67 protein-coding genes (2 of these 67 cut by a window edge) are annotated in these 51373 nt (G+C 73.5%); 31 read left to right on the top strand and 36 right to left on the bottom strand.

Going from position 1 to position 51373, the window contains the following annotated elements; translation table 11 throughout:
• On the bottom strand, nt 1-72 hold the 5' end (the start) of the coding sequence (locus ACLBXO_RS07450; RefSeq protein ID WP_447684984.1) for an MFS transporter. The gene continues 1227 nt to the left of window position 1, outside the view; the window shows 72 of its 1299 coding nt (coding positions 1-72); it begins with the start codon at nt 70-72; the stop codon falls past the left edge of the window.
• Nucleotides 73-452: 380 nt separating this feature from the next.
• On the opposite strand from ACLBXO_RS07450, the gene ACLBXO_RS07445 reads away from it, so the two are divergent.
• Entirely contained in the window at nt 453-914 is a 462-nt protein-coding gene (locus ACLBXO_RS07445; protein ID WP_331316696.1) for a GNAT family N-acetyltransferase, read from the top strand.
• Between the two features lie 160 nt (nt 915-1074).
• Here ACLBXO_RS07445 and ACLBXO_RS07440 read toward each other — a convergent pair whose 3' ends face one another.
• Nucleotides 1075-1914, bottom strand: coding sequence for an alpha/beta fold hydrolase (locus tag ACLBXO_RS07440; protein ID WP_447684983.1), 840 nt, complete (start codon nt 1912-1914; stop codon nt 1075-1077).
• Between the two features lie 573 nt (nt 1915-2487).
• Nucleotides 2488-2901 carry a MucR family transcriptional regulator gene (locus tag ACLBXO_RS07435; RefSeq protein ID WP_331316866.1) on the bottom strand — a complete coding sequence of 138 codons (414 nt, stop codon included), beginning with the start codon at nt 2899-2901 and terminating at the stop codon, nt 2488-2490.
• Nucleotides 2902-3290: 389 nt separating this feature from the next.
• On the opposite strand from ACLBXO_RS07435, the gene ACLBXO_RS07430 reads away from it, so the two are divergent.
• The 4 genes from ACLBXO_RS07430 to ACLBXO_RS07415 all read left to right on the top strand — a co-directional run bounded on the left by ACLBXO_RS07430 (nt 3291) and on the right by ACLBXO_RS07415 (nt 4830).
• Nucleotides 3291-3641: a hypothetical protein gene (locus ACLBXO_RS07430; protein ID WP_331316692.1), complete on the top strand. Its 351-nt coding sequence runs from the start codon at nt 3291-3293 to the stop codon at nt 3639-3641.
• Nucleotides 3642-3770: 129 nt separating this feature from the next.
• Nucleotides 3771-4031 (top strand): hypothetical protein, encoded by a 261-nt coding sequence (locus tag ACLBXO_RS07425; protein WP_447684982.1) that lies wholly within the window; start codon nt 3771-3773, stop codon nt 4029-4031.
• A 2-nt stretch (nt 4032-4033) separates the two neighbouring features.
• The gene (locus ACLBXO_RS07420; RefSeq protein WP_447684981.1) at nt 4034-4438 is read left to right on the top strand and encodes a hypothetical protein; all 405 of its coding nucleotides are present in this window, start codon (nt 4034-4036) and stop codon (nt 4436-4438) included.
• Nucleotides 4439-4524: 86 nt separating this feature from the next.
• Nucleotides 4525-4830 carry a hypothetical protein gene (locus ACLBXO_RS07415; protein ID WP_447684980.1) on the top strand — a complete coding sequence of 102 codons (306 nt, stop codon included), beginning with the start codon at nt 4525-4527 and terminating at the stop codon, nt 4828-4830.
• 16 nt (nt 4831-4846) lie between these two features.
• Here the strand turns inward: ACLBXO_RS07415 and ACLBXO_RS07410 are convergent, their stop codons facing one another.
• The 7 genes from ACLBXO_RS07410 to osmF all read right to left on the bottom strand — a co-directional run bounded on the left by ACLBXO_RS07410 (nt 4847) and on the right by osmF (nt 10587).
• Nucleotides 4847-5305, bottom strand: coding sequence for a hypothetical protein (locus tag ACLBXO_RS07410; protein WP_447684979.1), 459 nt, complete (start codon nt 5303-5305; stop codon nt 4847-4849).
• A 52-nt stretch (nt 5306-5357) separates the two neighbouring features.
• Nucleotides 5358-5927 carry a hypothetical protein gene (locus ACLBXO_RS07405; RefSeq protein WP_447684978.1) on the bottom strand — a complete coding sequence of 190 codons (570 nt, stop codon included), beginning with the start codon at nt 5925-5927 and terminating at the stop codon, nt 5358-5360.
• Nucleotides 5928-6111: 184 nt separating this feature from the next.
• The gene (locus tag ACLBXO_RS07400; RefSeq protein WP_331316684.1) at nt 6112-6330 is read right to left on the bottom strand and encodes a hypothetical protein; all 219 of its coding nucleotides are present in this window, start codon (nt 6328-6330) and stop codon (nt 6112-6114) included.
• A gap of 257 nt (nt 6331-6587) precedes the next feature.
• Complete coding sequence (locus ACLBXO_RS07395) at nt 6588-7331, bottom strand: ABC transporter permease (protein ID WP_447684977.1); 744 nt, start codon at nt 7329-7331, stop codon at nt 6588-6590.
• Nucleotides 7328-8260 (bottom strand): ABC transporter ATP-binding protein, encoded by a 933-nt coding sequence (locus ACLBXO_RS07390; RefSeq protein ID WP_447684976.1) that lies wholly within the window; start codon nt 8258-8260, stop codon nt 7328-7330. Before ACLBXO_RS07390 ends, ACLBXO_RS07395 begins: the two co-directional genes overlap by 4 nt.
• Nucleotides 8257-9453, bottom strand: coding sequence for an ABC transporter permease (locus ACLBXO_RS07385; protein WP_447684975.1), 1197 nt, complete (start codon nt 9451-9453; stop codon nt 8257-8259). The genes ACLBXO_RS07390 and ACLBXO_RS07385 overlap by 4 nt, the downstream gene beginning before the upstream one ends.
• Nucleotides 9454-9654: 201 nt before the next feature.
• Nucleotides 9655-10587 carry a glycine betaine ABC transporter substrate-binding protein OsmF gene (gene osmF / locus ACLBXO_RS07380; protein WP_447684974.1) on the bottom strand — a complete coding sequence of 311 codons (933 nt, stop codon included), beginning with the start codon at nt 10585-10587 and terminating at the stop codon, nt 9655-9657.
• Between the two features lie 441 nt (nt 10588-11028).
• Between osmF and ACLBXO_RS07375 the strand changes: the two genes are divergently transcribed.
• Nucleotides 11029-11244, top strand: a complete 216-nt coding sequence (locus ACLBXO_RS07375; RefSeq protein ID WP_331316679.1) for a hypothetical protein — start codon at nt 11029-11031, stop codon at nt 11242-11244.
• 16 nt (nt 11245-11260) lie between these two features.
• Here ACLBXO_RS07375 and ACLBXO_RS07370 read toward each other — a convergent pair whose 3' ends face one another.
• The 6 genes from ACLBXO_RS07370 to ACLBXO_RS07345 all read right to left on the bottom strand — a co-directional run bounded on the left by ACLBXO_RS07370 (nt 11261) and on the right by ACLBXO_RS07345 (nt 16341).
• Entirely contained in the window at nt 11261-12736 is a 1476-nt protein-coding gene (locus tag ACLBXO_RS07370) for a protein adenylyltransferase SelO (RefSeq protein ID WP_447684973.1), read from the bottom strand.
• A 162-nt stretch (nt 12737-12898) separates the two neighbouring features.
• The gene (locus ACLBXO_RS07365) at nt 12899-13948 is read right to left on the bottom strand and encodes a phosphatase PAP2 family protein (RefSeq protein WP_447684972.1); all 1050 of its coding nucleotides are present in this window, start codon (nt 13946-13948) and stop codon (nt 12899-12901) included.
• A 122-nt stretch (nt 13949-14070) separates the two neighbouring features.
• A complete protein-coding gene (locus ACLBXO_RS07360; protein ID WP_447684971.1) occupies nt 14071-14331 on the bottom strand; it encodes a hypothetical protein in 261 nt (86 codons plus the stop codon).
• Between the two features lie 216 nt (nt 14332-14547).
• On the bottom strand, nt 14548-15078 hold the full coding sequence (locus ACLBXO_RS07355; protein ID WP_331316675.1) for a MucR family transcriptional regulator: 531 nt from the start codon (nt 15076-15078) through the stop codon (nt 14548-14550).
• Nucleotides 15079-15426: 348 nt separating this feature from the next.
• Nucleotides 15427-15729: a hypothetical protein gene (locus ACLBXO_RS07350; protein WP_447684970.1), complete on the bottom strand. Its 303-nt coding sequence runs from the start codon at nt 15727-15729 to the stop codon at nt 15427-15429.
• Between the two features lie 186 nt (nt 15730-15915).
• The gene (locus ACLBXO_RS07345) at nt 15916-16341 is read right to left on the bottom strand and encodes a hypothetical protein (protein WP_447684969.1); all 426 of its coding nucleotides are present in this window, start codon (nt 16339-16341) and stop codon (nt 15916-15918) included.
• A 96-nt stretch (nt 16342-16437) separates the two neighbouring features.
• Between ACLBXO_RS07345 and ACLBXO_RS07340 the strand changes: the two genes are divergently transcribed.
• Together ACLBXO_RS07340 and ACLBXO_RS07335 are read left to right on the top strand one after the other, a co-directional pair.
• On the top strand, nt 16438-17196 hold the full coding sequence (locus ACLBXO_RS07340; protein ID WP_447684968.1) for a CDP-diacylglycerol diphosphatase: 759 nt from the start codon (nt 16438-16440) through the stop codon (nt 17194-17196).
• Between the two features lie 82 nt (nt 17197-17278).
• On the top strand, nt 17279-17608 hold the full coding sequence (locus tag ACLBXO_RS07335; protein WP_447684967.1) for a hypothetical protein: 330 nt from the start codon (nt 17279-17281) through the stop codon (nt 17606-17608).
• 47 nt (nt 17609-17655) lie between these two features.
• Here ACLBXO_RS07335 and ACLBXO_RS07330 read toward each other — a convergent pair whose 3' ends face one another.
• Complete coding sequence (locus tag ACLBXO_RS07330) at nt 17656-17823, bottom strand: hypothetical protein (protein WP_447684966.1); 168 nt, start codon at nt 17821-17823, stop codon at nt 17656-17658.
• Between the two features lie 166 nt (nt 17824-17989).
• On the opposite strand from ACLBXO_RS07330, the gene ACLBXO_RS07325 reads away from it, so the two are divergent.
• Complete coding sequence (locus tag ACLBXO_RS07325; protein ID WP_447684965.1) at nt 17990-18247, top strand: hypothetical protein; 258 nt, start codon at nt 17990-17992, stop codon at nt 18245-18247.
• A gap of 26 nt (nt 18248-18273) precedes the next feature.
• Here ACLBXO_RS07325 and ACLBXO_RS07320 read toward each other — a convergent pair whose 3' ends face one another.
• Together ACLBXO_RS07320 and ACLBXO_RS07315 are read right to left on the bottom strand one after the other, a co-directional pair.
• Nucleotides 18274-18459 (bottom strand): hypothetical protein, encoded by a 186-nt coding sequence (locus tag ACLBXO_RS07320; RefSeq protein WP_331316664.1) that lies wholly within the window; start codon nt 18457-18459, stop codon nt 18274-18276.
• A 155-nt stretch (nt 18460-18614) separates the two neighbouring features.
• Nucleotides 18615-18878 carry a hypothetical protein gene (locus ACLBXO_RS07315; RefSeq protein ID WP_447684964.1) on the bottom strand — a complete coding sequence of 88 codons (264 nt, stop codon included), beginning with the start codon at nt 18876-18878 and terminating at the stop codon, nt 18615-18617.
• 226 nt (nt 18879-19104) lie between these two features.
• On the opposite strand from ACLBXO_RS07315, the gene ACLBXO_RS07310 reads away from it, so the two are divergent.
• The 3 genes from ACLBXO_RS07310 (at nt 19105) to ACLBXO_RS07300 (ending at nt 20114) form a co-directional block, all read left to right on the top strand.
• Nucleotides 19105-19491, top strand: coding sequence for a hypothetical protein (locus ACLBXO_RS07310; protein WP_447684963.1), 387 nt, complete (start codon nt 19105-19107; stop codon nt 19489-19491).
• Between the two features lie 21 nt (nt 19492-19512).
• Nucleotides 19513-19710, top strand: a complete 198-nt coding sequence (locus ACLBXO_RS07305; RefSeq protein ID WP_331316658.1) for a hypothetical protein — start codon at nt 19513-19515, stop codon at nt 19708-19710.
• Nucleotides 19711-19775: 65 nt separating this feature from the next.
• A complete protein-coding gene (locus ACLBXO_RS07300; RefSeq protein ID WP_447684962.1) occupies nt 19776-20114 on the top strand; it encodes a hypothetical protein in 339 nt (112 codons plus the stop codon).
• Between the two features lie 43 nt (nt 20115-20157).
• Here ACLBXO_RS07300 and ACLBXO_RS07295 read toward each other — a convergent pair whose 3' ends face one another.
• On the bottom strand, nt 20158-20562 hold the full coding sequence (locus ACLBXO_RS07295; protein WP_447684961.1) for a hypothetical protein: 405 nt from the start codon (nt 20560-20562) through the stop codon (nt 20158-20160).
• 210 nt (nt 20563-20772) lie between these two features.
• Here ACLBXO_RS07295 and ACLBXO_RS07290 point away from each other — a divergent pair, with 210 nt between their 5' ends.
• Nucleotides 20773-21018 carry a hypothetical protein gene (locus ACLBXO_RS07290; protein ID WP_331316653.1) on the top strand — a complete coding sequence of 82 codons (246 nt, stop codon included), beginning with the start codon at nt 20773-20775 and terminating at the stop codon, nt 21016-21018.
• Nucleotides 21019-21035: 17 nt separating this feature from the next.
• On the opposite strand, the gene ACLBXO_RS07285 is transcribed toward ACLBXO_RS07290, so the two are convergent.
• Both ACLBXO_RS07285 and ACLBXO_RS07280 read right to left on the bottom strand, forming a co-directional pair.
• On the bottom strand, nt 21036-21776 hold the full coding sequence (locus ACLBXO_RS07285) for a DUF4336 domain-containing protein (RefSeq protein WP_447684960.1): 741 nt from the start codon (nt 21774-21776) through the stop codon (nt 21036-21038).
• Nucleotides 21777-21879: 103 nt separating this feature from the next.
• Nucleotides 21880-22464 carry a YgjV family protein gene (locus ACLBXO_RS07280; RefSeq protein WP_447684959.1) on the bottom strand — a complete coding sequence of 195 codons (585 nt, stop codon included), beginning with the start codon at nt 22462-22464 and terminating at the stop codon, nt 21880-21882.
• Nucleotides 22465-23099: 635 nt separating this feature from the next.
• Here ACLBXO_RS07280 and ACLBXO_RS07275 point away from each other — a divergent pair.
• Complete coding sequence (locus ACLBXO_RS07275; protein WP_447684958.1) at nt 23100-24086, top strand: methyltransferase; 987 nt, start codon at nt 23100-23102, stop codon at nt 24084-24086.
• Nucleotides 24083-25042: an L-histidine N(alpha)-methyltransferase gene (gene egtD / locus ACLBXO_RS07270; RefSeq protein WP_447684957.1), complete on the top strand. Its 960-nt coding sequence runs from the start codon at nt 24083-24085 to the stop codon at nt 25040-25042. Before ACLBXO_RS07275 ends, egtD begins: the two co-directional genes overlap by 4 nt.
• 70 nt (nt 25043-25112) lie before the next feature.
• Here egtD and ACLBXO_RS07265 read toward each other — a convergent pair whose 3' ends face one another.
• Nucleotides 25113-25337, bottom strand: a complete 225-nt coding sequence (locus tag ACLBXO_RS07265) for a hypothetical protein (RefSeq protein ID WP_447684956.1) — start codon at nt 25335-25337, stop codon at nt 25113-25115.
• Between the two features lie 204 nt (nt 25338-25541).
• Between ACLBXO_RS07265 and ACLBXO_RS07260 the strand changes: the two genes are divergently transcribed.
• On the top strand, nt 25542-26270 hold the full coding sequence (locus ACLBXO_RS07260) for an SDR family oxidoreductase (RefSeq protein WP_447684955.1): 729 nt from the start codon (nt 25542-25544) through the stop codon (nt 26268-26270).
• A gap of 16 nt (nt 26271-26286) precedes the next feature.
• Here the strand turns inward: ACLBXO_RS07260 and ACLBXO_RS07255 are convergent, their stop codons facing one another.
• Together ACLBXO_RS07255 and ACLBXO_RS07250 are read right to left on the bottom strand one after the other, a co-directional pair.
• On the bottom strand, nt 26287-26730 hold the full coding sequence (locus ACLBXO_RS07255) for a DMT family transporter (protein ID WP_447684954.1): 444 nt from the start codon (nt 26728-26730) through the stop codon (nt 26287-26289).
• Nucleotides 26731-26774: 44 nt separating this feature from the next.
• Complete coding sequence (locus tag ACLBXO_RS07250) at nt 26775-27224, bottom strand: DMT family transporter (RefSeq protein ID WP_447684953.1); 450 nt, start codon at nt 27222-27224, stop codon at nt 26775-26777.
• A gap of 210 nt (nt 27225-27434) precedes the next feature.
• On the opposite strand from ACLBXO_RS07250, the gene ACLBXO_RS07245 reads away from it, so the two are divergent.
• The 3 genes from ACLBXO_RS07245 to ACLBXO_RS07235 all read left to right on the top strand — a co-directional run bounded on the left by ACLBXO_RS07245 (nt 27435) and on the right by ACLBXO_RS07235 (nt 30249).
• The gene (locus tag ACLBXO_RS07245) at nt 27435-29468 is read left to right on the top strand and encodes an OPT family oligopeptide transporter (protein WP_447684952.1); all 2034 of its coding nucleotides are present in this window, start codon (nt 27435-27437) and stop codon (nt 29466-29468) included.
• 83 nt (nt 29469-29551) lie between these two features.
• Nucleotides 29552-30097 carry a DUF2243 domain-containing protein gene (locus ACLBXO_RS07240; RefSeq protein ID WP_331316638.1) on the top strand — a complete coding sequence of 182 codons (546 nt, stop codon included), beginning with the start codon at nt 29552-29554 and terminating at the stop codon, nt 30095-30097.
• Entirely contained in the window at nt 30094-30249 is a 156-nt protein-coding gene (locus ACLBXO_RS07235; RefSeq protein ID WP_331316636.1) for a hypothetical protein, read from the top strand. The genes ACLBXO_RS07240 and ACLBXO_RS07235 overlap by 4 nt, the downstream gene beginning before the upstream one ends.
• Before the next feature lie 46 nt (nt 30250-30295).
• Here ACLBXO_RS07235 and ACLBXO_RS07230 read toward each other — a convergent pair whose 3' ends face one another.
• The 3 genes from ACLBXO_RS07230 to ACLBXO_RS07220 all read right to left on the bottom strand — a co-directional run bounded on the left by ACLBXO_RS07230 (nt 30296) and on the right by ACLBXO_RS07220 (nt 32610).
• Nucleotides 30296-31057: an amino acid ABC transporter ATP-binding protein gene (locus ACLBXO_RS07230; RefSeq protein ID WP_447684951.1), complete on the bottom strand. Its 762-nt coding sequence runs from the start codon at nt 31055-31057 to the stop codon at nt 30296-30298.
• Nucleotides 31054-31734: an amino acid ABC transporter permease gene (locus ACLBXO_RS07225; RefSeq protein WP_331316633.1), complete on the bottom strand. Its 681-nt coding sequence runs from the start codon at nt 31732-31734 to the stop codon at nt 31054-31056. The genes ACLBXO_RS07230 and ACLBXO_RS07225 overlap by 4 nt, the downstream gene beginning before the upstream one ends.
• 78 nt (nt 31735-31812) lie before the next feature.
• Complete coding sequence (locus tag ACLBXO_RS07220) at nt 31813-32610, bottom strand: amino acid ABC transporter substrate-binding protein (RefSeq protein WP_331316631.1); 798 nt, start codon at nt 32608-32610, stop codon at nt 31813-31815.
• Nucleotides 32611-32845: 235 nt separating this feature from the next.
• Between ACLBXO_RS07220 and ACLBXO_RS07215 the strand changes: the two genes are divergently transcribed.
• The gene (locus ACLBXO_RS07215; protein ID WP_331316629.1) at nt 32846-33772 is read left to right on the top strand and encodes a dihydrodipicolinate synthase family protein; all 927 of its coding nucleotides are present in this window, start codon (nt 32846-32848) and stop codon (nt 33770-33772) included.
• 42 nt (nt 33773-33814) lie between these two features.
• On the opposite strand, the gene ACLBXO_RS07210 is transcribed toward ACLBXO_RS07215, so the two are convergent.
• Nucleotides 33815-35029 (bottom strand): pyridoxal phosphate-dependent aminotransferase, encoded by a 1215-nt coding sequence (locus ACLBXO_RS07210; RefSeq protein WP_447684950.1) that lies wholly within the window; start codon nt 35027-35029, stop codon nt 33815-33817.
• Between the two features lie 259 nt (nt 35030-35288).
• Between ACLBXO_RS07210 and ACLBXO_RS07205 the strand changes: the two genes are divergently transcribed.
• The 4 genes from ACLBXO_RS07205 to ACLBXO_RS07190 are packed head-to-tail and all read left to right on the top strand — an operon-like array spanning nt 35289 to nt 38471.
• A complete protein-coding gene (locus ACLBXO_RS07205) occupies nt 35289-36707 on the top strand; it encodes a cytochrome ubiquinol oxidase subunit I (protein ID WP_447684949.1) in 1419 nt (472 codons plus the stop codon).
• A 7-nt stretch (nt 36708-36714) separates the two neighbouring features.
• A complete protein-coding gene (cydB, locus tag ACLBXO_RS07200; protein ID WP_331316625.1) occupies nt 36715-37722 on the top strand; it encodes a cytochrome d ubiquinol oxidase subunit II in 1008 nt (335 codons plus the stop codon).
• On the top strand, nt 37722-37844 hold the full coding sequence (locus ACLBXO_RS07195; RefSeq protein WP_331316623.1) for a DUF2474 family protein: 123 nt from the start codon (nt 37722-37724) through the stop codon (nt 37842-37844). Before cydB ends, ACLBXO_RS07195 begins: the two co-directional genes overlap by 1 nt.
• Before the next feature lie 48 nt (nt 37845-37892).
• On the top strand, nt 37893-38471 hold the full coding sequence (locus ACLBXO_RS07190; RefSeq protein WP_331316621.1) for a GbsR/MarR family transcriptional regulator: 579 nt from the start codon (nt 37893-37895) through the stop codon (nt 38469-38471).
• Nucleotides 38472-38543: 72 nt separating this feature from the next.
• Here the strand turns inward: ACLBXO_RS07190 and ACLBXO_RS07185 are convergent, their stop codons facing one another.
• Together ACLBXO_RS07185 and ACLBXO_RS07180 are read right to left on the bottom strand one after the other, a co-directional pair.
• Complete coding sequence (locus tag ACLBXO_RS07185) at nt 38544-39239, bottom strand: GntR family transcriptional regulator (RefSeq protein WP_447684948.1); 696 nt, start codon at nt 39237-39239, stop codon at nt 38544-38546.
• A 277-nt stretch (nt 39240-39516) separates the two neighbouring features.
• Nucleotides 39517-40455, bottom strand: coding sequence for a LysR family transcriptional regulator (locus tag ACLBXO_RS07180; protein WP_331316617.1), 939 nt, complete (start codon nt 40453-40455; stop codon nt 39517-39519).
• A gap of 119 nt (nt 40456-40574) precedes the next feature.
• On the opposite strand from ACLBXO_RS07180, the gene ACLBXO_RS07175 reads away from it, so the two are divergent.
• From ACLBXO_RS07175 to ACLBXO_RS07155, 5 genes are all read left to right on the top strand, one after another.
• On the top strand, nt 40575-41498 hold the full coding sequence (locus ACLBXO_RS07175) for a ring-cleaving dioxygenase (RefSeq protein ID WP_447684947.1): 924 nt from the start codon (nt 40575-40577) through the stop codon (nt 41496-41498).
• A 69-nt stretch (nt 41499-41567) separates the two neighbouring features.
• Nucleotides 41568-42200, top strand: coding sequence for an alpha/beta hydrolase (locus ACLBXO_RS07170; RefSeq protein WP_331316612.1), 633 nt, complete (start codon nt 41568-41570; stop codon nt 42198-42200).
• Between the two features lie 34 nt (nt 42201-42234).
• Nucleotides 42235-42645 (top strand): DoxX family protein, encoded by a 411-nt coding sequence (locus ACLBXO_RS07165; RefSeq protein ID WP_331316610.1) that lies wholly within the window; start codon nt 42235-42237, stop codon nt 42643-42645.
• 78 nt (nt 42646-42723) lie between these two features.
• Nucleotides 42724-43545 (top strand): alpha/beta fold hydrolase, encoded by an 822-nt coding sequence (locus ACLBXO_RS07160; protein ID WP_447684946.1) that lies wholly within the window; start codon nt 42724-42726, stop codon nt 43543-43545.
• 113 nt (nt 43546-43658) lie between these two features.
• Nucleotides 43659-44636, top strand: coding sequence for a Gfo/Idh/MocA family protein (locus tag ACLBXO_RS07155; protein WP_447684945.1), 978 nt, complete (start codon nt 43659-43661; stop codon nt 44634-44636).
• Nucleotides 44637-44654: 18 nt separating this feature from the next.
• Here ACLBXO_RS07155 and ACLBXO_RS07150 read toward each other — a convergent pair whose 3' ends face one another.
• The 3 genes from ACLBXO_RS07150 to argJ are packed head-to-tail and all read right to left on the bottom strand — an operon-like array spanning nt 44655 to nt 47070.
• Nucleotides 44655-45107, bottom strand: a complete 453-nt coding sequence (locus ACLBXO_RS07150; RefSeq protein ID WP_331316605.1) for a (deoxy)nucleoside triphosphate pyrophosphohydrolase — start codon at nt 45105-45107, stop codon at nt 44655-44657.
• The gene (locus tag ACLBXO_RS07145) at nt 45104-45823 is read right to left on the bottom strand and encodes an SIMPL domain-containing protein (protein ID WP_447684944.1); all 720 of its coding nucleotides are present in this window, start codon (nt 45821-45823) and stop codon (nt 45104-45106) included. Before ACLBXO_RS07145 ends, ACLBXO_RS07150 begins: the two co-directional genes overlap by 4 nt.
• Nucleotides 45820-47070: a bifunctional glutamate N-acetyltransferase/amino-acid acetyltransferase ArgJ gene (gene argJ / locus ACLBXO_RS07140; protein ID WP_447684943.1), complete on the bottom strand. Its 1251-nt coding sequence runs from the start codon at nt 47068-47070 to the stop codon at nt 45820-45822. The genes ACLBXO_RS07145 and argJ overlap by 4 nt, the downstream gene beginning before the upstream one ends.
• A 230-nt stretch (nt 47071-47300) precedes the next feature.
• Here argJ and ACLBXO_RS07135 point away from each other — a divergent pair, with 230 nt between their 5' ends.
• The gene (locus ACLBXO_RS07135) at nt 47301-47735 is read left to right on the top strand and encodes a histidine kinase (RefSeq protein ID WP_331315548.1); all 435 of its coding nucleotides are present in this window, start codon (nt 47301-47303) and stop codon (nt 47733-47735) included.
• A 556-nt stretch (nt 47736-48291) separates the two neighbouring features.
• Nucleotides 48292-50238: a methyl-accepting chemotaxis protein gene (locus ACLBXO_RS07130; protein WP_447684942.1), complete on the top strand. Its 1947-nt coding sequence runs from the start codon at nt 48292-48294 to the stop codon at nt 50236-50238.
• A 9-nt stretch (nt 50239-50247) separates the two neighbouring features.
• On the opposite strand, the gene ACLBXO_RS07125 is transcribed toward ACLBXO_RS07130, so the two are convergent.
• Entirely contained in the window at nt 50248-51123 is an 876-nt protein-coding gene (locus ACLBXO_RS07125; RefSeq protein WP_447684941.1) for a TetR/AcrR family transcriptional regulator, read from the bottom strand.
• Nucleotides 51124-51250: 127 nt separating this feature from the next.
• A protein-coding gene (gene proC, locus ACLBXO_RS07120) for a pyrroline-5-carboxylate reductase (protein WP_447685023.1) crosses the window boundary here: on the bottom strand, nt 51251-51373 show its 3' portion. It continues 681 nt past the right edge of the window; only the last 123 of its 804 coding nucleotides appear in the window; its start codon lies beyond the right edge, outside the window — the gene reads right to left on this strand; the stop codon is at nt 51251-51253.

The raw sequence follows: 51373 nt of genomic DNA, 5'->3' as shown, positions 1-51373 counted from the left end.
GGCGACCTCGGCGATGTCGGTGAACAGGCCCAGCGTGCAGACGGCGAGCGCCGCCGCGTGAAGCCGCGTCATCGGAAGGGAATCGAGCCGCCGCGTGACGGCCGCGATCGACCCGGCGACCGATGCGGCGGCATCGGAGGCACTCGCGGTCTGGCTTCCGGCGTCGATCAAGCGTGTGAATCCTCTCCGGCCGGAGCGTGCCCGCAACCGGTGACGCACCGCCACGGCAGCGTGTTCCCCACCGGGGAACGTGACGGCGTTCACAAATGCACCATGCGCGCCATGGTTGCGGGTCGCAGGGAGGTCGGCGGTCCGCGGGTCTTGCGGAGCTTTCGATCCGCCCTCCGCCGGGAGCCTCGGCGCGGGGGCCGCACCGCCGTTCCGCGCCTTGCTGATCGTCGATCGGGAGGACATCCTGCGCGGGGGATGTCGGGGCGGATGGCCGGGGCACGATGTTCGAGATCGCGCGGGACGACCTGTCCGATACGCAGACACGGGCGCTGCTGGCGCTCCACCTCGCCGGCATGCACGCATCCTCGCCGCCGGGCAGCGTGTTCGCTCTCGACCTGTCAGGCCTGCAAGCACCGGACGTGACCGTCTGGACGGCGCGCCGCGGCGGGCGGGTGGCGAGCGTCGGGGCGCTCAGGATGGCGACGGACGGCACCGCGGAGGTGAAGTCCATGCGGACGCATCCGGATTTCCTCCGCCTGGGAGCCGGCGCGGCGATCCTCGACACCATCATCGCGGCCGCCGCCGCCCGCGGCGCGCGATGCCTCAGCCTCGAGACCGGATGCGGACCCGCATTCGCGCCCGCGCTCGAACTCTATCGGCGTCGGGGCTTCGTGAGCGGCCCCGCGTTCGGGACCTACGTGCCGAGCGACTTCAACCAGTTCCTCCATCTCGCGATCGCCTGACGGGTCGGGTCGGCGTCCTCGTCGCGCCGCCGTTCCCGAAACGGCCCGCGCCGCGCGTCCGCGATCCGTACGTCCAGGCGCAGAGGCCGACTGGGCTAGGGTCAGCAAGGCTGGCTGTCGGCCCGGTGAGTCGCGCGCGTCAGGGGGCCGCCCAGGACCCTCAAGGCCCGTCCAGGAAGCCGAGGAGCGCCGCATTGAAGAGCGCGGGATCCTGCAGGAACGCGAAGTGGCTGACATTGGGCAGGATCAGCAGCCCCGCCCCGGGGATCGTGGCGGCGAGGTACTCGGTGTGCGCGCGCTTGATCCCCTCGTCGTGGTCGCCGTCCGCGATGAGGACCGGCGCGCGGATCCGCTTCAGATCGGCCTCGGTCCAGCGCGGCTGCCCGCCCCACATCCGGCCGACCGCGTCGACGAAGGCGGCATAGTCCCCGGGAGTCGGCGAGAGGGCCTCGTACTCCCGGCCGGCCCGGTCGATGAAGGCGGCGAAGGTCGGGTTCTTCTCCACGCCCTCGATCAGGCCCGACGGATCGGCGTTGGCACCGAACGCGAACACCTTGCCGACACGGTCGGGGTGGCGGATCGCCATGTCGAGAGCGAGGATCGCGCCGTCGCTCCATCCGACGATGTCGGCGCGCGGGATCCTCAGCACGTCGAGCAGGCCGACCACGTCGTCGGTCATCAGGTCGTAGCCGAACGGCCGATCGTCCCGGGTGCTGCGGCCGTGCCCGCGGCTGTCGACGAGGATGACCGTGCGGCGGGCGGCGAGCGGCGCGACCTGATGGCCCCAGTAATCGGAGTTCGACAGGCCTCCGTGCAGCAGGACGACCGGCGGGCCGCTGCCGATCGTGGCGTAGTACAGCCGGATGCCGTTGACGGCGGCGCGGCCCGGGATCGTGCCGGCGACCGGCGCGGGGGTCGCCGGCAAGTCCTGCCAGCGCGGTCCCGCCCAGGCCGGGGCGCCGGCCAGCAGAAGGGTCAGGGCGATCGCGGTCCGAAGCATCGAGCACCTGTCGTCGTGGCCGGAACCGGGCCACCGGAGCGATCCGGTCCCGCGCGACCTGCCGCGACCGCGACCTCCGGTCGACCTGCGCGCGGACCGTTGCAAGCGGACCGTGACCGGCTCGGATGACAGAACGATTTCAGGTCGCGGCGCGCGGGCAGGGAGACGCCGTGCCGCCCGCGCCCGCGCGCCGAAGGCCGATGGATGGCGCCGACCTGGGTGAACACCTAGAATCGCGGATCCGTGCGGCGTGACCGGTCCGGCCGCGGCGCGGGGGTGACCGGCGCGGGCCGATGGCCGACCACGTCGCCGTTGCGGTAGGCCTCCTGGATGTTGTGTCGCGCGGCCTGTCCCGCCGTCCCGCCGGGCTGCGTCACGGCCGAGTCGCCGGACGGCGCCAGGACGGTCTGCGCCGACGACGGTCCCGCGCCGAGAAGAAGGAGGGCGACACAGCCCGACAGACCTTTCATGGCCGGATACCTCTCCCCGATCGCGCCGCCCGGTCCGACGGATCTACGTCCGTGCGGGCGATCGGTTCACTGGGTGAGCGGACGGCCGTTGGTTCCGCGTCGATCAGGCGGCCTTGCGGCCGAGCCGGATCGACTTGGCGATCTCCGACCGGCGCTCGGCGTAGCCGGGCGCTGTCATCGGGTAATCGTCGGGCAGCCCGTAGCGCGCGCGGTACGATTCCGGCGTGAGCCCGTGCGCGGTGAGGTGCCGCTTCATCGTCTTGTACGACCGACCGTCGATGAAGCTGACAATGCTGTCCTGGCGGACCGATCCGCGGATCTGAGCGGCGTCCGGTTGCTCGGGCGGCGCCTCGACGACCGCCGGCCGGTCGGCGAGCGCGGAGAGCGCGCCGTGCACGGTGATCAGAAGCGGCGGGATGCTGGTGTGCGGCAGCGCGTTGTTCGACAGATAGGCGGTCACGACGCGCAGAGCCACGTCGCTGATCGTCGGCTCGGGTAGGTCCTGGTTCTTGCGCAACTTGATCCACCCCTTCTTCGATCCCCGCGACACCTGTTTTTTTACCATGAATACTCGGACATAATCGGGTGTCAATGCAGAATGACAGGCTTGGCAAGTAACGAATTTTGAATGCAGAATTTCAACCCGCCGTGCGATGCCGGCGCTGGCCGGTGATCCGGCCACACTCATGTCTGAGGTTTGGGGCAGATCTGCCGAATTTCCCGCGGCGGGTGCGCGCGCCGCGTCGCCGGCAGGTTTTGCCGCTTCCGCTTGGCGGACCTTCGTGATCCAATACGGTCTCGAGCGCTTCGCGAAGTCTCCTCATGGCCGCCACACGCCGACCGTCCGCGCCGAGATCGGAGGTCCTGAAGGTCTGCGCCGTGCGCGGCGCCGGTCGGGGATGTGCGGTGCTGACGACGCTCCTCGCAGGCCTTCTGGCGGCGCCCTTCGCGCACGGGCAGGGTGCCGACGATCTGGAGGCCGAGATGCGGGCGCGGGTCGCCGCGGCCTTCCCGGATGCGGGCCTCGTCCGCTTCCGCAAGATCCGGCCGATCCCAGCCGAGGCGGGCCCAGCGGTGGCGTTCTGCGGCCAGGTGAGCACCGGTCCCACGGAGCGGGGGCGATCGGATTTCCACCTGTTCCTGTACGATCGGACCGACACGGCGGAGACCGTCCGCATCCTCGGATCGGAATCCCTCAACGGCTATCGCGTCGGCCGGAAGCTGATCGGTGCCCTGCGGCGTGTCGGCTGTCTGTGAGACGGACGGCACGGGCGTTCCGTCTCACACGTGACGAAAATATGGCAGAAGCTTGACTATTCTATTTCGGTCAGTTTATAGCTTGACCGTGGCGTAGCGGATACACCCCCGAGTCCCCTGGAGGTTCGGATGTGCGCGCGGAAGACATTCTACATTTTCGTCTCGGCCTCGGACGGTGAGCAGTTCTGCGCCGTCCGGCAGGATCAGCCGATCCCGTCGCTCATCGACGGTGTGCGCTGGATGTATGTCGGCTGCATCGATACCGCCCGCGACAGGCCGTACGGGTTCGACGCGGACGCGGCGCACGCGGCGATGCGGAACCGCGGTGTCTACTTCTATCGCCGCGAACTGATGTTCCGCCGGGCCAACTTCCTCCTCGAAGCCGCCTGAAGGTGGCTCCCCCCGGAACGATCCTGGCCGGCGCCCTCGTGGTCGCCGGTCTCGGGTTCGCGCCTGCCGCCGAGGCGCAGGTCCCGACGCGCGTCGGAACCTGCGCGGCGACGACCATCGCGCGGATCGGGACGCGGTTCAGCGACAGGCTCGTCAAGCCGAAGGGCGACGGGATCGATGAGGGGACGAGCGTCGATCTGACGAACGGCGTCTACGGCATCTCCTACGCCTATGTCGACGCGGTCGCGCGATCGCGGGTCGGCGACCGGGTGATGACCTGTCTCGTTCTCCTGCCGACCGGCTGCCCCAAGGGCGACGATCGCGGCAAGATGTACACGACGACCAACCTGCGCACCCTGGATTCCTGGACATTGCCCGACTCCCAGCACATGTGCGGCGGCGCCTGATCGGGCTCGCGAGAAACGCCGCGCGGCTGAGCGTGTTGCCTCCCGGAGGAGCCGGAATCGGGCTTCGGCGAAGAGGAGAGGGATCCGTGTCGGTCAGGAACGGTCTTGCTGCCCTCGTGCTGGCGGTCGCGGGCGCGGCGCCGGTCCCCGCCCGGGCCTGGGGCGTCCCCGGATGCACCAACCTTCCCGAGTACAATCGCGCCCTCGGCGCCCTGCAGGGCATGACGAGCGCCTGCGACATGAGCGTCGAGGAGGCCCGCCGGGTCGTCGCGGCCCATGACGGCGTCGCGCCCGGCCCCCCGGTCGCTGCCGCGGAGCCGCCGTCGCGGGTCGCGCCGCGGCACCGCAGGGCGCGGGCGCACCGGAGCGCGCGACCGCGGCACCACCGCTGAATCCGCCGACCGGCGCTCAGGTCTCGTCGCCCGGGGCATCCGCCGCGCGGGCGCGCGCCCAGTCCCGGTCGCGCTCAGCCTGGCGGGCGCGCTGCTCCGTCACGTAGGCATCCTCCTCGGCGTGCTCCCGCTTCCGGCGGCGGTCGGCAGCGGCCGCAGCGCGCTTGCGCCACGCCTCCGTCTCGGCCTTCTGGCGCAGCAGTTCCTCGACCGTGACGGGTGTCACGGGCGCCTTGGGTTGCGCCCAGGGATAGGGCGGTCGGGGTGGCGGCGGGCGGGCCGCCCGGTGGGCGGAGGCCTGCCCGGCCCGCCGGAGCGCCTCGGCCGCCTCGACGAGGGTCATCCCGGCGCCCCGCGCGATGCGCTCGGCGGCGGCCCGGGCGGCCGCGCGCTCGCCCGCCGTGGCGCCCTGGGCGGCGAGCGCGAGGCATTTCTCGAACCGGTCTCGGTCGGCGGGCGTCATCGGCGACGTCATAGGCGGCGTCTTACCGCCAAGTCGGCCCGCCTGTCCCGCCGCTCCGGCCTCGTCAGTCCGGTTTCGCGCTGGCCACCGTGTTGGCCAAGCTGTAGCTGCCGAGCTTCTCGCCGACGACCTGGACGGCGCCCTCCGTGGGGGAGTTCAGCCGTCGGGAGCGGATCTTCATGGTGCCGGACAGGCCCGCGAACTTGCCGGTCCCGCCGATCCACTCGCCCGTTCCCTCGTTCACGGCGGCCAGGGGCTGGACCGGATAGTCCCACTTCTCGAAGACGTGGTCGCCGTCGGCGTCGACGTAGTCGCAGTAGCCGTGGTTCTCGAGGGTTTTGGCGACGCTGTCGATGAGCGGGGCGGAGGTGCAGCGTCCGGCCATGTTGTGCAGGAGCCGGCCGCCCGATTCGTTGACGGCGGTCATCATGTAGATCATTGCCGAAGCGGTGCGATTGTTGCCGATCACGACAGGTTTCGGCGCGGCGACGCCGATCGACGTGTAGGTGATCCTGAAATCGCCCTGCCGCGGCATGTCCTCGGCGCGGCCTGTACTCGCTCCGAGAAGCAGCAGGCCGGCTGCCGCGGCGGTGATTTCAGCGGCGGTTGCTATGTGGATGACCCTTCGTGTCATGGCGACCTCCCTGTCCGACGCAGGCGCGACCGGTCGGCAAGGATCGCGCTGCCGAACGACAGCCGACCGAATCATGTGCGTCGATCCAATGCTGTTATCTTTGGTTCGAATATTCAATATGTCCGGAAGGAGACAGTTATATTCTGTCACTCCGCGCTGCGGTGCTGCTGGGGCGGTCCGGCTCCTACGTCCCGGCGCGCCCGCTCCCGCCCTGGCCGATCGCCGGCAGGCCGGTCCCGTCCGGCAGGCCGCCGAGCACCACGAGGATCCGTCCCAGGAGCGCCCGCGAGTGCCGGGCACCGCTGCCGATGGCCCCGAGGTCCGGCCGGCCCGGACGGGCCTCGTAGGCCGCGCGCAGCCGGTCGAGCTGCCGCCTGCGCGTCTCGGGATCGCCGGAACCCATGGCCCATCCTCCCGGCGGGCCCTGGCTCGCGGTGCGCCCCCGCGAACGAGCCTTCGACCATCCCGAGTCGGGGAGTTGGAAAACCGTGTCTGAACGGTCCCTACGACCTTTAGCGCCGGAACGCCTGGACATACGCCGCAGGCTCCCCGACCGTGTGGCCAAGGATACGGGTGCCGTTGTGGTCGGCACCGACCATCAGACAGGGGGTTCCACGCCCCAGGGCCGCGCGTACGGCCCCGCCGGCGTTCTAGCCGCGTCTAGGAACGAAATCCAGCCTGCCGTGCCGCGCCGCGCTCGAGTCGGCGGAAGCCGGCATCGGTCAGGAGGGCCAGCGCGGACACGACGAGGCCGCCCTGCAGGACGTAGGCGGTGTTGCCGGTCAGGAGGCCGGAGATGATCACCTCGCCGAGGGTGCTGGCCGCCACCGTCGAGCCGATGGTCGCCGTCGCCAGCCCGATGACCGCCGCGAGGCGGATCCCCGACAGGATCATCGGCAGCGCCAGGGGCAGCTCGACGCGGACGAGTCGCTGCCGGTCGGTCAGCCCCATGCCGCGGGCCGCCTCCAGCAGCGCGGGGTCGATCGCCTCGAGGCCGGTGAGCGCGGTCTCGAAGATCGGCAGGAGTCCGTAGAGGATCAGGGCGATCAGGGTCGGGACCGCGCCGAACCCGAGGATCGGCACGGCCAGGGCCAGGACCGCGACGGGCGGGAAGGTCTGCCCGATGCGGGCCACCGACCGGGCGAAGGGCAGCACGTCGCGGCCGGCCGGCCGCGTGGCCGCGACCGCGAGACCGAGGGCGATCCCGGTCGCGGCCGCGGTCGCGGCGGCGACGAGCAGGAGGTGGTTGACGGCGAGGGTCAGCAGCGGCGTCTGGCCGTAGATCGGCGGCGTGTCGCCGGGGGCGAACGGCCGGAACAGGGGCGCGAACCGGCCCGGCGCGACCAGGAACGCCCCGAGCAGGGCGAGGAGCGCGGCCCGGGCGATCCGCGGGGCGCGGATCACGGCCGGGCACCCCGCGCCTCGAGGGCCTCCCGCGTCACCCGGCCCAGGACGACGCCGCCGCGGCTGACCGGCAGGGCCGGGCGCCGGGACCACAGGCTCTCGGCGAGGGCGGCCCGCACCGTGGTCCCGGCCGGGATGGGCGGGCCCGGCGCCGGTCCCGGCTCGACCAGATCGTCGACGGTGCGCAGGGCCATGAGCTGGAAGGCCCGGTCGCCGCTGCCGAGGAGCGCGCCGACGAAGGCGGTGGCGGGCGCGCCGACGAGGTCCGCGGGCGCGGCCTCCTGCACCAGGCGCCCGGCATCCATGACGGCGATGCGGTCGCCGAGATGCAGGGCCTCGGTCATGTCGTGGGTCACCAGCACGATCGTGGTGCCGTAGCGCGCCTGGATCGCCAGAAGGTCCGCCTGCGCCCGCCCGCGGATGACCGGGTCGAGGGCGCCGAAGGGCTCGTCCATGAGCAGGATCGGCGGCTCGGCCGCGAGCGCCCGGGCGACGCCGATCCGCTGCTGCTCGCCGCCGGAGAGCGCCGCCGGCAGGCGGTCCCGGTAGATCGCCGGATCGAGGTTGAACAGGCCGAGGAGCTCGTCGACCCGCACGGCGATCCGCCGGCGGTCCCAGCCGACGAGCTTCGGCACCACCGCGATGTTCTCCGCGACCGTGCGGTGGGGGAACAGCCCGTGGCCCTGGATGGCGTAGCCGATCCCGCGCCGCAGCAGGTGCGGGGGCACATCCCGGACGTCCCGGCCGGCGATCCGGACCGTCCCGGCGCTCGGCTCGATCAGGCGGTTGATCATGCGCAGCAGGGTGGTCTTGCCGGATCCCGAGGTGCCGACGACCGCCAGGATCGTCCCGGCCTCGACGCGCAGGGTGACGTCCGCCACCACGGTGCGCCCCTCGAAGACGCGGCTCACCCCGGCGAGGTCGATCATGCGGTCCGCTCCGCCGCGCGGCCCCGGCTCAGGTCGATGACGGCGTCGAGCAGCACGGCGGCGCCGCTCGCCAGGGCGACGGTCGGCAGCGCGCCGAGCAGGACGAGGTCGCCCGCGTTCTGGCTGATGCCCTGGAACACGAACACGCCGAGGCCGCCGCCGCCCACGAGGCCCGCGATCACCGCGAGGCCGATGTTCTGGACGAGGACGATCCGGATCCCGGTCAGGATCGCCGGGAGGGCGAGGGGCAGGTCGACCTGGAAGAGCCGCTGGCGCGGGGTCATGCCGACGCCCCGGGCGGCGTCGCGCACCGGCCAGGGCACCGCGTCGAGGCCCGCGACGGTCGCGGCGGCCACCGGCAGGAGCGCGTAGGCGAACAGCGCCACGAAGGCTGGCGCGGCGCCGATCCCCGCGATGCCGAGGGCGGCCGCGCCCGGGACCTCCCGGCCGATCCAGGCCAGGGGCGCGATCAGCATGCCGAACAGGGCCATGGACGGGACGGTCTGCACGACGTTGAGGGTCGTGAGCAGGCCCGCCCGCACGGGCGGGACCGGGCGCGCGAGCACGGCCGCCGGGATCCCGACGAGGGCGGCGGCGGCCACCGAGGCGAGGGCGAGGGCGGCGTGGGTCCGCAGCTCCCGGCCGAACGTGTCGGAGCGGCCGGCATATTCCCGCAGGACCGAGAGGTTGTCCCAGAAGCCGGTGCGCAGGGCGAGCCCCGCCGCGGCGACCAGCAGGGCCAGCGCGGCGATCCGCGCGACCGGTCCCGGCCGCAGCCGCGCCAGCCCGTCGCCGACCGCGAGGGCCGCCGTGACGGAGGCGAGCCACCAGCCCGCGTCCGGCGAGACCCGGCCGTACCGGTCGCCCGGCGCGGTCAGGTGGTCGGCCGCCCAGCCGGCCGCGAGGCCGAGCAGCAGCAGGATCGCGGCGGCGGCGGCCAGCCGCAGGACCGGCGCCGACCGGAGGACCAGCGGCGGCAGCGCGAGGGCGACGACGCCTCCGAGGAGGAGCGCCGCGCCGGAGGGGAGCGCCGACCACGCCGTCAGCGCGGTGCCGGCCGCGATCCGGTTCGGCCGGGTCGTCATCAGCGGCAGGGCGAGCAGGCTCACCGCCAGCACGGCCGCGAAGGCCGCGCCCAGCGGATCGACGCCCCGGCGACGCCGCCCGGTCGCGGACAGTACCCCCGTCCTCACGCGCCGACGGCGTCCCGGGACGCGCACGTGGATGGGAGCGGGTCGGGTCTCATGAGGCGGGTCACCGGCGTCGCGACGCTCGCGGGCGCCCCACCGCGCATCCTTGCCGACGGAGCCCCGGCTTGTCGACGCGGGATTGCGCGGGCGGCGCACCACCCCGCCCGCGAGGACGCGGATCGCGGCGCTGGCCGCGCGGCCGGCTCACGGCACGAACCCGTTCTGCCGGAGGAAGTCCGCCGCGACCGCGGAGGCGGGCTCGCCGCCGATCTGGACCCGGCCGTTGAGATCCCGGAGCGTGGCCAGATCGAGCCTGCGGAAGATCGGATCCAGCACGGCGGCGATCTCGGGATGGGCCTTGAGGACCGCGCCGCGGACCACCGGCGCCGGCTGGTAGACCGGCTGGACGCCCTTGTCGTCCTCGAGCATGACGAGGCGCGCGACCGCCATGCTGCCGTCGGTGCCGAACACCATGGCGGCGTTCGTGCCGGAGGTGCCCCGCGCCGCCGCCGCGATCGTGGCGGCGGTGTCGCCGCCGGCCAGGATGACGAGCTGGTCCGGCGTGAGGGTGAAGCCGTAGGCCCGGCCGAAGGCCGGCAGCGCCCCCGGGCTGGTCACGAATTCCGACGAGGCGGCGAGCTTGATCGCGCCGCCGCCCGCCACGTAGCGGCCGAAATCGCTCATGGTCCTCAGGCCCGCGGCCAGCGCGATCTCCTCGCGCACCGCGACCGCCCAGGTGTTGTTGGCCGAGGCGGGCGTCAGCCAGACGAGGTCGTTGGCCGCGCGATCCAGGTCCCGGGCCGTGCGGTAGGCCGCCTCCGGGTCCTTCCACACCGGGAGATCCGCTTTCCCGAAGAAGAACGCCGCGTTGCCGGTGTATTCCGGATAGATGTCGACCTGTCCCTCGATCAGGGCCTGGCGTACGATCGCGGTGGCGCCGAGCTGGATCTTGTCGACGGTCGGCAGGCCCCGGGCCTGCAGCGCCTGCAGGATGATGTTCCCGAGCACCCCGCCCTCGGTGTCGAGCTTCGAGGCGACGACGATCCCCGCCGCCGGGGCGCCGGGCGTGGGTGCGCACTGGGCGGTCAGCAGCGCGAGGGCCGCCGCGACGAGCCCTGCCCGCATCCGCTTCACCATGGCCTCCGGGTCCCCCCGCGCCGCCGTCGGTCCGTTCGGGCGCTCGCCTCGCGACATCTAGGGCCGGTCCGGATCAAGTTGAGGCGGAGGCGCACCGAGCCCCTGCCGCACGGGCGATGGGCATGGCGCGACGTCGCGACCCGAATCGTCGTCCGCCAGAATCGACGCGACGGGATCGGGAAACAGCACTCGGGCGCCGCCGCGGCGCGATTCGGTGCCCGAACCCGGTCGACAGCCGCGTCCCTCGCGCCGGACCGCTCCGGCGTCGCGGCCCGCGCGACCGCCGCGGTGACCGCCGCGCCCGGCGAGTCCAACCGGGGCCGTATCAAATCAACACATTCCTGTTAATGTTGTTTAACCTTTACATGATCCTGCCGCGAACGATCCTGGCTTTGGAGATATAATCTTGAGTACATGCTTTGTGTCGAAAGGAGGGGAGATATGTCGTATTCGATTCTGGTTCGCGATCTCACCCGCGAGACCGACGGTACTCCGAAACTTCTGGCCTACGACATTCACGACCGCTCGGCGGCCGAGACTCTCGTGTCGGTGATCGCCACGTCGTACCAGGATCACGGCTTCAATCCCGCGACCCGCGTTCACTGGTTTCGCCACGCGGGCGGGGTGCGCGAGATCTTCACGTGGCCGCGCTCCTGACCGGCGGCGGGCGGGCTCAGGTGCCGCAGAAGGTCCGGTAGCCGACGCCGCCGCCCGCGGGCGCCTCCGCGAAGGCGGCGTGGTCCGGCTGGTCGTCGTAGGGGCGCGCCAGGACGGCGAGGAGCGTCGCGAACGGCGCGAAGTCGTCCCGCTCCACGGCGGCCTCGATCATCGCCTCGACCCGGTGGTTGCGCGGGATGAAGGCCGGGTTCTCCCGGCGCATCGCGGCGGCGGTCTCGCCCGGGTCGCGCGCGTCCTGGGCCAGCCGCGCGCGCCACGCGGTCGCCCAGGCATCGTAGCGCGTCGGATCGACGAACAGGTCGCGCACGGCCGCGTCGGCCTCCGGCCGCGCCGCCGCGTCGCAGAGCCGGCGGAACGTCAGGGTGAAGTCGGCCTGGTTCTCGGCCATCCGCTTGAGCAGGTCGCCCGCCAGCTCGGCGTCGCCGTCCCGGATCTCGGCGAGGCCGAGCTTGCGGGCGAGGCCGCCGTGATAGGCCGCCTCGAAGCGCGGCGCGTAGGTGGCCAGAGCCGCCTCGGCCTCGGCGACCGCGGCGTCCTCGCCCTCGGCGAGGAGCGGCAGCAGGGTCTCGGCGAGCCGCGTCAGGTTCCAGAGCGCGATCCGCGGCTGCTGGCCGTAGGCGTAGCGGCCGTTGCGGTCGATGGAGCTGTAGACCGTCCGGGGATCGTAGGCGTCGAGGAACGCGCAGGGCCCGTAATCGATCGTCTCGCCCGCGACCGACATGTTGTCGGTGTTCATCACCCCGTGGACGAAGCCGACGTGCAGCCAGCGGGCCACGAGGCTCGCCTGGGCCGCGACGACGCCCTCCAGCATCGCGCGATAGGGGTTGGCGGCCCCGGCGGCGTCCGGGTGGTGCCGGGCGACGACGTGGTCGGCGAGGGCGCGCAGGCCCTCGACGTCGCCCCGCGCCGCGAAGAACTGGAAGGTGCCGACCCGGATGTGGCTCGCCGCCACGCGGGTGAGGACCGCGCCGGGCAGGAGCGTCTCGCGCACCACCGGCTCGCCGGTCGTCACGGCGGCGAGGGCCCGCGTGGTCGGGATGCCGAGCGCCGCCATGGCCTCGCTGACGAGGTACTCGCGCAGGACCGGGCCGAGCGCCGCCCGCCCGTCGCCCCGCCGCGAGAACGGCGTCGGGCCCGCGCCCTTCAGCTGGATGTCGCGGCGGCGCCCGTTCCGGTCGACGACCTCGCCGAGCAGGACCGCGCGGCCGTCGCCGAGCTGCGGCACGAACTGGCCGAACTGATGGCCGGCATAGGCCGCGGCGATCGGGTCGGCACCGTCCGGGACCGCGTTCCCCGCCAGCGCCGCGACGCCGTCCGGGCCAGCGAGCCAGTCCGGGTCGAGGCCGAGTTCCTCGGCGAGCGCGCGGTTCAGCCGGACGAGGCGCGGCGCCGCCACGGGCGTCGTCGGCCGGCGGGCGTAGAAGCGCTCCGGCAGGCGGGCGTAGCTGTTGTCGAAGGGGAGTGCCGTCATCGTCGGGATCTATGGAGGGTGGGGCCCAGGGGCAAGCGGGCCCGTCGGAGCCGCGCGGCGGCGGCGGAGCCGCCGATCGTCCGCCGGGTCCGGGTCATCGTCGCGCCTCTCCGCTCCTCGGCCGATCCGCCGGGCGCGGGCTTGTTCGCGGCCGGCGGGTCGTCAGGCGTCGGCGGGCCGGATCGCCTCGATCCGCCGGGCCGCCGGAGCGCGCGCGGCCGGATCGGCGGTCGGGCCGCGCCGCCGGGCCCGGCAGGCCAGGGCCGCGAAGGCCAGGAGGCCGCCCGCCAGCACGTCCGGCAGGTAGTGGCCGCCCGACCCGATCGTCGCGACGATGACGGCGGCGTTGAGCAGGGCGGCCAGGGGGCCGAGGAGCGGCACCGGCGCCAGCGCCCAGGCCGTGAGGAGCGCGAGGCAGACGTGGAAGGACGGGAAGGTCGCGAGGCCGCGCAGGTCGCCGAGCGCCAGCGCGTGCAGGGTGCCGGCCCGCAGCCGCGCCACCGGCTCCAGGTGCCAGAGCGCGCCGACCGTCTCGAGGGGCTCTGAGGGGACGACCCGCGGGGCGTAGTGGGCGTAGGGGCCGAGCGCCGGCAGGAGGGCGGCCAGGACGATCACGCACAGCAGCGTCGCGGCGAACAGCCGGATGTAGGTCCAGAGCCGGCCGAGCCGGCGGGTCGCGCTCAGCGCGATCACCACGAGCCCGACCTGCGGGCCGCTGGAATGGTAGGCGAGCGACAGCCACCACGACAGGGCCGGGTGCCGCGCCAGGAACGCCACGTGAGCCGTCCAGTCGAAGCCGAGGGCGGTCTCGATGCGGGCCAGCGCGGGATCGACGAAGGGCAACCCGATCCCGGCGGCGAGGAAGTGCAGGACCGCCACCGGCACCGTGAAGGCGATGAGGAACGCGCTCGCCAGGGCCATGCCGCGCAGGGGCGGATCGGACTTCACCGTGCTCAGGCAGGCCGCGGCGAGCAGCAGGACGAGGGAGGCCAGCCCGGCGAGGCCGAAGCCCAGAGGCTCGGCGGCGATGCCGGACGCCGTCATCCAGACGGCGTCGACCGCGACGATCGCCAGGGTCAGGGCCCAGAGGCGCGGGTCCGGCGCGGCGATGCCGGCGCTGTGCCGGCGCAGCGGGCGCGACCAGGGACGGGCGGGGCTTCGAACGGGGACGATGGGCTCGCGGCCGGCGTGACCGACCCGGTCTGGACGCATGATCCGGCTCACCTCGCCCGACAGGGCCGATGCTTGGCCGCGACGGAGCTCGGCCGCGACAGGGACGGGCCCGCCGGCCGGGCAGGTCGACGGGCCGACAGGGCGGGGGTGCGGTGCGGGCGTTACCGGCCGGTCGTCGGGGCGTCGCCGGTGGCCGGCGGCTTGCCGCTGCCGACCGCGCCCTCGGTCGGCGGCACGGCGGACGGGTGGGTGACGGCCTCCGTCGCGGTCTTGCCCGGATCCTTGGTGTCGGCCGCCGGACGCGGCGCGGTCTCCGCCGGAGCCGCCGACCCGGCGCCGGGCCGGTCCTGCGCCCGGGCCGCGGCCGGAAGGGCGGCCAGCGTGGCGGCGGCGAGGAGGAGGGCGGGGATCGATCGGGTCAAGCGTGGCTCCGTCGCGCGCGGTCGGGCGTTCAACCGGCCCAACGGCTGGGCGCAGGCGTCGTTCCGACGCGCGCCGGTCCGGGGCCGGTCCGGAGCCGGTCCGGGGCCGTCCGCGAGGTGACGGGCGGGTCCGGCGCGGCCGTACCCGGTCCCGTCATCTCAGGCCCCGGCGGGGCGGGCACCCGCGGCGCGCGCCGGAGCGCGCGGCCGGGGCGCTCACGCCTCCGCGGCGGCCTTCCGGGACTTGCGGCTCCTGGGGGCCTTCGTGCCGGCGCCGGCCTCCGCCGCGACGGACTCCGCGGGCTCGCTCCGCTTGGCGGCCGGGCTGCGGCGCTTGTGGCCGAGGCCGGCGTTGCGGGCGAACTCGGCGCGCATCGCCGAGTAGTTGGACGCGGTCGTCGGGTAGTCCGGCGGCAGCCCGTAGCGCTGCCGGTACTGCTCGATCGTCATGCCGTTGCCGGTGAGATGCCGCTTCAGCGTCTTGTACGGCTTGCCGTCGATGAACGAGATCAGGGCGTCGGGCGTGATCGACTTCTTGATCTGCGCGGGCGTCGCCTTCTTGAATTCGGGCTCGGCCGAGGCCGTCGTGTGCCCGAGACCGGCCAGCGCCGCGTGGACGCCGGACAGCAGCGACGGGAGGTCGGGAACCGGAACGGAGTTGTTGGCGACATAAGCCGAAACAATATCGGCGGTCAGCTCGACGAAATCGATCGGGTCCTGATGGGGTGCAGAATCGGTATCTTCCATGGGCGCCTCTCACGTGTGAGTGATCCATGAACGTGGATTCGTTTCTCGACAGTCAAGTCCTTATCTGCACGAAGATAACCCATTATGCCTGTTATCTACCGAATGGAGCGACGAATACCAACATAGATCAGTGGCGCTCTTCGTGCCGGATCTTCCCGCCACCGCTGGCCCACCGGCCGGGTCTCGCGGGCCGTCGGCCGGCCGTCCGGGCCGGCCTCTTCAGGAAGCGTTAACCCTGCTGTGGTCTCTGGCAGGGTCGCTCCGGCTTTGGGGGTAAGAAGCCGAACGACAGGCGGGCCGAGCCCTGCCCCTCCATGCTCGGCCCGCGCCCTCGCGCCGCGGCGACGCTCAGGCGTTGGCCGCGGTCCCGATCGGCGTGGTCATCGCGCCGCGCGTCCCGGGCGGGACGACGGCCTGCAGCACCCGCACGGGCCCGGCCGCGTAGTCGGCCCGGTAGCTGCGCTCCAGCGTCATCAGGGTGCGCATCGGCGCCTCGGCCAGGTCGAGGAGGCGGGCGTCGCGCCAGCGGAGCTTGGTGAGGCCGGAGCGGCCGAACCACCGCGGCCTCTCTTCCTCGACGAGCAGGACCAGCTTGCCCGTCCACGTCTTGCGGAACCAGAACCGTCCCGTGAGCTTGGCCGCGCCGAACATGCAGCACCTCGCGTCAGAGCCCCTCTCGCCAACGCGGGCCAAGCTCGGCGGTTTCCGCCGGACGCCCGTCGCCCGGCACCGGGCCGGCGCCGCGGCCATGCGCGGGCGACATGCACGGTGACGGCCGGCGCCGCGTCCCTGCCCCGGATCGCCGCGAAGCGCGCGGCGGCCCGGCCCCGTCGGACGCTATCCGCAGGTGCGGTCGCCGAGATCGCGGCCGGCCAGGCGGGTGCCGGTCGCGGTGCCGCCGGCGCGGGAGCGGTCGGCCAGGAGCGCGAGCGGGCGGCCCGCCAGGGCGCCGACGAGGCCGGCGGCGGCCTTGACGAGGAAGTCGTCGACTTTTCCGTGCCGGGTCCCGGTCAGGGTCTGGCCCGCCTCCAGGCCGCCGGCCAGGACGACGAGGCCCGCCAGGATCCAGGGCCAGTGCCGCGGGTAGGCCACCGTCATGAGCAGGCCGGCCAGGGCGTAGGCCGCGACGCGCTCGTAGCTGGGATTGGTCGTGACCACCGGACGCAGGCCGATCGGCACCAGCGTGACCGCGACGATCAGAGCCACCAGGGTCCAGGCCGCGACCCGTATCAGGCCGTGCCACTGCGCGTTCGATATCAGCATCGCGGAAACGTAACCTCACGGCGACGGCGGCCGCGTACAAGGTGGGCGCGCCGCCGCCCGTATCATAACGGCGGCGGGGGACCGGAACATCTGATCATGCGTGGTACTCTGGCCGTCGCGACTCTACTCGCCTTCTCGGCGATTCCGGCCGCCATCGCGGCCAACCCGGTGCGGGACGTGCTCTGGGTGGCGCTGCAGGGCTGCGTGCTCGCCAAGAAGGCCGCGGGCCGGAGCTTTCCCTGCCTCGCGGTCGATCTCGGCGACGCGGCGCGCCCGGGAACGGCGGTGCTGCGCGCGCCGGGCCAGCCCACCCACACGGTGGTGATGCCCACCGACAGCGTCTCGGGCATCGAGGCCCCGGTTCTCCAGGGGCCGCGCGGAGCGGCCTACTGGCGGGCGGCGCTCGCGGCCCGGCACTACGTGTCGGACGCGCTCCAGGGCCGCCTGCCCGTCTCGGCGGTGGGCCTGGAGGTGAATTCCGTCGGCGGCCGCAGCCAGGATCAGCTGCACATCCACCTCGACTGCATGCGCCGGGGCGTCATGGCGGCCCTGAAGGCCCACGGCGACGCCGTCGGCGAGAGCTGGGCCCCGTTCCCGGTGCCGCTGGAGGAGGTGCCCTACGTCGCCATGCGGGTCCCGGCCGACGCGGTCGCGGCGTTCAACCCGTTCGCCGCGCTGGCCCGCGTGCCCGGCTGGCAAGGCCACCTGCATGACGCGAGCTTCGCGGCGGTGGAGGCCGATCCCGGGGATCCGCGGGGTGGGATGATCCTGCTGGCCTACCGGGATCCGGAGGCCAGCGCCGAGTACCTGATGGATCACGGCTGCCGGGTGGTCAGGCACGGCCGGTCCGGCTGAGCCGCCGGGCCGAGCGGCGATCAGTGTTGCTGCTACGTTCTATCCGCCCGGGGCGCGAATCGGGCATAGAGCGATCATGCGCATGCCGGTGCTCAGCTTGTCCGCGATGCTCCTCCTGGCCGCCGGACCTACGGTTGCGGGGCCGGCCGCCGGAGCGGCCGATCCGGCCGAGCTGGAGCGCGCCTGGCACCGCTGCCTGCGGGACGCCACGGGGCATCAGCCGACCGGGCAGAGCCGGGCCGGTGACGAGCGCAACGCCCTCGACGAGTGCAAGTCCCGCGAGGATGCCCTGGTGGCGGCCCTGATGTCCGGCGCGCGCCCGTCGGATGCGCGCACCGGCACGGTGTGGTCGCGGACCTGGGCGGCGTTCGTGGAGCCGCTCGCCGCGTGGTTCGGCGCGCTGCGGCGCTGAGCGCGCCCCGGCGTCTCCGAACGGGCCGCGGCGCGGGTGGTGGGAAGTCAGGCTCGGCCGATGCCGGTCGTCACCGTGCCGGTGCCGCCGCATTCGGAGCACTGCGCGTCGGCGACTTTGCCGGTGCCGCCGCAGGCCCGGCACAGGTTCTCGCCGGTGCCCGGCGTGCCGGGCGGGGCCTCGTCCCCGGGTTCGCGCGGATCCGCCTCGGCCATCGCCCGCCCTCTCCGGACGCTCCGTCCTGACCGGCAGACCGGGCCGGGCCGGCGCTGTTCCCGGTCACGCGGGTCGTCTCGCAAGTCGTGGAGGCTCGGGGCTTTCCGCGGCGTCGCACCGCGCACGACCGGGCGAACCGCGGCCCGCGCGGGCCGTTGGCGGACCATGAGCGATCAGACATCCAAGCCGCACCCGGCCACGCGCCCGGATCCCGTCACCGAGGCGCGTCGGCGCGAGATGGCGACCGAGCATCTCCTGTTCGGGACGATGCGGTTCCTGGCGCGGCGGCACCCGGACTTGCTGGACGAACTCGAGGGCAGCCTCGGCCATCTGTGGGATACGGTCGAGGGCGAGGCGCGGGACGACGAGGCCGTGCGCACCATCGCCCGGCGCATGATCAAGGGGCTGCGGGCCGAGCAGTGATCGGCCCGGCCCGGGTCACCGCGGGATTACCGCTGCGCGTCGGTCACCTTGATGGTCGGGATCATCGCCACGGCCTGCGCGGTCACGCGGTCGAACGTCTCTCCGGTGAGGCCGCGTTCCGTCGCGAGCTTCCGGATCCGGTCCGCGTGCTGCGAGAGGGTCAGGCCGAAATAGGTCTTCTCTGCCGCCTGTTCGACAGACTCGTTTGCCACGTGGTCGCTCCTGTTCATGGTTGGTGAGGCGCGCTGATTTGGGCCGGGGCGGTCGCGGCTTCAAGCCCCGGCCGCGGCCCGGGCGCCCCGGCCATGAACCGTGATCATACCGGGATCAGGGCGCGGCCCTGCCGCCCCCGCCGGCTGACTCGCCCTCAGCGGCTGCATCCGATGCAGATGCCGCGGGTGATGGCGTCGTTGCGCTCCTCGACGGCGTCGCGGCGCTCGATGCTCCCGGTCTCGTTCGGGCCGAGCGCGCCGGGATTCGGCACGGTCTGGCCGGTCGCGGCGGTGTGGGGTGCCTTGGCGGTGGTGGCGGGGCCGCCGCCGGTTCCCGTCTGGCTCACGGGATCGGCCCAGGCGGTGACGGCGGCCAGGGTCAGGGCGGCGGCCATGGCGAGCGTCGCGGATCTGCGCATGTGAAGCTCCCAGCACTGCGTGCGTCGGACTGTGCGAAACTGACGCACGCGCGCGCGAGAAGTTCCCGCACGGCCCGTCCGCGCGCGCGATCGCCGCCCTGGCGCGAGTCATTCGGCGCTCGAATGCGGCGGTTCACCTTCAGGCGTAACGGCTAAGCCATTTTGAGAACTGTCTTCGCATCTGAATCAGCGGATCGTGGTGGTGTAAGATTCGGAGGCGTACGTCATGAACCCGACCGTCAAGGCCGTGCTGCTGAACGAGCGGACCACCGTGCTCTCGGCCATCGCGGCGCGGCAGGGCACCGTCTCCGACCTCCTGGTGCAGATCAACGGCGTCGAGAACGACATCTGGCGGCTGCGCCATCGCCTCATCGACATCGAGGCCTACCTGATCGGTCATCGCGTCGAGCTGCCCGACGCCGGGGCTGGGCAGGCCGAGGCGGCGGACGGGACGGAGGCCCCGGTCCCGCACCCTGCGCTGCCGCAGCCCGCGCCGCGGCCGGGCGAGGTGATCGGCCTGCCGAGCTGCAAGCCGCTCGGCGATTTCGTCCGCCCGAAGACGTCCGCGCGGAAGGCCCAGGCGACCGCGGCCCGTCAGGTCGAGACCGCCTGAGGCCGCCCGGGGATCACGACCATGCACCGCCTCCGCAACGGTCTCCGGCGCAGGTCCGCGCCGCCGGTCCCGGCCCTGCCCGAGAGCCTGACGCGCTTCGTGTCGCCGCCGGTTCCCGAGGCCGGATGGATCACCGCGCCGCTCCGGGACATCGGCATGGCGCTGCTGGTCGGCGTCGTCGTCGCGCTCGTCGGCGGCCGCATCCTCGAAGCCTGGTAGCCGCTCCTGACTGTATCCCGGCCATGGCCTATGAGGATCGGTGAGGATCCCGAGGGGGTGGACGGATGGGCAACGGCGACGGCAGCGGCGCGCCGAGCGCGAAGATCGCGGAGGTCCAGCGCCTCGCCACGGCGCTCGCGGCGCGGGTGCGCTACGCGCAGCTGGTGGGCCGGCCGGTCTACGAGGCGCAGATCTCCGCGCTGGTCGGCGCCGCGCGCCTGATGGACGAGGAGCGGGCCCCGTGGCCACCGATGGTGGAGGAGGTGCTGACCGAGCTCGCCCGCACGATCGAGGGGGCCGATCCCACCGAGGGCGTGGCGGGGAACGCGGTGGGGGACGCTGCGGGCGATCCGGCGGGCGATCCGGCGGGCGATCCGGCGAAGGACTCGCCCGGACGGCCTTGAACGCACCGCTCCCGCCGGCTCCCCGTCGTCACCCTGATAGCGGTCATCGCGCGATCGCTTGGGGCTCCCGACCGGGATCGCGCGGAGACCGGCGGCGTCGGTCGCGCGCCCGCAGCCAGATGGCCGCGTCCAGCACGACGACGGGCGCCACCGCCAGGGCCGCCGCCAGGGTGCGGTTGCGCCGCGGATTCGCCGGCGTGGCACGGGCCGCCAGCAGCCCGGCATCGAGGAGATCCCCGCAGACCCGCAGGCCGAGGTGGCGCTCCGGCTCGTCGGCGGCCAGGATCGCCGCGCCCGAGGCGATCTCGCGCAGGCCGTAGAGCTGGACCAGGGCCTCGTGGCCCTCGAGGCCGGTCGCGGCGGCGACGCGGCGGGGCGCGAAGGTCTCGGCGAGGCCGAGCCCGATCCCGAACCAGGCCAGCCCGCGGGCCATCTGTCGGTCATCCATCTGCGATCCTGCTCCGCGCGGCCACCGGTCCATGGTTGGCCAACCGGGCGGTCCCGGCCGTGTTCCGGACCGGCGTGAGGCCGGAACTTCGCGACGAAGGGCCGATTGATCAGGGTGCCGGCACGGAGATCCGCGCCCGTCGCCGCCGCAGCGACGCGCGTCCCCGGCCGCAGTCCCTCAACCCGCTCGCGTCGTGAAGTCGATGGCCGCATGATCCTGAGCCTGCAGGCCGTGCAGGTCGCGACCGGAAGCGACGATGCCGAGAGTCAGCTCGTTTTCGCCGACGGGTTCCTGGTCGCGGTCCTGGTCCGTCTCTCGGCGCAGCACGACGTGGATGCCGGGAAGTGGTTCCTGGAGGCCGGGTTCGGCCCGATCGGGCCCGCCGCGCCGCCGCCGTTCGCGGACCTGCCGGCGGCCCGGGCCTGGATCCTGCGGCAGCTGATCGCGGCGGCCTGACCGCGAGGCCGGCCGTCTCAGGGCGGCGTCCCGAGCCAGCGGAGGGAGCGTCTCAGACGCGCCGCACCGTCCGCGGCGAACCACAGGCCGTGCGCGAACACGACCCGCTCCGGTGCCAGGCCGACGAGATCCGCGGCCGCCCGCGCGGCGTCGCGCCGCCGGAGCCTGATCACGAGGCGCAGGTAGGGGGGCGGCTCGCCGTGCGGCGGCGTCATGCGGGCGAGGCGCAGGAACGGGCGCAGGAGCGCCGGCATCTTGGCGGGCTCCAGGTTGAGGACGAGGTCGGTCAGGATCAGGGTGCGGCTCGCGCCGTGGAAGAACGCGACCTCGCGGAAGCCGAGCCCGCCCGGCACGACGAGCTGGCGCAGGTCTCCCGCCCAGTCGGGCGGCGCCGCATCCCCGAGCACCCGGTCGACGCGCAGGCCGGCGCGGCGGACCTGGCGACGCTCGCGCAGGTTCGGGGCCGCCCAGGTCAGGGCCTCCGGACAGTGGTCCTGCCAGGCTTTCAGGTAGGTCCAGTGCGCGATGTTGGGCGCGACCAGGTGGCGGATCGGTCCGAGCGCCGCGATCGCGCGGTGCAAACCCGCGTCGAAGCGCGTCGGCGAGTGCAGCCAGAGCGATCCGTCCCCGAGCCGCACGACGGTCATCCGGACGGGCAGGGGAATGCCGAGGGCGCGAAGCGGTCCGCTGTCGACGATCCAGACGCCCTCGGCCACCGGCTTGAGCACGTCGAGGGGCGGATAGGTCGCGTCGGGCAAATCCCGCTCTCTTCCTCGGCCGCGGGACGTCACGCGCCCGCACCTGTGCAACGGCGGGGCCGCGGCGGGTTTCCCGGATCGATCGCCGCAGGCCCGGCGCGCGTCACGCCCGCGCGCAGTCGGGCGCGACCGGCTCCAGCGGCGGGACCGGGGCGGCGCGCAGCAGCGCGATCGCGAGACCGAGGATCGTCAGCACGTCGCAGGTCAGTCCGAAGACCGAGCCGACCAGCAGATTGTGCCCGGCCCAGCACAGGGAGGCGCCGAGGAAGAGCTGGCGCATCGTCTGCGGCGCCACCTGGAGGCGCGCGCCGGTGGCGAGCAGCGCGCCCGTCGCCGCGCAGGCCGACGGCCACCCGTTCCACGTGGCGACCGTCAGGCACGCCGCCGCCAGGGTGCTCGCGGCGAAGACGGGCGGGACCCAGCCGCTCCGGCCGGGCGCGCCGACGCAGCGGAGGGAGACGAGGCTCTGCAGCACCGAGATCGCGCACATCGCCGTCCCGGTGAGCGCCCCGAGCGTCAGGTAATGCGCGCCGAAGCAGGCGGCACAGGCCGCCGAGGCCGCGAGGATCCAGGTCCGCCGCGGCATCACGCCGGCAGTAAAACCCAGGATCAGGCCCAGGGACCCGAACAGATCGAGATGCGTCGCGGCGGCGGCGGACCAGGAATACAGGAATGATGCGGCGTTCATCGTGCGCGACCGGCCGGCGCGGGGGCGCCGTTACAGCCGATCGCGCTAGGATCGCACGGTAATCGGATGGTTAACGCCGTCTCGGGCGACGATCACGGTGCGGCGAGCGTGGCCGCTCCGCCGCACCGCGCCCCCGCGCGCCGCGCATGGCCCGATCCCTCGGCCCTGGGCCGGTCCAGAATTCGCTCGCGGCCATTCAAGTATTCATCGGGATCTTTATTGCTGAGACCTGCGATTAACATAGATCAATGCGCGATCTTGCCGTGTTCGACGGGGAACAATGCCTGCGGCCTCCGGTTCTCCGGGCATTCAAGTCGGGACGACACCGCGGCCGGTCGGGCGGGGGTGCGCGCGCCCGCTACCGGTGGTGTGAACCGACGCTGAGATGCATCTTCCCACGCATGACGATCATCGTCCCGTCGCCGCGCGGTTCCGGGACTTCATCCGGCCTGGACGACGCCCGCATCGACCCGGCCCTGCTCGCCGTCCTCGTTCGGTACCGTGCGGTCCCGCCCGCAGCCGGGACCGTTCCGGAGCTTCGCGGTGCTGTTCGACCCGGGACGCCCGGCAGGTCGCCGTCGACCTCGCGTCGGGCGCCTTCGTGATGCGCCGGATGGACAGCTGAGGGCCGACCGATGACGCGTTCCGCTCCGATTGCCGCCCCGATGCCCGCTCCGTTCCCCGAGGACGAAGAGGCGGTGCTGGCGCTGGCGCGCGCGCTGCGCGAGACCGGCTACGCCTTCACCACCGTGACCCCGGCCACCCACGGCCACGTCAACGCCCGGCCGCGGAACGCCGAGGCCCGCAGCCTGCGCGACGTGTTCGGCTGGAGCCGGCCGTTCCGCGCCGACTTGGTCCCGGAGCCGATCCTGCGCCTGATGCGGGCGGCCGGCGCCGTGATCGAGGACGGCCCGCTTCTGCGGCCGACGCTGCGCTTCTCGAGCCTCGACGGCGAGCTGTTCGCCCATTCCGCGTATCCTCCGAGCGCCGCCGACGCGGTGTTCTTCGGGCCCGACACGGCGCGCTTCGCCGCGGCGGTGATCGCGCATCTCGAGGCGCGGCCGCGGCCGGTGCGCCGCGCGGTCGATATCGGCTGCGGCTCGGGCGCGGCCGGGATCTGCGTCGCCAAGCGGGCGCCGGGCGCGGAGGTGGTGCTCGTCGACATCAACCCGGCGGCCATGCGGGCGGCGCGCGTCAACGCCCGGCTCGCGGGGACCGACGGGGTCGAGGTCCGCCGCAGCGACATGCTGCGCGACGTCGAGGGCGGGTTCGACCTCGTCGTGTCGAACCCGCCCTTCATGATCGACACGGCGGAGCGGGCCTACCGGCACGGCGGCGGCCCTCTCGGGGCCGGGCTGTCGCTCGCGGTGGCCGAGCAGGCGGCGGGGCGGCTCGCGCCCGGCGGCAGCCTCGTCCTGTTCACCGGCGCGGCCATCGTCGACGGCCAGGACCCGTTCCGCGACGCCGTGGCCGACCTCTGCGGCCGGTCCGGGCTGGATTGGACCTACCGCGAGTTCGACCCGGACGCGTACGGGGAGGAACTGGCGACGGCCGCCTACGACGTCGTCGAGCGGCTCGCCCTCGTCGTCCTGACCGCCACGCGCCCGGTGACCCGGCCATGACCGATCCCTTGACCGATCCCGTGACCGAGAGCTCAGCCGACACCTTCCTCCGGGACGCCCTCGCGGGCCTGACCGCCGAGCCGAAGACGCTGCCGGGCAAGTATCTCTGGGACGAGACCGGCTCGGACCTGTTCGACAGGATCTGCCACAGCGCCGACTACTACCCGACCGCCCAGGAGATGACCGTCCTCCCGCAGGCCGCCGCCGACGTGGCGCGGCGGGTGCCGCCGGGGGTGACCGTCGTCGAGTTCGGCAGCGGCGCGAGCCGCAAGATCCGCACGCTCCTCGACGCGCTGCCCGAGCCGGCGGCCTACGTGGCGATCGACATCTCGGGGGCGTACCTGGAGGCCGCGATCCGGCGGCTCGCCGCGGATTACCCCGGCATCCCGATGATCCCGGTCTGCGCGGATTACTCGACGCCGGTCCGGCTGCCGCGCGCGGCGGGGCCGGGCGGCATCCTGGGCTTCTATCCGGGAACGAGCATCGGCAACTTCGACCCGCGCGAGGCCCGGCTGTTCCTGGAGCGCGCGCGCGCGACGCTCGGGCCGAGCCTGTTCCTCGTCGGCGCGGACGGCACCGCCGACCCGGACCGCCTGCAGCGCGCCTACGGGCGCGCCGACGGCCTGATGGCCGCGTTCCACCGCAACATCCTGACGCGGCTGAACCGGGAGCTCGGCGCCGATCTCGACAGCGACAATTTCCGGCACGCCGTCCGGCTCTGCCCGGACCCGCTGCGGGTGGAGGCCCACCTCGTCGCGACGCGGCCCGCCACCTACCGGCTTGGCGACCGGACCGTCGCGTTCGCGGCCGGGGAGAGCGTCCGGACCGACACGTCGCACAAGTACCCCGCGGACGCCTTTCGGGCGCTCGCGGTCGAGAGCGGCTGGCAGCCCCGCGCCCTGTGGACCGCCGAGGACGGGGACTTCAACCTCCACCTGCTGCAGGCGGAGGCCTGACCCGGCAGGGGGCCCCTGGCCCGACGCGCCCTCCCGCGCCGAGCCGGCACCCGGCCCGGCGGCGCGCGCTCTAGATGGCCTGGATCGGCGCGTGCTTGCCGTCGTGGGCGGAGCCCAATTCCATGCTCCGGGTCTCGCCGGCCTGGCGCTGGTCCCGGGCCGGCGGCGGGTAATCCGTCAGCGGGCGCCAGGGGGCGGCCGGGGCGCCGAGGCGCGCGCCGGACGGGCGCATGGACATCCAGACCGCGACGGCCATCCACGGGACGACGAAGAAGACGAAGGCGGCGAGCCCCACGGCGATCCTCCTTGGTACGGTGACGCCGGGAGAACGCCCGAACGGCGGCCGCAGATCCGACGCGATCGGGCCTGGAGCCCGGCGCGGTCAGAACCTACAAGGATGGGCCGCTCAGCCGGGCCCTCCGGACCTGATCGGCGGCCCCGCCGGGCGCGGCCCGGTCCGGATGCCGTCACGGCGCCGCGCAGCCTGCTGGAGCGAGCAATGGCAGATCTTTCCGGAAAGACGGTCCTGGTCACGGCGGCGGGTCAGGGGATCGGGCGCGCCAGCGCGCTCGCCTTCGCCCGCGCCGGGGCGCGGGTCCACGCCACCGACATCAACGCGGGCGCCCTCGCCGAGCTGCGCGCCGACAACCTCAGCACCGCGACCCTCGACGTGCTGGACGCGGACGCGGTCGGCGCCCTGGTCGCGCGCATCGGCGCGGTCGACATCCTGTTCAACTGCGCCGGCACCGTGCACGCCGGCACCATCCTGGAGATGCGCGACGACGAGCTCGACTTCGCCCTCGACCTCAACGTCAAGGCGATGATCCGCACGATCCGGGCGGTCCTGCCCGGAATGCTGGAGCGCCGCGACGGCGCCATCGTCAACATGGCCTCGGTCGCCTCCTCGGTGAAGGGCGTGCCCAACCGCTTCGCCTACGGGGTGACGAAGGCGGCGGTGATCGGCCTGACCAAGGCGGTGGCCGCCGACTATGTCGGCCACAACATCCGCTGCAACGCGATCTGCCCGGGCACCGTCGAGAGCCCGTCGCTGCAGGACCGGATCCGGGCGCAGGGCGACTACGAGCAGACCCGCGCGGCCTTCGTCGCGCGCCAGCCGATCGGCCGGCTCGGCACGCCCGAGGAGATCGCCGACCTCGCCGTCTACCTCGCGGGCGCGACCTACACGACCGGTCAGGCCGTCCTGATCGACGGCGGCTGGACGATCTGATCCGCCGGGACGGGCGTCAGAACCGGGCGACCAGCGCCACGCCGCCGATCATCAGGGCGCCGCCCAGGACGCGCCACAGGCCGGCCTCGTGGACCTTGAAGCCCACGAGGCCGAAATGGTCGAGCAGGATCGAGGTGACGACGCCCGCGGTCACGATCAGCCCCAGGAAGGTGGCGGCCCCGATCCGCTTGGACACGGAGAGCTGCGCCATCGTCAGGCCCGCGCTCATCAGGCCGCCGAGCCACGCCCACCAGGGCACCTGCGCGAGGCGGTCCGTCGCCGGCAGCCCGTACTGCCCCGTCACCAGCATGGCGACGCAGATCGCCGCGACGCTGATGAGGAGGCTGACCACGCCGGCGAGCAGCGGCCGCGCGAGGGACTTGGCGAGGCCAGCGTTCTGGCCCGGTTCGATCGCGGTGGCGATGCCCGCGAGCAGCGCGAATCCGTAGAGGAAGAGCATGCTGGGATCCTGAAGGGTGCGAGGCGTTCGGAGCGGCGGGCCCGTCAGAACACCGCCACGAGGGCGACGCCCGCGACCATCAGGGCGCCGCCGAGGATGCGCCAGCGCCTGGCGGGGTGGCGCTCGAAGCCCACGAGGCCGTGATGGTCGAGGATGATGGAGCCGACCACGCCCGCGGTGATCACGCAGCCCAGGAACGGCGCCGCGCCGATGCTCTCGGCGATGTAGAGCTGCGCCAGGACGACCGCGGCCCCGAGAACGCCGCCCGGCCACGCCCACCAGGGGACGGGCGTCGCCGCTTCGGCCTGCCTCCGGCCGCGCAGCCGGGCGACCAGCATCGCGGCGAGGAAGCAGGCGATCGCGAGGCCGAAGCAGAACAGGCCCGCGAGCATCGGCTGCCCCGTCACCTTTGCCAGCGTGGCGTTCTGGCCGGGCTCGATGGCGTTCGCGACCCCGGCCACGAGGGCGATGCCGTAGAGGTACCACTTGGACAAGGCGGCGCCTTCCGGAGGAGGAGCGGTCCGCACCCGGACGGGGCGGTCTGCTGCCAAACCCGCCGCCGCGCCGGGCGACTGCATCACGGGCGCGGTCCGCGCCGGGACAGATCGCCCCAGGGTGCGGGCGAGGCCGTCCCGGCCGGGGGGGGCGGCGCGGGAACGTTTCCGGCCCCTCGCGTGCTGTGCCTGTGGCAGCCCGAGTGGATGATGGACGCCCCCAGCCCGACGATCACGCCGAAGACGCAGGACCGTCAGGCCGAGCTGACCCTCCGGGGAATCGCGCTCGGCGCGGCCATCACGGTCGTGTTCATGGCCGCCAACCTCTACATGGGCCTGAAGACCGGGATGACGTTCTCGTCCTCGATCCCGGCGGCGATGATCTCGATGGGCGCGTTCCGGCTGATGGGCGGCGCCGGCATCCTCGAGAACAACATCGTCCAGACGCAGGCCTCGGCGGCCGGCACCCTGTGCAACGTCATCCTGGCGCTCCCCGGCCTCGTCCTCGTCGGCCACTGGCACGGCTTCCCGTTCTGGCAGACCACGGCGGTCTGCCTGCTCGGCGGCCTGCTCGGGGTCGCCTTCTCGATCCCGCTCCGCCGCGCCCTCGTGTCGGGCAGCGATCTCCCCTATCCCGAGGGTATCGCCGCCGCGGAGGTGCTGAGGACCGGCCACGAGGAGCAGGGCGGTCACGGCCTGCGGGACCTGCTCGGGGCCGCCGCGGCCGCCGGGACGATCGGGCTCGCCACCACGGGGCTCAAGATCCTGGGCGAGGGTCTCAGCGGCGCGGTCAGCCTCGGCGGCGCGGTATTCCGCACCGGGACCGGCTTCTCGCTGGCGCTGGTCGGCGTCGGCTACCTCGTGGGCATCGGCGCCTGCCTCGCGCTGCTGACCGGCGTGCTGATCGCCTGGGGGATCGCGGTCCCGATCCTCACCGCCCTGTCGCCCGATCCCGCCGAGTCGGCGGGCGCGGCCGCCGAGGCGGTCTGGTCCGGTCAGGTGCGCCTCATGGGCGCCGGCATCATCGCGGTGGGCGGGCTCTGGACCGTGGGCTCGCTGGCGCGCCCGATCCTCGGGAGCATCCGCGCCGCCCTGGCCGGGAGCGGCGGTCTCGGCAAGGACCACCCCCGGGCGGAGCGCGACCTGCCGATCACCTGGGTGGCCGCCGCGACCCTGGGCCTGTGCGTGCCGCTCGCGCTCCTGTTCTGGGCCTTCGCCGGGGCCGGCGACCTCGGCGGCCTGACGATCGTGCTGGCGGTGGCCGCCACCCTGTTCACCGTCCTGTTCGGCTTCCTGATGGCGGCGGCCTGCGGGTACCTCGCGGGCCTGCTCGGTTCCTCGTCGAGCCCGATCTCGGGGATCGGCATCCTGACCACGATGGCGACCGCGCTGCTCCTGCCCCTGATCCTGGGGCATTCCGCCGGACCCGAGGGGGACCGGTTCGTCACCGGCATGGCGCTGCTGCTGACGTCGGTGATCATCACCACCTCGTCGATCGCCAACGACAACCTGCAGGACCTGAAGACCGGGCAGGTCCTCGGCGCCACGCCCTGGCACCAGCAGGTCGCGCTCATCCTCGGCGTCGGGGTCGGCGCCGTGGTGATCGCCCCGCTCCTGTCGCTGCTCTACGAGGCCTACGGCTTCGTCGGCGCGCCCGCGCGTGACGGGCAGGATGCGGGGAGCGCCATGCCGGCGCCCCAGGCGGCCCTGATGACCCAGATCGCCAGCGGCATCACGCACGGCGAATTGCCCTGGACCATGGTGCTGATCGGCGCCGGGGTCGGGGTGGTGCTGGTGGCGGCCGAGACCTGGCTGAAGCGGCGCGACCTCACCTTCCCGGCCCTGACGGTCGGGATCGGCATGTACCTGCCGCTCTCGGTGGAGGTGACGATCGCCGTCGGCGGCATCCTCGGCTGGGTCGCCGAGCGCCGGCTCCGCGCCCGGTTCGGCGCGAAGGCCGACGGGAAGGCCGACGAGAAGGCCGCGCAGAAGGCCGACAAGGCGGTCGGCGCCGCCCGCCGCCGGGGCGTCCTCCTCGCCTCCGGGTTCCTCGTCGGCGAGAGCTTCGTGGGCGTCCTGCTCGCCGGCACCGACCTCCTGGCGGGGCACAGCGCGGCGCTCGCCGTCGCCGGCAAGGATTTCGCGCCCTACGCCACCGGGCTCGGCCTCGCGGTGTTCGTGGCGGGGCTCGCCGTCTACCTGCGGATGGTGTCGCGACCGGACGCGGCCCCGCGGGGGACGTGACGGATCCGCCGGCGCCCCGGCCGGGTTCCCCGCAGGGAGCCGTCGCCCGCGCGGCCTCGGGATCCGCCACGCCGGAGTTGCGCATGGGAGCGGCTGACAGAGCGGCTGACGGGGCGCCCGGCAGGGCGGCCGACACCCGGGAGCGCGCCTTCCCGCTGAGCGCCGGCATCCTGTTCGGGCTCGGCCTCGGCGGCTTCTTCGACGGGATCGTGCTGCACCAGGTCCTGCAATGGCACCACATGCTGAGCAGCTGGTACCCGATCGACACGATCCCGAACCTCGAGTTGAACACCCGCTGGGACGGCCTCTTCCACAGCGCGACCTACGTCTTCGTGGTCCTCGGGCTGTTCGTCCTCTGGCGCGCGGCGCACCGCACGCACCTCGACTGGTCCAGCAAGCTGCTCGCCGGGTCGCTCCTGATCGGCTGGGGCCTGTTCAACCTCGTCGAGGGCGTGATCGACCACGAGATGCTCGGCGTGCACCACGTCAACGAGCGGGCGCCGCCGGAGCAGTGGCTCTACTGGGATATCGGCTTCCTGCTCTGGGGCGGGGCGATGCTCGCCGCGGGCCTGGGCCTCGTGGTGGTCGGCAAGGGCGAGGCGGCGTCGCGGGCGCGGAATCCCGCGTGAGGGCCGCCGGTCCCGGCCTGCGCCCGGTCCTGCCCTGGCTCGCCCTGGCGGCCGGCCTGATCCTCGCCACCCTGCCGGCTTGGCGGCCCCTGGTCTTCGGGACCGCGCTCACCCTCGAGGATCTCCTCACGCTGCGCTGCCTGTCGCGCTGAATCCCGCGTCCCGGCCAGTTCCGTAGGCCCCTTCTCAGGCCTCTTCTCACGCCCCTTCGGCCGCCTCGCCGAGCAGCGTCCGGACGAACCGGCGGGTGCGCGGGTCGGCCGGCCGGGCGAAGACGTCGGCGGCCGCGCCCTGCTCGACGATCTGCCCCCCTTCCAGGAACACCACCGTGTCGGCGACGCGCCGCGCGAGGCGCAGGTCGTGGGTCGCCATCAGCATGGTCGTGCCCGCACCCGCGAGGCCGGCGAGCACGTCCACCACCTCGGCGGCGAGTTCCGGGTCGAGGGCCGAGGTCGGCTCGTCGCAGAGCAGCAGGCGCGGGGAGGGGGCCAGCGCCCGGGCGATCGCCACCCGCTGCTGCTGGCCGCCCGACAGGCTGGCGGGCCAGTCCGCGGCCTTGTGGGCGAGGCCGACGCGCTCCAGCAGCTCCAGGGCGCGCGCCCGGGCCCGGGCCTGCGGCCACCTGCCGACGGTGACGAGCCCCTCGGTGACGTTCTCCATCACCGTCCGGTGGGGGAAGAGCTGGAAGTTCTGGAACACCATGCCGGTCTGCCGGCGCACGGCGAGCACGTCCCGCCGCGCCGGCGGGCTGCCCGGCCGGAAGGTGAGGCGGATCTCGCCGAGGGTCAGCGTCCCGGCCTGCGGGACCTCCAGCAGGTTCGCGCAGCGCAGGAGGGTCGACTTGCCCGAGCCCGACGGGCCGATCAGCGCCGTGACCCGCCCCTCCGGCACCGCGAGGTCGACGCCCCGCAGGACCGGGTTGTCGCCGAAGCGCTTCTCGATGGCCGACAGGGCGATCACGCGCGGGCCTCCAGGTAGCCGCCGTAGCGCCCGAGGCGCCGCTCCAGCAGCGTCTGGAGCCAGGACAGCAGCGTCGACAGGACGAGGTAGATCAGCGCCACCTCGATGTAGAGGATCAGCGGCTCGTAGGTGACCGCGACGATGCGCTGCGCCGCCTGGAACAGCTCCGGCACCGTGATGGCGGCCGCGAGCGAGGTGTCCTTCACCAGGGCGATGAAGGAGTTGGCCAGCGACGGCACCGCCACCCGCGCCGCCTGGGGCAGGATCGTGCGGCGGAGGGCCTGGACCGGGGTCATGCCGGTGGCGTAGGCCGCCTCCCACTGCCCCTTCGGGATGGAGGCGATGGCGGCGCGGACGATCTCGGACGTGTAGGCGCCGACGTTGAGGGTGAACCCGATCACGGCGGCCGGGAAGGCGTCGATCAGGATGCCGGCGCTCGGCAGGCCGTAGAAGATCACGAACAGCTGCACGAGGAGCGGCGTGCCCCGGAAGATCCACACGTAGAGCCACGCCAGCCCCGCGAGCGGCCGGGGCGCGAACAGGCGCACGAGGGCGGTCCCGAGCCCCAGGCCGAGGCCGAGCGCGAAGGCGATGAGCGTCAGCGGCACGGTGAAGCGCAGGCCGGCCGCGAGCAGCGGCCCCAGCGACTGGAGCATGAGGTCGAGCCAGTGCGGCACGGGGCGGCGTCTCCTACCGGGCGATCGAAGCGAAGGGCTGTGCGGGACCGGCGCCCGGGCGGGAGCGCCGCGGACGGATCACTTGGAGACGTCGGCCCCGAAGTACTTCTGGGCGATCGCCGCGTAGCTGCCGTCGGCCCGGATCGCCTCCAGCGCCTTGTCGATCGCGGCCTTCAGCGCCGGGTTGTTCTTGCGCATGATGATCCCGGAGGCGTCCGCGTCGGCCTGCTCGGCGGCGATCTTCACCGGGGCGTTCGGCTTCTGCTTGTGGAAGTCCAGGAACGACAGGCTGTCGTTGACGGTGGCGTCGGCGCGTCCGGTGAGGACGAGCTGGACCGACTGGTCGAAGCCGTCCGTGCCGACGAGCTCGGCGCCGGACTGCTCGGCGAGGCGCGCGAAGTTGCTGGAGAGGCTCTGGGCGGCCTTCTTGCCCTTGAGATCGGCGAAGGACTTGATGTCGGACCGGTCCGCCCGCGTGATCAGCACGGCCCGTGCCCGGATGTAGGGCTCGGAGAAGTCGAACTTCGCCTGCCGCTCCTTGGTGATGCCGACCTGGTTGATGACCACGTCGTAGCGCTTGCCGTCGAGCCCGGCGATCAGCCCGTCCCACTTGCCCTCGAGGAATTGCGGCGTGACGCCCAGCTGCTCGGCGACCTTGCGGCCGATCTCGACGTCGAAGCCGACGAGCTGCCCGGACGCGTCGTGGAACGTGAAGGGCGCGTAGGTGCCCTCGGTGCCGATGCGCAGGGTCTTGGCGGCGCGAATCGCGTCGAGATCGTCGGCCTTCGCGGGCGCGGCGACGGGCGCGGCGAGGGCCGCGCCGAGGAGCGCCGCGACGACGAGCGCCGCGACGCGGCTGGCAGAGAGGGATCGCATTACAGTAGCTCCGAAAAGAAAACGCTGTTCTCGTGCGGCCGCCGCGCGTGATCTCGGCTGTCGATGGACAAAGCAAAGAAGAGCTCGGCCGTACAGGAAAGCCGGTGCGCTTGTCGACAGCGCGGTGCGCGCGCCGGCCCGCGCCAGGATCGAGGCCGCGTGCTAAGAGGCGCCCGGATCCCGCCCGCGGACACGCTCGTCCGCCGGATGCGCGATCCCGGCAGGAGGACCGCGCATGACTTCGCCCGCCCACGCCTATCGCGGCGTCTTCCCGGTCGCCCCCACGGTCTTCGACGCGTCGGGCGCCCTCGACCTCGACGGGCAGCGCCGGGCCGTCGACTTCATGATCGACGCCGGCAGCCAGGGCCTGTGCATCCTGGCCAACTTCTCCGAGCAGTTCGTCCTCACCGACGACGAGCGCGAGCGGGTGATGCACGCCGTGCTGGAGCACGTGGCCGGCCGCGTGCCGGTGATCGTGACGACGACGCACTTCGCCACGCAGGTCTGCGCCGAGCGCTCGCGCCGCGCCCAGGCGGCCGGCGCCGCGATGGTGATGGTCATGCCGCCCTACCACGGCGCCACGATCCGCGTGCCGGAACTCGGCCTGTTCGAATTCTTCCGCGCGGTCTCGGACGCGATCGCGATCCCGATCATGATCCAGGACGCGCCGGTAGCGGGCACGCCGCTGTCGGCGCCGCTCCTGGCGCGCATGGCCCGGGAGATCGCCAACGTCGCCTACTTCAAGATCGAGACCGCGGGCGCCGCCTCCAAGCTCCGCGAGCTGATCGCGCTCGGCGGCGACGCCGTCGTGGGCCCCTGGGACGGCGAGGAGGCGATCACCCTGATGGCCGACCTCGACGCCGGCGCGACGGGTGCGATGACCGGCGGCGGCTACCCGGACGGCATCCGCCAGATCACCGACGCCTACGCGGCCGGCCGCCGGGAGGAGGCGATGGACGCCTACGCGCGCTGGCTGCCGCTGATCAACTACGAGAACCGGCAGTGCGGCCTGCTCGCCTGCAAGGCGCTGATGGCCGAGGGCGGTGTGATCGCGAGCGAGACCGCGCGGCTGCCGATCCAGCCCCTGCACCCGGCGACGCGGGCCGGCCTGATCGAGCTCGCCCGGCGGAACGACGCGCTGGTCCTGCGCTGGGGCCGCTGAGGCGGGGGGACACGGGCCCCGGTCGCGCGGCCCGCGCCCGGCTCAGTGCGCGGCCGGCGCCCGGGTCCCGAGCGCGCCCGCGAGCCGGCGCACCGCCTCCCGCGCCAGCTCCGGGCTGATGGCGAAGCACATCCGCACCAGACCCTCGCCCTCCGGCCCGAAGGCGGTGCCCGGCGCCACGCCGACCTTGGCCTCCCGCAGCAGGCGCAGCGCCAGGTCGAGACTCGGCTCGTCGCCGCCCATCCGGGCCATGAGGTAGAACGCCCCGTCCGGCGGCGCGACCGTGACGCCCGGCAGGCGCGACAGCCCCTCCACCAGGATTGCCCGGGCCTCGGCGCAGCGGTCCACCATCGTGCGGATGAAGCCGTCGCCCTCCTCGAGGGCCGCGATGCAGGCGTGCTGGACGAAGGTGGGGATCGAGGTCGTGCTGTACTGCCCGAGCTTGGCGAAGGTCGGCGCGAGGCCGCGGGGATAGATCACCCAGCCGGCCCGCCAGCCGGTCATCGCCCAGTTCTTCGAGAAGGTGTTGGTCACGATCAGCCGGTCGTCCTCCGTGCAGATCTGCAGGAAGGACGGCGCGATCCGGTTGCCGTAGGTGAAGTGCGCGTAGACCTCGTCCGAGAGGATCCAGAGGCCGCGCTCCCGGGCGAGGTCGCGCAGGGCCGTCATCTCGGCGAGCGGCATGGTCCAGCCGGTCGGGTTCGAGGGCGAGTTCACCATGATCACCCGGGTGCGCGGCGTGATCGCCGCCGCGATGTCGGCGAGCGGCAGCGCGAAGCGCCCGTCCGGCAGGCGGCGGTAGGGCACCGTCACCGGCACGCCGCCGGCGATGCGGACCGCCTCGGCGAGATTGGGCCAGGCCGGGGAGGGGATGATCATCTCGTCGCCCGGCTCCAGCAGCACCTGGGCCGCCTGCATGATCGCGTTCATGCCGCCCGCCGTGACACCGAACCGGTCCGGCGGGATCTCCACGCCCCAGTGGCGGGCGTGGTAGGCGCCGAGCGCCGCGCGCAGCGCCGGCAGCCCCAGCGACGTGGTGTAGCGGGTGTGCCCGGCCAGCATCGCCCGGTGCGCGGCCTCGACGATGAAGGGCGGCGTCGGCAGGTCGCCCTCGCCGATCCACAGCTTGACCACCTCCGGGTCGTCCCGCCCGCGATCCGCCACGAGGCCGATCTGGCTCGTGCCGATGCCGCGGATGCGCGCCGAGAGCGCGGCGGCGAGATCGACGGGCGCGGCGGAGACGAGGGTGTCGGCCATGGTGGCGCGTGCTCTCCGTGCGTCGGGACGCGGCGTCCCGTCGCGCGGCGCGCGTCCAGGGGCCCGCGTGGTCCCGACCTGTGAGGAATCCGGCGACCCTGACGCGTTCGGGCGCGGACGTCCAGATCCCCAATGCCGGACCGACCCCGGACGCCGGCGCGTGGCCGGGGCGCCACACCGGCGTTGCAGTGTCTTTTGGCTTTTCAGAAATTTCTGAAATTGCTATAGGGAGAGTCGCGCACAGAGCCGGAGGCACGACGTGCTCGCCAATCTCGACCCCCTGATCCTCGCCCGCATGCAGTTCGGGTTCACGGTGGCCTTCCACATCGTGTTCCCGGCCTTCTCGATCGGCCTCGCGAGCTTCCTCGCCGTGCTGGAGGGGCTCTGGCTCGCCACCGGGCGCCAGGTCTTCATGGATCTGTTCAAGTACTGGCTCAAGATCTTCGCCATCGCCTTCGCGATGGGCGTCGTGTCCGGGCTGGTGATGTCCTACCAGTTCGGCACGAACTGGTCGGTCTTCTCCGACAAGACCGGCCCCGTCCTGGGGCCGATGATGGCCTACGAGGTGCTCTCGGCCTTCTTCCTGGAGGCCGGCTTCCTCGGCGTGATGCTGTTCGGCATGACGAAGGTCGGGCCGCGGCTGCACTTCGCGGCGACGCTGATGGTCGCGTTCGGGACCTTCTTCTCGGCGTTCTGGATCCTGGCGGTGAACTCGTGGATGCAGACGCCGGCGGGCTACGGCACCAACGCCGAGGGCCAGTTCGTGCCGCTGGACTGGTGGGCGATCGTGTTCAACCCGTCCTTCCCGTTCCGCCTCGTGCACATGGTGCTCGCCGCCTACCTCACCACCGCGCTGGTCGTGGGCGCGGTCGGCGCGTGGCACCTGCTGCGCGACCGGGCCAACCCGGCCGCCCGGACGATGTTCTCGATGGCGATGTGGATGGCCGCCCTGGTCGCGCCGGTCCAGATCCTCGCGGGCGACGCGCACGGCCTCAACACCCTGGAGCACCAGCCCGCCAAGGTCATGGCCATGGAAGGGCACTTCCGGAGCCATCCGGACGGCGCGCCGCTGGTGCTGTTCGGCCTGCCCGACCAGGAGGCCGGCACGGTGCGCTACGCGGTCGAGATCCCGAAGCTGTCGTCGCTGGTGCTGAAGCACGCCCTCGACGCGCCCCTGAAGGGGCTCGACAGCCTGCCGCGGTCGGAATGGCCGCCGGTGCCGATCGTGTTCTGGTCGTTCCGCATCATGGTCAGCCTCGGGATGCTGATGCTGCTCCTGGGCGCCCTGAGCCTCCTCGCCCGCTGGCGCGGCACCCTCTACGCGTGGCGCCCGCTGCACCGCTTCGCGGTGGCCATGGGCCCGGCGGGCTTCGTGGCCGTGCTGGCCGGCTGGATCACCACCGAGGTCGGGCGCCAGCCCTACACGGTCTACGGCCTGCTGCGCACCGCGCAGTCGGCCTCGCCGCTGCACGCGCCGGCGGTGGCGGCCTCGCTCGCCGCCTTCGTGGTGATCTACTTCGCGGTCTTCGCCATGGGCACCGGCTACATCCTGCGCCTGATGGGCCGGCCGCCGCATGCCGGCGAGAGCGGGATCGAGCCCGGCGCGCCGATCCGGACGGCGGGCATCACGCCCGCCCCGGCGATCGACCCCGACCGCCACCTCCAGCCGGCCGAGTGAGGGACCCATGGCCTACAGCTTCGACCTCACCGTGGTCTGGGCGCTCGTGATCGCCTTAGCGGTCTTCGCCTACATCGTCATGGACGGCTTCGATCTCGGCATCGGCCTGCTGTTCCCGGTCCTGCGGCCGGGCGCGGAGCGCGACACCGCCATGAACTCGGTCGCCCCGGTCTGGGACGGCAACGAGACCTGGCTGGTGCTGGGCGGCGGCGGCCTGTTCGCCGTCTTCCCCCTGGCCTACGCGGTGATCCTGCCGGCGCTCTACGCGCCGATCATCGCGATGCTCCTCGGGCTGATCTTCCGCGGCGTCGCCTTCGAGTTCCGCTGGCGCGATCCCCGCCACCGCGCCGCCTGGGACGTGGCCTTCGCGGGCGGCTCGCTGGCGGCGGCCCTCGCGCAGGGCATCGCGCTGGGCGCGCTCCTCCAGGGCATCGCGGTCGAGGGGCGGGCCTATGCCGGCGGCCGGTGGGACTGGCTCACGCCCTTCAGCCTCCTCGTCGGCGCGAGCCTGGTCGTCGCCTACGCGCTGCTCGGGGCGACGTGGCTGGTGATGCGCACCGAGGGGCTGCTCCAGCTGCGGGCCCGGCGCCTGGCCCTGCGCCTCACCGCGGCGACGGTGGCGGCCATCGCCCTCGTCAGCGCGGTGACGCCGTTCCTCCAGGGCCGCTACTACGAGCGCTGGCTCGCGATGCCGAACGTGCTCGTCACCGCCCAGGTGCCGCTGCTCGTGGCGCTCGCGGCCTTCGCCCTGTGGCGCACCCTGCGGGGCGGCGCCGAGCGGGCACCGTTCCTGATCGCGCTGGGGCTGTTCGCCCTGACCTTCCTGGGGCTGGGCATCAGCATCTTCCCCGACATCGTGCCGGGCCGGATCACGATCTGGCAGGCGGCCGCGCCCGAGGCGAGCCAGATCTTCCTGCTCGCCGGCGCCTCGGTCTTGATCCCGATCATCCTGTCCTACACCGCGTACGCGTACTGGGTTTTCCGCGGCAAGGTCGACGCGCACGGATATCACTGATGGCACCCGCAGCAGAACAGCCCCTCTGGAAGCGCCTCGCGTGGTTCGCGGGGCTCTGGGCCTCCAGCATCGTCGGCCTCGGCTTCGTCGCGACGGTCCTCCGGTATTGGCTCAAGAGCTGATAGACCGGGGGGCGCCCGCCTGACCTCTCCCCGCGTCGGATCCCTGCCGTGCAGCTGCCCCCGCTCGTCCAGACCTTCGTGCTGCATTTCGGCGAGATGGGCTCGCGGTGGGGCATCAACCGGACCGTGGGGCAGATCTACGCCCTGCTGTTCGTGGCCGAGCGGCCGCTCAACGCCGACGAGATCGTCGAGCGGCTCGGCGTGTCGCGCTCCAACGTCAGCATGGGCCTGAAGGAGCTCCAGGCCTGGAACCTCGTCCGGCTCCAGCACCGGCCCGGCGACCGGCGCGACTACTTCACCACGCCCGAGGACATCTGGCAGATCGTCCGCACGCTGGTCGAGGAGCGCAAGAAGCGCGAGGTCGACCCGACCCTGACCCTGCTGCGCGAGCTCCTGATGCAGGAGCCCGGGACCGAGGAGGAGCGGCACGCCCAGGCGCGGCTCCGGGAGATGCACGACCTCTTCGAGCTGTTTGCCGGCTGGTACGCCGACGTGCGCCGCCTCGACACCGAGCGCCTCGTCCAGCTCCTGACCCTCGGCTCGAAGGTCCAGAAGGTCCTGGAGATGAAGGACCGCCTGACCCGCCTGCCGGGCCGGATCGGCGGCCGGTCGGCCAAGCAGGACTGAATCGGCCGGCCTGAACGGGCCGGACTGAATGGGCCGGACTGGGCCGCGCGCCCGCGCGGGCCCGGTCGCCGCTCACGCCTCGACGTGCGCGCCGCGGTAGAGGGCGATGAGCGAGGCGCCGATATGCTCGATATGGCGCCGCAGGCAGGCGGCCGCCGCGTCGGACTTGCCGGCCTCGCACAGGGCCAGGATCTCCGCGTGCTCCCTGACCGCGCGGGTCGCGTCCTCGGAGGTCGAGATCTGCAGCCGCGTCGGCCGCTCGCAATCCTGCAGCAGCGCGGACACGATCGCCAGCGACCGCGGCCGGCCGGCGTGCCGGATCAGGTCGAGGTGGAACCGGCTGTTCAGGCCGCCCCACCGCAGGACCTGACCGGTCTCCAGCGCCGCGCCGTACTCCTTCGAGAGGGCGTCGAGATCGCGGATGTCGTCGGGGGTCAGGTGCGGGGCCGAGAGCAGGAGCAGTTGCGGCTCCAGCTGCACGCGCAGCTGGAAGATGTCCTCGACCTCCTGCAGCGACAGGCCCGTCACGACCGCGCCGCGATGCGGCACGATCCGCACGAGCTTGCTGGCCTCCAGCTGCAGCAGGGCCTCGCGAACCGGGATCCGGCTGATCCCGAATTCCTCCGCCAGGGCGTCCTGGCGCAGCTGCACCCCCGGCGCCAGATCCCCGTTCAGGATCTGCTCGCGCAGCGAATCGGCGACGGCCGCCGCCACGGTCTTGTGCCGCAGCCGGTCGGGGGCGGGACGTCCGGGGACCGCAGGGGGCATCAACGCCTCGATAGAACGTATACAATTATACGGGTCTGACCCGTGCCTGGAAAACCCGGGTTTGTCCAATGCCAGATTGTCCCGAACTAACCTGAGGTTAGCCAGCGGGCGTTTTTACAGCTTGGAGGTCGGCCGGCGGGCGCCCTCCGCGGTTCGCGTTGGCAAGGAACAGGCCGCCGAGGCCGAGCCGCCGTCTCGCCGATGTCGCGCCGGCTCGGCCGCGGCCTTGATCCATGTGAACGACGGCGCTGGGCTCGAGGCGGGTGCCGCCACGGCGCTATCGGTCCGCCGGAGCGCGCCGGAGCTCCGGCGCGGCCCAGGGCGCCTGGCCGAGGGTCTGGGCGAGGTGGGCGATCAGCGCCGTCACGCGCGCCGGCCGCGGATCGCCCGGGGGCATGACGAGGTGCAGGGCGATCGGCGGCGGCGACCAGGCCGGCAGCACCCGTTGAAGGCGCCCGGATTCGAGGTCGTCCCAGATCATGAAATCGGGCTGCAGGGCGAGGCCGAGGCCGGCGCGCAGCGCCGGCGCCAGCGCCTCGGCGTTGTTCGCCCGGAGCTGGCCCGCCGGCACCACCACGGCCTCGGCGCCGCTCCCGTCGACGAACCGCCAGCGGTCGGGGGTCGGCAGGTAGGCGTAGCCGAGGCAGGTGTGGTGGACGAGGTCGTCCGGGTGCTCGGGCCGGCCGTGGCGGTCGAGATAGGCCGGGGTGGCGACCAGCGAGCGGCGGATCTCGCAGAGCCGGCGCGCGCGCAGGGAGGAATCCGGCAGGTCCGCGATCCGCAGGCCGATGTCGAACCCGCCGCCGACGAGGTCGACGACCGCGTCCGAGAGGTGCAGATCCACCGACACGGCCGGGTAGTCCCGCAGGAACGCCGGCAGGATCGGGGCCACGTGCATCACCCCGAAGGTCATCGGCGCGGCGAGCCGCACGAGGCCGCGCGGCTCCGCGGCGCCCGCCGTCGCCAGCGCCTCCGCGGCCTCGCCCTCGGCGAGGATGCGCGCGGCGCCGTCCTTGGCGGTCTGCCCGGCCTCGGTGAGGGCGAGCTTGCGCGACGTGCGGTTGAACAGGCGGGCGCCGATCCGCAGCTCGAGCCGGCTCACCGCCTTCGAGACCGTGGCCTTCGACAGGCCGAGATCCGCGGCGGCGCGGCCGAAGGAGCCGGTCTCCACCACCTTGGCGAACACGGCCCAGGCCTCGAAATCGGGCAGTCTCATCGGTCGCATCCGGAAACGATAGGTTTCCATCGTTTCTATTTTCGCCGCCCATGGCAAGGGGCACATTCCCGTCATCGCAACGGGCCGCCCGCCGCGGCCTTCCGTCGGGAGACATCGCCATGGTTCAGACCGGCCTCCACCACGTCACGGCCTTCTCCGGGCCGGCCCTGCGCAACCTCGACTTCCACACCCGCGTCCTCGGGCTGCGTCTGGTGAAGAAGACCGTCAATTTCGACGATCCGGGCACCTACCACCTGTACTACGGCGACGCGGCCGGCCGGCCCGGCACGATCCTGACCTTCTTCCCCGTCGAGCACGCCGCGCCCGGCCGGGTCGGCATCGGCGAGACCCAGGAGACGGCCTTCCGGGTCCCCCGCGCCTCCATCGGCTGGTGGACCCACCGGCTCATCGAGAAGGGCGTAGCCCACGAGCCGCTGGTCCAGGTCTTCGGCGCGCCGACGCTGCGCTTCCGCGACCCGGACGGCATGATGCTCGCGCTGGTGGGCGTCGATGTCGGGGACGCGGAGGGCTGGGCGTCGAGCGAGGTGCCGGCCGAGCACGCGATCCGCGGCCTGCACGGGGTGACGCTCCTTCTCGAGAGGGCCGAGGCGACCGCCGCGATCCTCACGGAGGTGCTCGGGCTGGAGGAGGTCGGCCGCGAGGGCAGCCTGATCCGCTTCGCGGGCAGCGCCGCGCTCGGCGGTCTCGTCACCCTGCGGGCCGTGGGCGGGTTCCTGCCCGGCCGCCCGGGGGCGGGCTCGGTCCACCACATCGCGTTCCGGGCGGCGGACGACGCCGCCCAGGCCGCGATGGGCCGGGCGCTCGCGGCGCGGGGGCTCCACGTCACCGAGCAGCGCGACCGCCAGTACTTCCGCTCGATCTACTTCCGCGAGCCCGGCGGCGTGCTGTTCGAGATCGCCACCGACGCGCCCGGCTTCGCGGTGGACGAGCCGGTCGAGGCCCTCGGCCAGGCCCTCAAGCTCCCGGCCGGCCTGGAGCCGCACCGGGCCGAGATCGAGGCCGTGCTGCCCAAGGTCGCCTGAGCCGCGACCGTCACGCCCGCCCCGCGCCCGCGCGGGGCGGGACCTCTCCCCGTCACCCGTGAGGCCATCATGACCCAGGACACCGCCGGCTTCATCCACCGCTTCGAGCCGGGTCCCGACACCGCGCGTCCGCTGCTGCTCCTGCACGGGACCGGCGGCGACGAGACCGACCTCCTGCCCCTCGGCCGCACGGTCGCGCCGGAGGCCGCCCTGCTGGCGCCCCGCGGCGCCGTCAGCGAGAACGGCATGCCGCGCTTCTTCCGGCGCCTGGCGGAGGGCGTCTTCGACGAGGCGGACCTGCGCCGCCGCACCGGCGACCTCGCGGCCTTCGTGGCGGCCGCCCGGACGCGGTACGGGCTCGGGGCGCCGGTGGCGCTGGGTTTCTCGAACGGCGCCAACATCGCCGCGTCGCTGCTGCTGCTCCGGCCGGAGACCCTGGCCGGCGCGGTCCTGATCCGCCCGATGGTGCCGTTCGCCGAGCCGCCGGCGGCGGATCTCGCCGGCCGGCCGGTCCTGATCCTCTCCGGGGCGATGGACCCGATCGTGCCCGCGGAGAATGCGCGGCGCCTGGCGCAGCAGCTCACCGCGGCCGGAGCCCGCGTCGAGCACCGGATCCTGCCGGTCGGCCACGGCCTGTCGCAGGCCGATATCGGCCTGGCGCTGAACTGGCTTCGCGGCCTCGCACTTCCCGAAGCGGCCTGACCCGGCCGCGCACGACAGCACGGAGCGTTCGACGATGTCCCCGACCACCTCTTCCAGCGCGACCGCCCTGCTGCCGGTGACCGGCCGGGTCCTCATGAGCGCGATCTTCCTCGTGAGCGGCGCCGGCAAGCTCGCGGCCCCGGCCGCGACGCTCGCCACCATCGAGGCCGCGCACCTGCCGCTGCCGCCGCTCGCCTACGCGGCGGCGACCGGCACGGAGATCGTCGGCGGGCTGCTGCTCGTCGCCGGCTACCGCACCCGGCTGGTCGCCCTGGTGCTCGCGCTCTTCGCGGTGGCCACCGCGGTGACCTTCCACGCGGCCCTCGGCGACCAGAACCAGATGTTCCACTTCCTGAAGAACCTCGCCATGGCCGGCGGCTTGCTTCAGGTCGCGGCCTTCGGGGCCGGCCCGCTCAGCCTCGACGCGCGGCGGGGCCGGCCCTGACCGGTCCGGCGATCCGCGCGACCCCTGCCTCTCGCCCTCCGCCTTTCGACACCGCCCATCGCCCCTCGGGAGACCACGATGCCCTACTTCACCGCGCAGGACGGCACCCAGATCTACTACAAGGACTGGGGCACCGGGCAGCCGGTGGTCTTCAGCCACGGCTGGCCGCTCGACGGCGACGCCTGGGAGGACCAGATGCTGTTCCTCGCGGAGCGCGGGTTCCGGGTCATCGCCCATGACCGGCGCGGGCACGGTCGCTCCGGGCAGCCCTGGTCGGGCAACGACATGGACACCTTCGCGGACGACCTCGCCGGGCTGATCGCCCATCTCGCCCTGCGCGACGCGGTGCTGGTCGGCCACTCCACCGGCGGCGGCGAGGTCGCCCGCACCATCGGGCGGCACGGGACAGCGCGCATCGCCAAGGCGGTGCTGGTCGGGGCCGTGACGCCCCAGATGGTCCGGACCGACGCGAACCCGGGCGGCCTGCCCCGGGACGTGTTCGACGGCATCCGCGACTCGGTCCTGCGCGACCGCTCGCAGTTCTTCAAGGACCTGAGCGGCCCGTTCTACGGCGCCAACCGTCCCGGCGCCGCGGTCAGCGACGGTATGCGGGACACGTTCTGGATGCAGGGCATGATGGCCGGGCTGCGGAACGTGCACGCCTGCGTGGCGGCCTTCTCGGAGACCGACTTCACCGAGGACCTGAAGCGCATCGACGTGCCGACCCTGCTCGTGCACGGCGACGACGACCAGATCGTGCCGATCGACGCCGCGGCGCGCGCCGCCGTCAAGCTCGTGCCGGGCGCCGTGCTGAAGGAGTATCCGGGCGCCCCGCACGGGCTGGCCGCCACCCACAAGGACAGGCTCAACGCCGACCTGCTCGCCTTCATCCAGGGTTGAGATCGCCGATCGAGGCGACCGGCGGCCTTTCCCGCGCCGGCCCGGGCTCCTAAAGCCTGCGGCGGGCCGCGCGCCGCGGCCCGTCAGACGCGAAAAGCCGCACGGATCCCCGCATGCCGACCTCAGACGCACCGCTCGCCCTCGGGATCATCGGCGCCGGCATCATGGGGGAGCGCCTCCTCGGCGCGATCCACGGGGCGGCGGACTCCCCCGTGCGGGTCGCGGCGATCTGGGACCCGTCACCGGAGGCGCTGGACCGGATCGGCGCGGCCTTCCCGGCGGTGCCGCGCGCGGCCGATGCCGCCGCCGTCGTGGCGGCGAGCGACTGCGTCTACGTCGCCTCGCCGCCCGCCTCGCATCTCGGCTACGCCCGCGCCGCCCTGGCCGCCGGCCGGAGCGTCTTCTGCGAGAAGCCGCTGGCCATCGATCGCGCCGACGCCCGCGCCTTCGTGGCGGAGGCGAGGGGCGCGGGCGCGGTCAATTTCCCGTTCGCCTCGTCGCCGGGCGTCGCCACCCTCGAGCGCTGGATCGCGGCCGGCGCGGTCGGCACGCCCCGGGCGCTCACCGTCGCGGTGGAATTCGCCCGCTGGCCCCGGCCCTGGCAGGCCGACGCCGCCCGCTGGCTCGACGCGCGCGGCGAGGGCGGCTTCACCCGCGAGGTGGTCTCGCACTTCCTGTTCCTGGCCCGCCGCCAGCTCGGCCCGCTCGCGGGGCTCGCCGGACGGATCGACTTCCCGGAACCCGGTCGGTCCGAGCGCGCGATCGCCGTCACGCTCACGGCGGGCGGGATCCCCGTCACCCTGACCGGCCGCGTCGGCGGCGTCGCGGCCGACGACCACAACACCTGGACGCTGGAGGGTGACGCGGGCGCCGTCCGGCTGCGCGACTGGGCCATCGCCGAGCGTCTGGGGGCCGACGGGCGCTTCGAGCCGGAGCCCGACGCGATCCCGAACGAGAAGCTGCGGCCGATCACGCTCCGGCGCCAGATCGAGGGCGTCGTCCGCATGGCGCGCGGCGAGCCCCACCACCTCGCCACCTTCGCGGAGGCGCTCGACGTGCAGGAGGTCGTCGAGGCGATCCTGGCGCTCTGACGGCGGCCCCCGCCGGGGTCAGGAATCCAGCAGGTCGATGAGGAACGGGATCAGCGGCGCGTCGGCGGGCGGCATCGCGAGGTCGCGCAGCGCCTTGGGGCGCACCCATCTGAGCGCCTGCCCCTCCATCGACCGCGGCGTCCCCGTCCAGCGCCGGCAGATGTAGAGCGGCATCAGCAGGTGGAAGTCCGGGTAGGCGTGGCTCGCGAAGGTCAGCGGCGCGAGGCAGGGCTCCTCGACCCGGATGCCGAGCTCCTCCGCCAGCTCGCGGATCAGGGTCTGCTCGGGGCGCTCGCCGGGCTCGACCTTGCCGCCCGGGAACTCCCAGAGGCCGGCGAGCTGCTTGCCGGCCGGGCGCTCGCTCACCAGGACGCGACCGTCGACGTCGACGAGGGCGACGGCGACCACGAGGAGCAGGCGCAGGGGCGCGGAAGCGGGGGCGCCCTCGGGGGCGCTTCCGGGCGCGCTCACTGCGCCACCGCGAAGGTAGCCGAGACCTCGGAGGACATCGGGATCGTGCCCGCCTCCAGCGGCACCCGCCGCCCCTTGGCGGCCATGGGTGCCGCGCGGGCCATCTCCAGCGCCGGGCGGTACGGCGTGCCGGCCGCGGCCGTGCTCAGCGTGCAGAGCGGGCCGAGCTTGGCGCCGACCGCCTCGGCGAGGGCCTCGGCGCGGCTCCGCGCGTCCCGGGTCGCCGCCACTTGGAGGGCGGCCTCGCTCTTGTCCGGGTCGCGCAGCCCGAAGCTCACGCCGTCGATGCGGTTGGCGCCGGAGTCGAGGGCCTGCCGGAGCAGGTCGCCGAGCCGGTCCATGTCGGCGAGCCGGACCGTGACGAGGTTGCTGGCGCGGTAGCCGTCGGGCTCCTCGGTGACGGCGCCCCCAGGCCGGGCGACGGTGCGGGTCGCCGCCTGCAGGGTGACGGCGGCCGTGCCGAGATCGGCCGGCGGAACCCCGAGGGCGCGGGCCTGCGCCGAGACCCCGGCCACCGCCTTCGAGGCCGCGTCGAGGGCGGCCGCCGCGGTCGGGCCGCGCGCCTCGATGCCGATCGTCACTTCGGCGAAGTCCGGCGCCCGGGTCTCCGACGCGCGCCCGACGACGCCGATGTGGCGCTTGCACGCCGCGTCGTCGGCCCGCGCCCCGGTCGCCAGGCTCAGGACGAGGAGCGTGCCGGCCAGGATCGCCCTCACGAGCGGTAATCCCCGTTGATCTCGACGTAGGCCTTGGTCAGGTCGCAGGTCCAGACGCGGGCCGAGCCCTCTCCCAGGCCGAGATCGACCCGGACCGTGATCTCCGGCTCGCGCATCACGGCGCTCGCCGCCGCCTCGCTGTAGTCGGGATCGCGGGCGCCCTGGACGGCCACCCGCACGTCGCCGAACCAGATCGCGAGCCGGTCGCGGTCGGCGGGCTCGCCGGCCTTGCCCACGGCCATCACCACGCGGCCCCAGTTGGCGTCCTCGCCCGCCACCGCGGTCTTCACCAGCGGCGAGTTGGCGATCGACATCGCGATGCGGTGCGCGGAGGCGTCGCTCTCGGCGCCGGTCACCCGCACGGTGACGAACTTGCGCGCGCCCTCGCCGTCCTTCGCGACGAGCTGGGCCAGCTCGACCAGCAGGCCGTCGAGCGCCTCCCGGAAGCCGGCGAGACGCGGGTCGGCGGGGTCGGTGACCGCCGGGTTGCCGGCCTTGGCGGTGGCGAACAGCATCAGCGTGTCGGAGGTGGAGGTGTCGCCGTCCACGGTCACGCAGTTGAAGCTCGTCCGCGTCCCGGCCGAGAGGAGCGCCTGCAGCACGTCCTGCGGCAGGGCCGCGTCGGTGAAGACGAAGGACAGCATCGTCGCCATGTCGGGGGCGATCATGCCGGCGCCCTTGGCGATGCCGTTGATCGTCACGCGCACGCCGTCGATCTCGGCCGCGCGGGTCGCGAGCTTCGGGAAGGTGTCGGTCGTCATGATCGCCCGGGCCGCCGCGGTCCAGGCGGCCGGCCCGTCCTCGGCCCGGGCCGCGCACTCCGCCAGCACGCCGGCGAATCGCTCCGCCGGGAGCGGCTCGCCGATCACGCCGGTCGAGGCGACGTAGACCTCGCGCGCGCCGCAGCCCGCCGCCTCCGCGGCGATCTCGACGGTGCGCGCCACCGCGTCGCGCCCGAGCCGGCCCGTGAAGGCGTTGGCGTTGCCGGAATTGACCACGAGCGCCCGCGCCGACCCGTCCGCCAGGGCGTCGCGGCACCAGTCCACCGGGGCCGAGGGGCATTTCGAGCGGGTGAACACGCCGGCCGCCCGGGTCCCGGGCTCGAGGGCGACGTAGAGCACGTCGGTGCGGCCGCTGTAGCGGATCCCCGCCTGGGCGGTCGCGATCCGCACGCCCGGCAGGGGCGGCAGGTCGGGCATCGCGGTGGGCGCCAGCGGGGAGACGGGAGGGGCTTTCGCGGACGACATCGGCTCGGGCTCCGGCAGCGCGCGGCTCAGGTCCCGCGGCGGCCCGGTGTTGCCCGCGCGACCCCGCCGGCGTCAACTCCGTGCCCAGCCTATGATCACGCCGCGGGAGTGCTTCGCCTTTGTGCAACCGCGGCGCCGAATGCGGCGGGTTCGCGGCGCCGGGCTTGCGTGTGGATTGCATCCCAGCTTAGCATGCTGCATCGCAAAGCCAGCGCGAAGTCGAGTGCGGAATGCCCCCAGCCGACGTCGAGACTGCCTCGAGCAGCCTTCCCCAGGGCAGCTGCTACCGGATCCAGGTCCTGGTCGTCGGCCGCCACAAGCGCTGGCGCGACGAGGTCTCGGCCCAGGTCCGGATGCTGGGCTATCAGGTCACCGCCTGCGACCGCGGCGTCGACGCCATGACGGTGCTGGCCCTGGGCCTGCCGGTGGACGTGATGGTGGTCGATACCGCGCTCCAGGGCGGCCTGTGCTGCGCGCAGCTCGCCGTCGAGGCGCGGGCCCTGCGCCCGGCCCTGCGCATCATCCTCGCCAGCGACCCGGTCGACGCGATGGGGCCGGAGGCGTCGGCCCGCGTTCCCGACGCGCTGCTCGTCCCGCGCGACCAGTTCCAGAACGGGATGGTCGCCACGACCATGCGCGAGGCGCTGGCGAATCGCGCGGCCTGAAGAACGGCGCGATGACCTGACCGAGCCGGACGGCCCGGGGCCTGAAGAGCGGCGCAGCGCGTCGATCGGGCCGCGGCCGCCGCGATTCGACGCGCCTGCGTGCACGTTCGAGCCTGTCGAGATCGAGGTTTCCCGGCCGATGTCGGCGACGCGGGCCGGTCCGCGCGGCCAGTCCAATGCAGCGCCGCGAGATCCGGGCGAAGAGTGATTTCCGCGGAGTCGCGACGCGGCTCGGCGGCGGACACGCGCAAGGCGAAGGCTTCGGGCAGGCCGCGGCGCGCGGTCAGGACTGGTCCATCGCGACGAGAACGCGTGGATTGCCGTTTGGGCGCGCGGCCCGGCGTCTGCAGCGGGCCCGCGCGCGCGTGAAATCTGATCGATATCGAAATATCGGCGCCGTATATCTATAGTACAAGTTGAACTTGATCGGGTGAAGCGATGTTGTCATGATCTTGTGGTCTATCGATGTGCCGAGAAACCGGCCCGTTCTGTGGAAGATATGCCCGTGAGAATTGGGATACGCGCGCGCCTCTACGCGGGATTTGCGATACTCGTCATGCTCACGGGCATCATCGGCGCATTCGCGATCTACCAGCAGGGTGTGATCGGCGAAGACCACGCGCTCCAGGCGCGCGTGGAGCGGGGGGCGCAATCGGTCCTGGTGATCGACGGTCACGCCGCACGCCTCATCGGAACGGCGGAGCGGTACCGGCTCCAGCCCAGTCCCGATCTGATCGCCGCGATGGAGCAGACCCGGCAGGCGATCGAGCAGACCTGCGACACGTACTTCTCGCTGGCCATCACGGACGGAGGGCGGAAGCTGTACGACGACGTGCGGGCCGCCGCCCGCGCGATGGAGCCGGAGCTGGAGCGCCTCGCGGCCACGGGTGCGAGCCTGCGCGAGGCCAGGGCGAAACTCTACGAGACCGGCAATACCCTCACCACTCTCCTCGGCAACCTGCTCGCGGACGTGCGCGCCCGGGGCGGTGAGGCGATGCTGGCGCGGGCCGAGCACATCGAGAACGCGGTCCTGCGGTCCCGCATCGCGTCGGCCCGCTTCGTGATCGGCCTGGATCCGCAGGACCGCGGCGCCTTCGAGCGGCGGGCCGAGCAGGCTCTGGCGGCCCTGGACGCGTTCAGGAACACGCAGGGCGGCGCGGCCTTCGCGCCGCAGCTCAGCGCCGTCCGCGACGCGCTGGTCGCCGCCGCGGCCGGCTTCCGCGCGTACGACCAAGCGGTGGCGGCGGCGACGGCGACGTTCGAGACCGGGATCAAGCCCCACGCCGACACGATCGACCGGCTCGGCGTCGCGCTGCGCGACCGGATCGTGGCCGCCGGCGAGCGGATTTCCCGGGAGACCGCGCTGGCCGCGTCACGGGCGCGGTACATCCTGATCGGCCTCGTCGCCGCGGCCCTGCTCCTCGGGGCCGTCCTGGCCTTCGTGCTGGCCCGCAGCATCATCCGGCCGGTCGCCGGCATGACGGAGGCGATGACGCGCCTGGCCGGCGGCGACCTCCAGGTCGCGGTGCCCTACCGCGACGCGACCGACGAGATGGGCGCGATGGCCAGGGCCGTCGACATCTTCCGCCAGAACGCCGTCGCCCGGGCGGAGCTCGAGGCGGCGCAGGCCGCCGAGCAGGCGGGGCGCCTCCGGCGCGCCCAGCGGGTCGACGAGCTCGTCCACGCCTTCCAGCAGAGGATCGCCGCCTCCCTCGAGATCGTCACGGCGGCGACCAGCGCGCTCGACGCGACCGCGCAGGCGATGACCCGGGTGGCCGACAACACCAACACCCAGGCGATGACGTCGAGCTCGGCCGCCGCCCAGACCTCGGCCAACGTCCAGACCGTCGCGGCCGCCGCCGAGGAGATGGTCTCCTCGCTCCAGGAGATCGAGCGGCAGGTCGTGCGCTCCAACGCGGTGGCGGGTCACGCCGCCCACGAGGCCGAGGCGACCAACGCCGCCATGGCGAGCCTGCGCGCCGCCGCCGAGCAGATCGGCGCCGCCGTGATCATGATCTCCGGCATCGCGAACCAGACCAACCTGCTGGCCCTCAACGCCACGATCGAGGCGGCGCGGGCCGGCGCGGCGGGGCGCGGCTTCGCGGTCGTGGCCTCCGAGGTGAAGGAACTCGCCGCGCAGACGGCCCGGGCGACCGAGGAGATCGGCGGCCAGATCGCCGCGATCCAGGCGGCCTCCGGGCAGGCCGCGGAGGCGATGGCGCAGATCGCCCGCACGATCGCAGCCGTGAACGAGATCAGCGGCGCCATCGCGGCGACCGTCGTGCAGCAGACGGCGGCCACCGGCGAGATCTCGCGCAACGCCGGCGAGGCGGCCCGGGGGACGGAGGGCGTCTCGGCCAACGTGGCGCGCGTGCTGGCCGCCGCCCGGGAGGCCGGGAGCGCCGCCGCGCAGGTTCAGAGCGCGGCGTCCGAGCTGGCGACGCAGTCCCTGACGGTCAAGCGCGAGGTCGACAGCTTCCTCAGCGACATCCGGGCCGCGTGAGCGACCGACCTAGATGGCGGCGGCGGGATCGCTCTCGTCGCCGTCGCCGTCGCGGCTCCGCCGCTCGCGCGGCCGCCGGTCCAGGAACGAGCGGCCGATGGCGCGCAGGGGCGCCGTCAGACGGCGGACATCCTCGGCCCGCTCCATGATGCGCTCGCCGTTGCGGATCTCCTTGTCGAGCCGCGCCATCGTCCGGGCGAGCGCCGGGTCGTCGTCGTCCAGCCAGACCTGAGTCACGCGGGCGAAGGCGATGACCACGCCCTGCAGCTTGAGCTGCCCGAGCGATCCCTCGGTGTCGATCCCGGCCGCCGCCAGCATGTAGCGGTGCGAGTTCAGCATGACGCCGTTCAGCGCCAGCATCGACAGCGGCTCGCCGCGGAGCGCGTACGCGATCCGGCGGAGCGCCGGCTTGTAGGGCTCCATGGCGTCGAGGCGGCGCATCAGCACGTCGAACAGCCGCTCGCGCGTCGGCTCCTCCTCAAGGCCCGTGAGATCGCCCTCCAGGACCTTGCGGTCGATGATGCGGGTCAGGCCGCCGAGGACGGCCCCCTTCGACGGGAACAGGTCGCGCAGCTCGGCGAGCGTGAGGCCCGCCTCGCGGGCGATGTCGCTGACCTCGATGTCGTTCCAGGGCTGCTCGGCGGCGAGGCGCATCAGGGCCTCGACGGCCGCCTCCCGGGGCGACAGCTTCGGCGCGCCGCTCGACGTCCCCCCGTCGCCTGTCCCGGCCGCGCCGTCCCGGGCCGAGGAGCCGGGCGCGACGCTCTCTTGGGCAGCACTCTCGTGAGCAGCGCTCTCGTGGGCAGCGCTCTTCCGGGCGGTGCCCGCCTTGGCGGGGCTCGCGGCCTTGCGGGGCCGCTTCGAGGGGTCTTTGCTGTCGGTCATGGATCGGTTGCCCGGTCTGATCGGTCGTGTCGCCTCATGTAGGCGGGCGGGCCGCGAAGGGCAGGTCCGTCGCGCGGCCATGCCGCACGGACGATGCCCGATGTCAGCCCGCGCGATCGGATCGCTGTCAGCCGGACAGTTCCCCGGCCCGCCGACGGGCCGCGGCCACCGCCTCCCGCATCAGCGCGCCGAGGCCGTCGTCCCGCATCAGCACGTCGAGGGCCGCCGCGGTGGTGCCGCCGGGCGAGGT

This window comes from Methylobacterium sp. C33D, assembly GCF_053345825.1.
This window is presented reverse-complemented; position numbering and strand designations above follow the sequence as displayed.

Bases quoted from the DNA above. Each gene is read 5' to 3' on its own strand.
- ACLBXO_RS07445 (WP_331316696.1), top strand. From the start codon at position 453: ATGTTCGAGATCGCGCGGGACGACCTGTCCGATACGCAGACACGGGCG.
- ACLBXO_RS07440 (WP_447684983.1), bottom strand. From the start codon at position 1,914: ATGCTTCGGACCGCGATCGCCCTGACCCTTCTGCTGGCCGGCGCCCCG.
- ACLBXO_RS07425 (WP_447684982.1), top strand. From the start codon at position 3,771: ATGTGCGCGCGGAAGACATTCTACATTTTCGTCTCGGCCTCGGACGGT.
- ACLBXO_RS07410 (WP_447684979.1), bottom strand. From the start codon at position 5,305: ATGACGTCGCCGATGACGCCCGCCGACCGAGACCGGTTCGAGAAATGC.
- ACLBXO_RS07405 (WP_447684978.1), bottom strand. From the start codon at position 5,927: ATGACACGAAGGGTCATCCACATAGCAACCGCCGCTGAAATCACCGCC.
- ACLBXO_RS07400 (WP_331316684.1), bottom strand. From the start codon at position 6,330: ATGGGTTCCGGCGATCCCGAGACGCGCAGGCGGCAGCTCGACCGGCTG.
- ACLBXO_RS07390 (WP_447684976.1), bottom strand. From the start codon at position 8,260: ATGATCGACCTCGCCGGGGTGAGCCGCGTCTTCGAGGGGCGCACCGTG.
- osmF (WP_447684974.1), bottom strand. From the start codon at position 10,587: ATGGTGAAGCGGATGCGGGCAGGGCTCGTCGCGGCGGCCCTCGCGCTG.
- ACLBXO_RS07375 (WP_331316679.1), top strand. From the start codon at position 11,029: ATGTCGTATTCGATTCTGGTTCGCGATCTCACCCGCGAGACCGACGGT.
- ACLBXO_RS07370 (WP_447684973.1), bottom strand. From the start codon at position 12,736: ATGACGGCACTCCCCTTCGACAACAGCTACGCCCGCCTGCCGGAGCGC.
- ACLBXO_RS07365 (WP_447684972.1), bottom strand. From the start codon at position 13,948: ATGCGTCCAGACCGGGTCGGTCACGCCGGCCGCGAGCCCATCGTCCCC.
- ACLBXO_RS07355 (WP_331316675.1), bottom strand. From the start codon at position 15,078: ATGGAAGATACCGATTCTGCACCCCATCAGGACCCGATCGATTTCGTC.
- ACLBXO_RS07350 (WP_447684970.1), bottom strand. From the start codon at position 15,729: ATGTTCGGCGCGGCCAAGCTCACGGGACGGTTCTGGTTCCGCAAGACG.
- ACLBXO_RS07345 (WP_447684969.1), bottom strand. From the start codon at position 16,341: ATGCTGATATCGAACGCGCAGTGGCACGGCCTGATACGGGTCGCGGCC.
- ACLBXO_RS07340 (WP_447684968.1), top strand. From the start codon at position 16,438: ATGCGTGGTACTCTGGCCGTCGCGACTCTACTCGCCTTCTCGGCGATT.
- ACLBXO_RS07335 (WP_447684967.1), top strand. From the start codon at position 17,279: ATGCCGGTGCTCAGCTTGTCCGCGATGCTCCTCCTGGCCGCCGGACCT.
- ACLBXO_RS07330 (WP_447684966.1), bottom strand. From the start codon at position 17,823: ATGGCCGAGGCGGATCCGCGCGAACCCGGGGACGAGGCCCCGCCCGGC.
- ACLBXO_RS07325 (WP_447684965.1), top strand. From the start codon at position 17,990: ATGAGCGATCAGACATCCAAGCCGCACCCGGCCACGCGCCCGGATCCC.
- ACLBXO_RS07315 (WP_447684964.1), bottom strand. From the start codon at position 18,878: ATGCGCAGATCCGCGACGCTCGCCATGGCCGCCGCCCTGACCCTGGCC.
- ACLBXO_RS07310 (WP_447684963.1), top strand. From the start codon at position 19,105: ATGAACCCGACCGTCAAGGCCGTGCTGCTGAACGAGCGGACCACCGTG.
- ACLBXO_RS07305 (WP_331316658.1), top strand. From the start codon at position 19,513: ATGCACCGCCTCCGCAACGGTCTCCGGCGCAGGTCCGCGCCGCCGGTC.
- ACLBXO_RS07300 (WP_447684962.1), top strand. From the start codon at position 19,776: ATGGGCAACGGCGACGGCAGCGGCGCGCCGAGCGCGAAGATCGCGGAG.
- ACLBXO_RS07295 (WP_447684961.1), bottom strand. From the start codon at position 20,562: ATGGATGACCGACAGATGGCCCGCGGGCTGGCCTGGTTCGGGATCGGG.
- ACLBXO_RS07290 (WP_331316653.1), top strand. From the start codon at position 20,773: ATGATCCTGAGCCTGCAGGCCGTGCAGGTCGCGACCGGAAGCGACGAT.
- ACLBXO_RS07280 (WP_447684959.1), bottom strand. From the start codon at position 22,464: ATGAACGCCGCATCATTCCTGTATTCCTGGTCCGCCGCCGCCGCGACG.
- ACLBXO_RS07275 (WP_447684958.1), top strand. From the start codon at position 23,100: ATGACGCGTTCCGCTCCGATTGCCGCCCCGATGCCCGCTCCGTTCCCC.
- egtD (WP_447684957.1), top strand. From the start codon at position 24,083: ATGACCGATCCCTTGACCGATCCCGTGACCGAGAGCTCAGCCGACACC.
- ACLBXO_RS07260 (WP_447684955.1), top strand. From the start codon at position 25,542: ATGGCAGATCTTTCCGGAAAGACGGTCCTGGTCACGGCGGCGGGTCAG.
- ACLBXO_RS07255 (WP_447684954.1), bottom strand. From the start codon at position 26,730: ATGCTCTTCCTCTACGGATTCGCGCTGCTCGCGGGCATCGCCACCGCG.
- ACLBXO_RS07245 (WP_447684952.1), top strand. From the start codon at position 27,435: ATGGACGCCCCCAGCCCGACGATCACGCCGAAGACGCAGGACCGTCAG.
- ACLBXO_RS07240 (WP_331316638.1), top strand. From the start codon at position 29,552: ATGGGAGCGGCTGACAGAGCGGCTGACGGGGCGCCCGGCAGGGCGGCC.
- ACLBXO_RS07220 (WP_331316631.1), bottom strand. From the start codon at position 32,610: ATGCGATCCCTCTCTGCCAGCCGCGTCGCGGCGCTCGTCGTCGCGGCG.
- ACLBXO_RS07215 (WP_331316629.1), top strand. From the start codon at position 32,846: ATGACTTCGCCCGCCCACGCCTATCGCGGCGTCTTCCCGGTCGCCCCC.
- ACLBXO_RS07210 (WP_447684950.1), bottom strand. From the start codon at position 35,029: ATGGCCGACACCCTCGTCTCCGCCGCGCCCGTCGATCTCGCCGCCGCG.
- cydB (WP_331316625.1), top strand. From the start codon at position 36,715: ATGGCCTACAGCTTCGACCTCACCGTGGTCTGGGCGCTCGTGATCGCC.
- ACLBXO_RS07195 (WP_331316623.1), top strand. From the start codon at position 37,722: ATGGCACCCGCAGCAGAACAGCCCCTCTGGAAGCGCCTCGCGTGGTTC.
- ACLBXO_RS07185 (WP_447684948.1), bottom strand. From the start codon at position 39,239: ATGCCCCCTGCGGTCCCCGGACGTCCCGCCCCCGACCGGCTGCGGCAC.
- ACLBXO_RS07180 (WP_331316617.1), bottom strand. From the start codon at position 40,455: ATGAGACTGCCCGATTTCGAGGCCTGGGCCGTGTTCGCCAAGGTGGTG.
- ACLBXO_RS07175 (WP_447684947.1), top strand. From the start codon at position 40,575: ATGGTTCAGACCGGCCTCCACCACGTCACGGCCTTCTCCGGGCCGGCC.
- ACLBXO_RS07170 (WP_331316612.1), top strand. From the start codon at position 41,568: ATGACCCAGGACACCGCCGGCTTCATCCACCGCTTCGAGCCGGGTCCC.
- ACLBXO_RS07165 (WP_331316610.1), top strand. From the start codon at position 42,235: ATGTCCCCGACCACCTCTTCCAGCGCGACCGCCCTGCTGCCGGTGACC.
- ACLBXO_RS07160 (WP_447684946.1), top strand. From the start codon at position 42,724: ATGCCCTACTTCACCGCGCAGGACGGCACCCAGATCTACTACAAGGAC.
- ACLBXO_RS07155 (WP_447684945.1), top strand. From the start codon at position 43,659: ATGCCGACCTCAGACGCACCGCTCGCCCTCGGGATCATCGGCGCCGGC.
- argJ (WP_447684943.1), bottom strand. From the start codon at position 47,070: ATGTCGTCCGCGAAAGCCCCTCCCGTCTCCCCGCTGGCGCCCACCGCG.
- ACLBXO_RS07135 (WP_331315548.1), top strand. From the start codon at position 47,301: ATGCCCCCAGCCGACGTCGAGACTGCCTCGAGCAGCCTTCCCCAGGGC.
- ACLBXO_RS07130 (WP_447684942.1), top strand. From the start codon at position 48,292: ATGCTCACGGGCATCATCGGCGCATTCGCGATCTACCAGCAGGGTGTG.
- ACLBXO_RS07125 (WP_447684941.1), bottom strand. From the start codon at position 51,123: ATGACCGACAGCAAAGACCCCTCGAAGCGGCCCCGCAAGGCCGCGAGC.